Here is a 46,279-nt window from a genome sequence, read left to right on the forward strand (position 1 = left end):
GTGCCCTCAGCATGGATGCCGTGCAAAAAGCCAACAGCGGCCATCCCGGTGCCCCTATGGGTATGGCAGATATTGCCGAAGTGCTGTGGCGCGACTACCTCAAGCACAACCCGAGCAACCCGTCGTTCGCCGACCGTGACCGCTTCGTGCTGTCCAACGGCCACGGCTCGATGTTGATCTACTCGCTGCTGCACCTGACCGGCTACGACCTGTCCATCGACGACCTCAAGCAGTTCCGTCAACTGCACAGCCGCACTCCAGGTCATCCCGAATTCGGTTACACCCCGGGCGTCGAAACCACCACCGGCCCGCTGGGTCAGGGTCTGGCCAACGCCGTCGGTTTCGCCTTGGCGGAAAAAGTCATGGGCGCGCAGTTCAACCGTCCCGGCCACAACATCGTTGACCACCACACCTACGTGTTCCTCGGTGATGGCTGCATGATGGAAGGCATTTCCCATGAAGTCGCTTCCCTGGCCGGCACGCTGGGCCTGGGCAAGCTGATTGCCTTCTACGATGACAACGGCATTTCCATCGACGGTGAAGTCGAAGGCTGGTTCACCGATGACACGCCGAAGCGTTTCGAAGCCTACAACTGGCAGGTGATCCGCAACGTCGACGGCCACGATCCGGAAGAGATCAAGACCGCCATCGAAACCGCGCGCAAGAGCGCCCAACCGACGCTGATCTGCTGCAAGACCACCATTGGTTTCGGTTCGCCGAACAAGCAGGGCAAGGAAGATTGCCACGGCGCCCCACTGGGTGACGCAGAAATCGCCCTGACCCGTCAGGCGCTGAACTGGAACCACGGCCCGTTCGAAATCCCGGCCGAGATCTATGCCGAGTGGGACGCCAAAGAAGCTGGCCGCGCGGTCGAAGCCGAGTGGGATCAGCGTTTCGCCGCTTACTCCGCTGCATTCCCGACTGAAGCCAACGAGCTGATCCGTCGTCTGAGCGGCGAACTGCCGGCCGACTTCTCGGAAAAAGCCTCGGCCTATATCGCCGAAGTTGCGGCCAAGGGCGAAACCATCGCCAGCCGCAAAGCCAGCCAGAACACCCTCAATGCTTTCGGCCCGCTGCTGCCGGAAATGCTCGGCGGTTCGGCTGACCTCGCCGGCTCCAACCTGACCCTGTGGAAAGGCTGCAAAGGCGTCAGCGCTGAAGACGCCAGCGGCAACTACATGTACTACGGCGTGCGCGAGTTCGGCATGACCGCGATCATGAACGGCGTCGCCCTGCACGGCGGTCTGGTGCCTTACGGCGCGACCTTCCTGATGTTCATGGAATACGCGCGCAACGCCGTACGCATGTCGGCTTTGATGAAGAAACGCGTGATCCACGTCTACACCCACGACTCCATCGGTCTGGGCGAAGACGGCCCGACGCACCAGCCGATCGAGCAATTGACCAGCCTGCGCAGCACGCCGAACCTCGACACCTGGCGCCCAGCCGACGCCGTGGAATCGGCAGTGGCCTGGAAAAACGCTCTGGAGCGCAAGGATGGCCCATCGGCGCTGATCTTCTCGCGGCAGAACCTGCAGCACCAGGAACGCGATGCTGGCCAGATTGCCAACATCAGCCGTGGTGGTTATGTGCTCAAGGATTGCGCAGGCGAGCCTGAGCTGATCCTGATCGCCACCGGTTCGGAAGTCGGTCTGGCTGTCCAAGCCTTCGACAAACTGACCGAGCAGGGCCGCAAGGTCCGCGTGGTCTCGATGCCTTGCACCAGCGCGTTCGATGCTCAGGATGCGGAGTACAAGCAGTCGGTTCTGCCGTTGCAGGTCAGTGCACGTATCGCCATCGAAGCCGCCCATGCCGACTTCTGGTTCAAGTACGTGGGTCTGGAAGGTCGCGTGATCGGCATGACCACCTACGGTGAGTCGGCGCCGGCTTCGGCATTGTTCGAAGAGTTCGGTTTTACCCTGGAAAACATCCTCGGTCAGGCTGAAGAGCTGCTGGAAGACTAAATCTGACAGTTGTGTTGTCCGGGCTGACGCCTTCGCGAGCAGGCTCGCTCCCACAGGGAAATGCATTCCAATGTGGGAGCGAGCCTGCTCGCGAAAGCGTTGGTTCAGGCAATATCGCACTGCATGATTCACCACGGTAATCGAGAACCCCATGCCTCAACCGCGTCCCTACAAAGTTGCACTCAACGGCTACGGCCGCATTGGTCGTTGCGTCTTGCGGGCGTTGTTCGAGCGCGGCGCGCAGGCCGGGTTTGAAATTGTCGCGATCAACGACCTGGCCGACATGGCCAGCATCGAATACCTGACACGCTTCGACTCCACCCACGGCCGTTTTCCCGGCGAAGTGCGGGTTGAAGGCGATTGTCTGCATATCAATGGCGACTGCGTGAAGGTCTTGCGCAGTGCCACCCCCGAAGGCATCGATTGGGCGTCGCTGGGCGTCGATCTGGTGCTGGAATGCTCCGGCGCTTACCACACCCGTGCCGATGGCCAGCGTTTTCTCGACGCCGGCGCACCGCGCGTGCTGTTCTCGCAGCCGATGGCCAGCGAAGCGGATGTCGACGCTACCATCGTCTACGGCGTCAATCAGGACTGCCTGACCGGCGACGAACTGCTGGTGTCCAACGCCTCGTGCACGACAAATTGCGGCGTGCCGCTGCTGCGCCTGCTCGATCAGGCGATCGGTCTCGATTACGTGTCGATCACTACGATTCACTCGGCGATGAACGATCAGCCGGTGATCGACGCCTATCATGACGAAGACCTGCGCCGCACGCGTTCGGCGTTCCAGTCGGTGATCCCGGTGTCCACTGGTCTGGCACGCGGTATCGAGCGCCTGCTGCCGGAACTTGCCGGGCGAATTCAGGCCAAAGCCGTGCGCGTGCCGACAGTCAACGTGTCCTGCCTCGACATCACGATGCAGACCGCCACCGCGACTGACGCCAACGAGGTCAACCGGATCCTGCGCGAAGCCGCCACCAGCGGCCCGCTCAAAGGCCTTCTGGCCTACACCGAGTTGCCGCACGCCAGCTGTGATTTCAACCATGACCCACATTCGGCCATCGTCGATGCCAGTCAGACCCGTGTTTCCGGCCCCAAACTGGTGAACATTCTGGCCTGGTTCGACAACGAATGGGGTTTTGCCAACCGAATGCTGGACGTTGCAGACCACTATCTGCAAACAGCAACTTCAAAAAAACCGTAGGAAGTGCGACCCATGACCGTGTTGAAGATGTCCGACCTCGATCTGCAAGGTAAGCGCGTATTGATCCGCGAAGACCTCAACGTCCCCGTCAAGGACGGTGTTGTCACCAGCGACGCGCGCATCCTGGCTTCGCTGCCGACCATCAAGCTGGCCCTGGAAAAAGGCGCGGCAGTGATGGTCTGCTCGCACCTGGGCCGTCCGACCGAAGGCGAATTCTCCGCCGAGAACAGCCTGAAACCTGTCGCCGACTACCTGAGCAAAGCGCTCGGGCGCGAAGTGCCGCTGGTGGCTGATTACCTCGGTGGTGTTGAAGTCAAGGCTGGCGACATCGTGCTGTTCGAAAACGTACGCTTCAACAAGGGCGAGAAGAAGAACGCCGACGACCTGGCCCAGCAGTACGCCGCCCTGTGCGACGTGTTCGTGATGGATGCTTTCGGTACTGCTCACCGCGCCGAAGGTTCGACCCATGGTGTAGCCAAGTTCGCCAAAGTCGCCGCTGCCGGCCCGTTGCTGGCCGCTGAACTGGACGCACTGGGCAAAGCCCTGGGCGCACCGGCCAAGCCAATGGCGGCCATTGTTGCCGGCTCCAAGGTCTCGACCAAACTCGACGTACTCAACAGCCTGAGCCAGATCTGCGATCAACTGATCGTCGGCGGCGGCATCGCCAACACCTTCCTCGCTGCCGCCGGCCACCCGGTCGGCAAGTCGCTGTATGAACCGGACCTGCTCGACACCGCCCGTGAAATCGCGGCGAAAGTCAGCGTGCCGTTGCCGGTTGACGTCGTGGTCGCCAAGGAATTCGCCGAAAGCGCTGAAGCGACTGTGAAGTTGATCGCTGACGTCGCGGCAGATGACATGATTCTCGACATCGGTCCGCAAACTGCAGCCAATTTCGCCGAGCTGCTGAAGTCGTCGAAAACCATTCTGTGGAACGGCCCGGTTGGCGTGTTCGAGTTCGATCAGTTCGGCAACGGCACCAAAGTGCTGGCCCAGGCCATCGCCGAGAGCTCGGCATTCTCCATCGCGGGCGGTGGCGACACCCTGGCGGCGATCGATAAATATGGCGTGGCCGAGCAGATCTCCTACATTTCCACCGGTGGTGGCGCGTTCCTCGAATTCGTCGAAGGCAAGGTGCTGCCTGCCGTTGAAGTCCTGGAAAGCCGGGCCAAGGCCTGAGGCCGCCCGTTTGGCCAGGCAAAGGAGTGTTCACATGGTCAAGTCGTTAGCGCTGTTGTTGCTGACCGGTACGCTGGCGGCCTGCGGGAGCACCCCGAAGGCTGACGCCACGCCAGCACCGAGCGAACCGCAGAAGGGCTGTTATCAGGCCGACTGGCAGGCCGAAACCAACCCGGTGCTGAACAAGCGCTCGGGTCCGGACGGCCTGGACAAATACGAGACGCAAACCCCGGTCAAGGAACATGGTTGTCCTTGACGGGTCTGACTCTTTAACTCAGGGCTGGCGGCATGCGTCGTCAGTCGAGGAACACGGATGAAAGGCTTGATCGCCGTTGCGGCGTTGGCATTGTTGGGCGGTTGCGCGCAGTTGAATCTGTTTCAGTCGTCGGCCCCGGCAGACAACTGGACGACCTGGACCTGCGACAGCCAGGCCAAGGTGTTGTGGCGTTACGTCGATGCCGGCCAGAAGGAAGTCGACGTTCGCCTCGGCGGCGGTGATCAGGTCTATCGCCTGAAAGAAGAGCCGGGCGCCTCGGGCACGCTGTACAGCGATGGCATGCTGGCGTTTCACGTCAAGGGTGACGAAGGCCTGGTGTACTGGGTTGCCACCAATGACCTGATTGGCCGTGGTTGCAAGACCGAGTAATTGACACAACACAGATCCAATGTGGAAACCGATCCAACTGTGGGAGCGAGCTTGCTCGCGAAAGCGGTGGATCAGCTTGCATCAATGTTGAATGCCAAGACGTATTCGCGAGCAAGCTCGCTCCCACAGGTGTTCTGTGTCGTTCAGAAGATTTTGGTAACACCGAATCACCAGACCGGGCCTCAACCCCCGATCTGCATTAACTTGAATAGCCGCCGCCGCTCCGGCAGGCTGGCACGATCAACGACCCTCAACCGGGAGAGACACACACAATGGCACTTATCAGCATGCGCCAGATGCTGGACCACGCAGCCGAGTTCGGCTACGGCGTTCCAGCCTTCAACGTCAACAACCTTGAGCAGATGCGCGCCATCATGGAAGCCGCTGACAAGACTGACTCCCCGGTGATCGTCCAGGCTTCGGCCGGCGCCCGCAAATACGCCGGCGCACCATTCCTGCGTCACCTGATCCTGGCGGCGATCGAAGAATTCCCGCACATCCCGGTGTGCATGCACCAGGACCACGGCACCAGCCCTGACGTCTGCCAGCGTTCGATTCAACTGGGCTTCAGCTCGGTGATGATGGACGGCTCGCTGGGCGAAGACGGCAAGACCCCGACCGACTACGACTACAACGTCCGCGTTACCCAACAAACCGTGGCCATGGCCCACGCCTGCGGCGTTTCGGTAGAAGGCGAGCTGGGCTGCCTGGGTTCGCTGGAAACCGGCATGGCCGGTGAAGAAGACGGCATCGGCGCCGAAGGCGTTCTGGATCACAGCCAGATGCTGACCGACCCGGAAGAAGCCGCTGACTTCGTCAAACGCACCCAGGTCGACGCCCTGGCCATCGCTATCGGCACCAGCCACGGCGCCTACAAGTTCACCAAGCCACCAACCGGCGACGTGCTGGCGATCGACCGCATCAAGGAAATCCACAAGCGCATCCCCAACACTCATCTGGTGATGCACGGTTCGTCCTCCGTGCCACAAGAGTGGCTGGCGATCATCAACCAGTACGGCGGCGACATCAAAGAGACCTACGGCGTCCCGGTTGAAGAAATCGTCGAAGGCATCAAGCACGGCGTGCGCAAGGTCAACATCGACACCGACCTGCGCCTGGCCTCCACCGGCGCCATGCGCCGCCTGATGGCCACCAACCCGAGCGAATTCGACCCACGTAAATTCTTCGGCGCCACCGTGACAGCAATGCGTGACGTGTGCATCGCGCGTTACGAAGCGTTTGGTACTGCTGGTAATGCTTCGAAGATCAAACCGATCTCGCTTGAAGCGATGTACCAGCGTTATCTGAAGGGTGAGTTGAACGCGAAGGTCAACTGAGCCTGAGTGTTGAGCTGATTAAAAAGAAACCCGCCGAGACAGACTGTGTGAAAACGCACTGACGGCGGTTCCAGCAAACGCCCCGACTTGTTCGGGGCGTTTGCTTTTGTGCTCACAGCAAACGAAAAAAGGCGTTTCAGCCCATCAGCGCCATCATCTGGCGCACGCCCAACACGTTAATTGCTCTTTTCAGGTTGTAGGCGTTCACCGCCAAGGCCATTTCAGCTCTCGCGCCCTCAAGCTGTCGCAGCAAGAATCGAGCGTTACCAAATAACCACTGTTTAAGGTTGCCGAAGGGATGTTCGACGATGGATCGTCGGCTGACCATCATTTCGGGATGCGCCTGCATTCGCTGCTCCATTCGCTCGAAAGCCTGTTCGTGCAGATGGCGCGAGATGTATCGGCGTTTGGCGTCGGTGCACTTCGCTTTAATCGTGCAGCTTGCGCAGTCGCTGACCTTCGCTTGGTAGATCCGGCCTTTATTGCTGATCTGCTTAAAGATCAGCCATTTTCCGGCAGGGCATTGATATCGATCTTGCGACGCATCGTAGGCAAATGCTGTTCGATCGAAAAATATCTGTTCCTTGCCGCAGGAGTTGAGTGATCGCGCCACAGGCACATAAGCCGTGATGTTCTCATCCTCACATGCCTGGAACTGCTTGCCATTGGAATAGCCCGCATCCGCGGTGACCGTCAGTTCATCCTGCGAAAGTTGTTCCTTGGCGGCCTTGGCCATCGGTTCAAGTTGCTTGCGATCATCGCTGTCCTGAGTTACTTCATGATGCACGATCATGCAGTTTTCAGCGTCGATGGCTGTCTGCACGTTGTACCCGACCCGAGGCCCTTTGTGCGTTCGCAGCATTCGCGCATCGCTTTCGTGGGTATTGAATTGCTCAAGCTCCATGGATTTCATCAGCGCCTGGCACGTCAAGTTATTGGAATGCCTGACTTCAAGTTGCGCCAAAGTCGCCTTGATTGCATTGCGGTCAATCTTCTCGCCGGCTTCGGTTTTATCTGCCTCGTCCAGCTCTGCCAAATAGTGGGCGATGCGCTTCTCCAGCTTCTGCTCTTGATGTTGGAGCCGCTTCAAATTCATATGACGCCGTGAAGAGGCGACCGCCTGAAATTTGCTGCCATCAATGGCCACCAGCTCGCCGGTTATCAGCCCCGCTGTGCGGCAAAACTGCACGAAGGCCCGGCACGTCGCGATAAAAGCGGCTTTGTTGTCTTTACGGAAATCGGCGATGGTCTTGAAATCAGGCTTGAGTCGATTGATCAGCCACATCACTTCGACGTTGCGCTGGCACTCGGCTTCGAGCCGTCGTGATGAGCGAATCCGCTGGAAATAGCCGTAGAGGTAGAGTTTGAGCTGATCCGCTGGATCGTAAGAGGGACGGCCGGTGCTTTTGGGAAGTGCTTTATCAAAGCCCAGTCGAACCAGATCCAGCTTGGCGACGTAAAGATCGATAACGCGAACGAGGTGATCCTCGGGGATCAACTCTTCCAGCGAGACCGGAAACAGGCTGGTCTGGCTGCGGGACTGTCCCTGGATGTAGGCCATAACGAAAAATGCTCCGTATCTTTCGATACGGAGCATTTTCTTTGAGCGCTGCGCAGATTGCTAGGTTTTCACACAGTCTGGAGAGGCGGGTTTTTTGTGGGCGTAATTAAACAAATATTTCCGCTATCTCTTCAAGCGTGGGCATGACTGCTGGATTGACGGTGAGCTCGTCGACGAAGAGTCCTTTATCAGTGACTACTCCTTCAGTTCAACGTGATCCAGTGCCTGATTCACTGCCAGTTCACCGAGCATGACGACCTGCGCGATCCCCAGCGCGGTTTTGCGATGCGAGTTGTCGAGCATCGCGGCGAAGTTGTTGAGCATGACGCTGGCTGAGCCCAAGGTTTCGCTGGCGTTGGCCAGCAGGGATTCGGTGTTGTATTTCGGGTTTGCGAAGTACATGGGCTCGGGTTCGTTGGTGCTCGCCATGATAAGGGCGGCGGGGTTGAGGTAGTGGTCGAGGGCGCGTTCGGCGGCGTCGTTGAGTTTTTTTGAGTCGAGGGATTCGTATGGCGAGGCCGGGTCGGTGACCGGCGGGTGTGGCGTTGATTTAGTCATTTGCTCGAAACCTGATTGGAGTGCCTCCGCTCTGGCTACTAATCAAAGTGGAGGCAACTGTACGCAGGTTAGTAGACCGGGGTTTCGAGCAAGCCGGCGCACCCGAAGGTGCCCTGCGCACAGCTGCCATCAAGCGCAGGAATCGACATCCCCGACTGACAGATGCTTGTGCATCACGCTTGAAACCACGGGCTACTAAACCCGATCACTGAAAATCAGTGACGCGAATCAAGTTACCGATGGCCCGCCAGGCGCACAAGCCGGCGAATTCTGGCGTAGTGGTAGGCAACGACGCAAGCTGTTGTAGGCATCCGGAAGTAACCGCTGACAGCTCTAAACAGCGCTGTTTAAAGGTAGGAGCTGCCGAAGGCTGCGATCTTTTGATTCTGTCTTTTTAGAATCAAAAACAAGATCAAAAGATCGCAGCCTCCGGCAGCTCCTACAGTAGGATTTGCGTTACTTGTCGTGATCAATATCCAGTTTGGTAAACGTCACCTGCCCACCTTCGCTGGTATACCCGGTGTTGTCCTGCACATACACCCCAGCCTTGAAATACAGCGGCTTGTCGCGCCAGGTCGCGCTGATCTGTGAGTCCCATTGATACCCCGCTGCACTTACGCCCAGTGCGCCGCCGGGACTCAAGTGGATGAGGTAGTTGAATTCGCGATCAAGCTTGACGCCGGTGGCGAGGGTGATGACGCGGCTTTCGGCGTCGTCCGGGCGCATGCGCACTTTGATCACCAGATTGCCGGTCTGGGTTTTTTCCTTGTACTGGTATTCGAGCTTGACCATCGGCCGCTGGCTCTCGTACGCGTGGATCTGGCCGATGACGATCTTGCCCGAGCTCGGCACCTTGTTCACCGCGAGGGTCGCGCGCAGCAGGTTGTCGGCGTCCGGGTAGTACCAGTTGCGCAGGGTGCCGTTGCTGTAGGTTTCGCGCAGTTCGGTACGCGGGTAGATGGCGTTTTCGGTTTTCGAGCCAGTCACCGGGGACCAGAAGAACAGGGTGCCGGTGTCGGAATGGAAGTACTGATCCTTGAAGCCATCCACCAGTTTTGAGGTTTCGACGGTGTACGGCGGGCTGCCAACAGGAACGCTGAGGTTCCAGGTTGCGAGGTCGATCATGACGGTTCTTCCAATCAATTCATCCGGAACGCCGGTGCCAGAAGCTCTAGCCCGCGCGTTTTCGGGCGTCTTTATAAGCGTAGCGGCAATTTTTGTTAATGCCCGCCTGGCGATTACTTGACGTCAAAGTCCTGTCGAAATGCCATCCCACCCGGTTTTCGGGGGCTGTAGCGGTGACCGTTAGTCGGCTGGGTTGAGCATTGTTTAAATGATGGCGGGATGACAGCTTCTGCTTTCACTGATCCGCGTCTAGAGTGAAGGCTCAGTACGTCTATGGTTTTGCCGGCAACCGGTCCCGATAAGAGAAGCAGCATGGAATGCGCGCAACCCCAGCCAGGTGAAGGCAGCTCGGTCCTTTTGATCGTCGATGATTACCCCGAAAATCTGATCAGCATGCGCGCGTTGCTGCAGCGTCAGGATTGGCAAGTGATGACCGCCGCCTCGGGTTTCGAGGCGCTGAACCTTTTGCTCGAACACGACATCGACCTGGTTCTGCTCGATGTGCAGATGCCCGGCATGGACGGTTTCGAGGTCGCGCGGTTGATGCGCGGCAGCCAGCGCACGCGGCTGACACCGATCATTTTCCTCACCGCCAACGAGCAATCCCAGGATGCCGTGATCAAGGGCTATGCCAGCGGCGCGGTGGATTACCTGTTCAAGCCGTTCGATCCGCAAATTCTCAAGCCCAAGGTCCAGGCGTTGCTCGAGCACCAGCGCAATCGCCGTGCCTTGCAACGCCTCAGTCATGACCTGGAAGTGGCGCGCGCCTTCAATGCCTCGGTGCTGGACAACGCCGCCGAAGGCATTCTGGTGTTGAGCGAGGACGGCGTGATCCGCTTTGCCAACCCGGCGATTTCGCGACTGCTCAATGCGCCGGTGAAGGATCTGGAAGGCAAGGAGTTTCTCGATTTCCTGCAGAAGCCCCACATTCCGTTGTGGGCCGATTCCGAGTTCTACGCCGGCTACCAACGCGGTGAAACCCTGCGCCTGCATGATGCGTTGTTGCGTACTGCGCCCGGGCAGCAAGTGCCGGTGGCATTGTCCTGCGCACCGCTGCCCTCGGAACAGCACGCGATGGTGGTGACGGTGCTGGACATGTCGGTGGTGCGTCACTTGCACCAGCAACTGGAGTTCCAGGCGGTGACCGATCCGCTGACCGGGCTGCTCAATCGGCGCGGGTTCTACCAGACCGTGGAAAACCTGTTGTTGCGCGGGGAACGCAGCGACAGCAGCTGGGTGCTGCTCTACCTCGATCTCGATGGCTTCAAACGGGTCAATGATTCCCTCGGCCATGACGCCGGCGACCGTGTGTTGCGCTGGGTTTCCGAGCAACTGAAGGCGTGCCTGCGGCCGTTCGATATTCTCGCGCGCATGGGCGGCGATGAATTCACCGCGCTGCTGGATCTGGAGTTTCCCGAGCAAGCGGCGAAGATTGCCGAAAAACTCATCGAACGGGTATCGGTCTGTCAGCAGATCGAAGGCCTGGATATCGTTCTTGGCGCCAGTATCGGCATCGCTACTTATCCCGACTGTGGCCGTAACCTCGACGGCTTGCTGCGCGCTTCGGACATTGCCATGTACGAAGCCAAGCGTGCCGGGCGTCAGCAATATCGCTTCTACGATCATGAAATGAACGGCCGCGCGCGTTCGCGTCTGATGCTTGAAGACAGCGTGCGCGAGGCCATCGAGAATCGTGATTTCAATCTGGTCTATCAGCCGCAGGTGGCGATCGGCAGCGGACAGATCCGTGGCTTCGAAGCGTTGCTGCGCTGGCAGCACCCGAGCGTCGGCGATGTGCCGCCGGGGTTGTTTCTGCCGTTGCTGGAAGAGGCGCGCTTGATCAGTCGCCTCGGCAGCTGGATCTATCACCGTGGCGCCGGCCAGCGCAAAGCCTGGGAAACCTTGTTCGCCGACGATCTGGTGCTCGGCGTGAGCCTGAGCAACACCCAGTTCGGCCTGCCGAATCTGGTCACCGAACTGCGACAGGTCATGGAACGCCATGCGTTGCAACCGCGGCAACTGGAAGTCGAGGTCACCGAAGAAGCGTTGATGCAAAACCCGGACGAAACCCGTAAGCAACTGCGGCTGCTGCGTCATCTCGGGGTGCGCGTGGCGCTGGATGATTTTGGTTCGGGGCCGTGCTCGCTGGCGCATCTGCGCGATCTCGAACTGGACACGCTGAAGCTCGACCGCCACTTGATCGCGCGCTTGCCGGACTCGCCACGCGATGCGGTGCTGGTGCGCATGGTCATCGATCTGTGCAAGCAATACGGTCTGCTGGTGATTGCCGAAGGAGTGGAAACCCTCGAGCAATATCAGTGGCTGCAAGCCCATGGCTGCGAATACGTGCAGGGCTTCCTCGTCGCGCGGCCGTTGATCGCCGAAGACGCGGTCAGCTTCGTCGAACCGTTTGACTGGAGCGCGTTGCCCGGTTGAATTCGCTACACTGGCGGACCTTTTTCGAACCGCGTCGCTCGTCCATGACTGTGTTGAAGTACCTCCAGGCCTACCCCGCACAATTGCAGGATCAGGTGCGCCAACTGATAGCCGAAGGGCGTCTGGGTGAATACCTGAATCAGCGCTATTCAGGGCGACACGACGTGCAGAGCGACAAGGCCTTGTACAGCTACGCGCTGGATCTCAAACAGCAGTACATGCGCAATGCGCCGGCCATCGACAAAGTGCTGTTCGACAACCGCCTCGACCTGACCCACCGCGCGCTCGGTCTGCACACCACGGTGTCACGAGTGCAGGGCGGCAAGCTCAAGGCCAACAAGGAAATCCGCATCGCCGCGCTGTTCAAGGACGCCGCGCCGGATTTTCTGAAGATGATCGTGGTGCACGAGCTGGCTCACTTCAAGGAATCGGATCACAACAAGGCGTTCTATAAACTGTGCGAGCACATGCTGCCGGGGTATCACCAGATCGAGTTCGATCTGCGTGTGTACCTGACGTGGCGGGATATGCAGGCTTGACCAATCAGGAAGGTGTGGATGGACGTCAGCAAGACCAAAAGCAGTTTCTATCGCCGTTTGTACGTAGCTTATCTGATCGATAGCGGCCTGGCGCCGAGTGTGCCGACGCTGACCGAAGTCACCGGCATGCCGCGACGCACGGCGCAGGACACGATTGCCGCGCTGGCCGATCTGGACATCATCTGTGAGTTCGAACAGGAAGAGGGCGCACGCAATCATGCCGGGCGCTATCGGATTCGTGAATGGGGAGCGATTGATCGGGGGTGGATCGAGCGCAATTTGCGGCAGATAAAAGCGGTGCTGGAATACCCCTGAATCCTGCGCCGACGGTTCTGACGCCTTCGCGAGCAGGCTCGCTCCCACAATGGATATGCATTCCCTGTGGGAGCGAGCCTGCTCGCGAAAGGGCCCTCAAGAACGACGCATGCCGATGTGCGGAATGTCATCCTCCAGATATTCCTCGCCGACTGCGACAAACCCGTACCTGCCGTAATACCCCTGCAAGTGTGCCTGCGCCGACAGATAGATCGGTACCTGCGGCCAGTGCTTTTCGGCCTGCTTCAGCGCCTGTTCCATCATCGCGTGGCCCAACCCTTTGCCACGGCCGGCGGGCGCGGTCACCACGCGGCCAATCACCACGTCGCCGCCCTGGGATTCCGGGTCCAGCAGGCGCAGATAAGCCATCAGCTGATCATCCTCCCAACCCATCAGGTGATGGGTATCGCCCTCCAGATCCTGGCCGTCGAGGTCCGGATAAGCACATTTCTGTTCGACCACGAATACATCAGAGCGAAGCTTCAACAAGGCGTACAACTGCTCTTTGCCCAGATCGCGATGATGTTTGCAGATCCACTCGATTGTCATTTTTCGATTCCTTGACCATGTCGCCCGATACTAAGCGCAGCAGCGCCGTATGTCTGTATGGCGCAACAGTCTGTGATAAAGGTCAAAATGCCACTATTCCTTTCTCACGCTGCCTGCGACTTTGTGTAATCTGCTCAAGAGCACTGTCCACTGGCTCCCATGAGCTAATGTTCAATGCTTGGGTTTTGCCGGTAAGGGGCCTTGGATTTTGACGTGAAACCACGTCGGGCGGTTGCCCGCTGAGGATGTTCAAGCATGCTGCGATTGCTTCAAGCCGTTGCTTTGATCGGACTGCTGGTGCTCGGCCAGGATGCTGCGGCGCAGAAGCTGCGGCTGGCGTTCGATAATTGGCCGCCGTTTACCGACGATGCACTGGTCAACGGTGGCCTGGCCACCGACATTGTCAGCACCGCACTGGCTCGCGCCGGTTATGCCAGCGGTTACGAGCAAGTGCCATGGGCGCGCGCATTGCTGGGGATTGGCGAGGGGCGTTACGACGTGCTGGTCAATGCCTGGTACAACGACGAGCGCACGCAGATCGGCCAGTTTTCCGGTGAGTACCTGATCAACCGCATCCGCTTCCTCAAGCGCAAAGACGCACCTATTGAATACAACCGCCTCGAGCAACTGCACACCTATCCGATTGCGGTGGTGCGTGGCTATGCCTATTCCGCACCGTTCGATGCCGACACGGCGATGCAGAAAGTCCCTGTGCACAACTTCGCCATGGGCGTGCGCATGCTCGCGGCGGATCGGGTCAAGCTGACGCTTGAAGATGAGTACGTAGCGAAGTATTACCTGGCGCGGGAATCGGCCAAGGTACGCAATTCGGTGGAGTTTTTACCCAAGCCGTTGAGTGAGAACAGCCTGCATATTCTGGTCAGCCTGAAGAATCCGCAGCATGAGCAGATCGTCGCCGGGTTTGACCGGGCGATTGCAGCGATGAAGGCTGACGGGACTTATGAGAAGTTATTGCGGCGGCATGGAATGTGAAGGGTGATCCGGCAATTTCTTTGTGGCTGATGACCTCTTCGCGAGCAGGCTCGCTCCCACAACTTGAAATGCATACCCTGTGGGAGCGAGCCTGCTCGCGAACGCGTCGTCTCAGGCGCCGCTGATTTCGGCAGTGTCCTTGATCAAATGCGCCGCCAACGTCCGAAGCGGCCCCAACTGCCGGCAAATCAGCGCCAGCTGCGTCTGCACCAACCGCTGCCCTTCATCGATTTCATCCGGCATCTGTTCCAGTTCATTGGCCAGCGCTTCCTCTTCATCACTCTGAATCGCGATTGGCTGCTTGCTCGCCAGGCCTTGGGCGATTTCGTCGATGCTGGTCGCCAGTTTCACCCCGGCGCCTTCGATCAGATGCTCGCGCACCTCCGCTGGCAACTGTGTTTCGCGGTGCGCGCCGAGCCCTGACAAATAGCTGAGCAACGTGTGCGACAGCACCAGGAAACGGAAGCCGACATCCGCCTCCTTACGGAAATGCCCCGGCTCCATGAGCATGTTCGCCAGTGTGGTCGACAGCGCCGCGTCGGCGTTGTGCGCGTTGCGGCGGGCCAGGCGATAAGCGAGGTCGTCGCTCTTGCCGGCGGCGTATTGCTGCATGATCTGGCGCAGGTAGATGCTGTTGCAGGTCAGGGTGTTGGCCAGCACTTTGTTCAGGCGCCGGCCCTGCCAGTCCGGCAGGAACAGGAACACCGCCAGACCCGCAATCAAACTGCCGAGCAAGGTATCGAACAACCGTGGCAGGAACAGCCCGTAGCCATCGCCGACCTGATTGAAGCAGAACAGCACCATGATCGTGATCGCCGCCGTCGCCAGGGTGTAGCGAGTGGTGCGGTTGGTAAAGAACACCACGCCGGCAGCGATGGCGAAGCACGATTGCACCACCGGGTTGGGGAACAGGTCGAACAGCGCCCAGGCCACCGTCAGGCCAATGGCCGTGCCGATGATCCGCTGGCCGAGCTTGCGCCGGGTGGCGCCGTAGTTCGGCTGGCAGACGAACAGCGTGGTGAGAATGATCCAGTAGCCTTGGGACGGGTGAATCAGGTGCACCATGCCGTAGCCGATGCTCAGTGCCAGCGGCAGGCGCAGGGCATGGCGGAACAGCAGCGAAGTCGGCGTCAGTTGTGTACGCAGGCGAATCCACACGTCCTTGAGATTGCGCGGTGAGCGGTCGAGCAGGCTGCTGTCGGTGGCGTCCGCCAGGGCATCGGGGTTGCTGGCATCGCTGAGCAAGCGATCGAGGGTGCCGAGGTTGGCCGCCAGTGCGCGCAGCGAGCGCAGCAGGCCGCGCCATGCCGGGTTGCTCTGGATGCGCAAGTGTTCGAGGGAGGCATGCAGGTCGTTCAGGGCTTCGGCGAAACTGGCGTCGTAGATGAACGGCTGGCGCATCTGGATGGATTCGGCCAAGGCCCGGCAGGCCTTGCCTTGCTGGCGCAGCAGGCGCTGGCAGCGGAACAGCACGTCGCTGTGGAAGAACGCCTCGGCCAGCGCGTTGTAAGGGTAGTGCGAAGAGCTGGCACGTTCGTGAATGTCTTGGGCGAGGAAGTACAGCTTGAGATAACGGCTGACTTTCGAGCCCGGTCGACCGTTGCCGACCCGGTGCAGGATGATTTCCTTGGCCGTGTTCAGGGCGGCGACCACCCGGCCGTTCTGCTGCGCCAGTTCGAGGCGGCGGGCTTCGACGTCCATCTGCCGGATCGGCTCGAACAGCGAGGATTTCAGCTTCAGATACAGGCCCAGTTCGCGGAACAGCCGCGCCAGACTTTGCTGCACCGGTTGGTTGGAAAACAGCGCCTGCCACAGCACCGAGAGCAGGCCATACCACGCCGCGCCGGCGACCAGCAGCATCGGTTCATGCCAGAAATCGGTAACCGCGCCGCCGCGCTGATCGACGCCGATCATCGTGTACACCGAGAGAATCAGCGTCGCCGAGGCGATCGCACCGTAACGCTCGCCCAGTGCGCCGAGCATGGTCAGGCCGAAACTGGCCAGCGCCAGGGCCACGGCGAAAATGATCGGGTAGGGGAAGAGCAATTCCACCGACAGCGCGGCGATGCTGAAACACACCAGCGTTACCGCCAGTGCGTTGAGGCGGCCCTGCCAACTGTCGTCGGTTTCGGCCAGGGCGCTGGCGATGATGCCGAGAAACAACGGGATCAGCAGGCCCATTTCGTCCTGATACCAGCACAGCGCCATGCTGCCGGTCAGGGCGATGAATACCCGCACGCTGTAGCTGAATTTATCCAGCGCCCACAGGCGCCGCAAAGACTGACGAAACGAGGTCGAGGACATGAAGTGCGAAGGCCTTCCGAGGCGATGCCGCTAAATTGAGCCAGTAATGACGCCGACGCAATGGCGCCGAGCACATCTGACAGCAAAAAGTGTTCCTTTTACTACACCACAAACCACTGTGGGAGCGAGCTTGCTCGCGAATGCGATGTGTCAGTCACCACAATGTTGACTGAAAGACCGCTTTCGCGAGCAAGCTCGCTCCCACAGGGTTTTGTATTTAGCCTTGAGTTAAGCGTACTGCGCAGCAGCGTAGCCCGAGGCCCAGGCCCACTGGAAATTGAAGCCGCCCAAGTGCCCGGTGACGTCGAGCACTTCACCAATGAAGTACAGGCCCGGGCTTTTCAGCGATTCCATGGTCTTCGACGACACCTCGCGGGTGTCGACGCCACCCAGAGTCACCTCAGCCGTGCGATAGCCTTCAGTTCCCGCCGGCACAACCTTCCAGCTGCCGAGCTTCTCGGCAATCTCCGCCAGTTCAGCGTGGGTGTACTGCTTCATCGGTTTGGAAACGAACCAGTTGTCCGCCAGCAGGTTGGCCATTTTCTTGGTGAAGATCTCGCCAAGCAAAGTCTTCAGCTCGCTGTTCGGACGCTCGGCGACTTGCTCTTGCAACCAGCTCGCCGCGTCGTGATCCGGCAGCAGGTTGATCTCTACCGTATCGCCAGACTCCCAGAACGAGGAAATCTGCAGAATCGCCGGGCCGCTGAGGCCACGGTGAGTGAAGAGGATGTTCTCGCGAAAGCTCTGGTCATTGCAGCTGACCAGACAATCCACCGAGGTGCCGGACAATTCGGTGCAGAGTTCCTTGAGCTGGTCGGTAATGGTGAACGGCACCAGCCCGGCGCGGGTCGGCAGCAGTTCATGGCCGAACTGTTTGGCGACCTGATAACCGAAACCGGTAGCGCCCAGGGTAGGAATCGACAGGCCGCCAGTGGCGATCACCAGCGATTGGCATTGGACCTGACCGAGGGTGGTGTCGAGCAGGTAGCCGCTGTCGACCTTCTCGATGGCCTGGATCGAGGTGTCCAGGTGCAGCTCGACGCCGGCCTGATCGCATTCATCAAGGAGCATGCCGAGGATGTCGCTGGATTTGTTATCGCAGAACAGCTGGCCAAGTTTCTTCTCGTGGTACGGCACGCCATGTTTGCCGACCAGACCGATGAAATCCCACTGGGTGTAACGCGCCAGCGCCGATTTGCAGAAATGCGGGTTCTGCGAAAGGAAATTGCTCGGTTCGGTGTACATGTTGGTGAAATTGCAGCGGCCACCGCCGGACATGAGGATTTTCTTGCCGGCCTTGTTCGCGTGGTCGAGCAGCAACACCTGACGCCCGCGCCCGGCGGCGGTCAGGGCACACATCAAGCCGGCCGCGCCAGCGCCAATGATCACGACTTCGGTAGAGCGCAAAACGGTGTCCTCACACAATGATCGTTCCCACGCTCTGCGTGGGAATGCCGCCATGGACGCTCTGCGTCCGTTGTTATGTGACGCGGAGCGTCACGGGATGCATTCCCACGCAGAGCGTGGGAACGATCAGGTCAGAGAATACGCACGCGCAACGAGCGGCCCTTGATCTTGCCGTCGTTCAGGCGCTGCAAGGCCTGCATGGCCACGGTGCGCTCGACAGCGACGTAGGCCTGGAAATCGAAGATCGCGATCTTGCCGACCTGCGCACCGGGAATGCCCGCTTCGCCGGTCAGTGCGCCAAGAATGTCGCCCGGGCGCACTTTGTCTTTGCGGCCAGCGCCGATGCACAGAGTGGTCATCGGCGGTTGCAGCGGCGCCAGGCCCTGGGACTTGAGGTTGTCGATCTGATCCCAGTTCAGCGGCGCTTTCTGCAGTTGTTCGATGGCTTGCGCACGATGAGCTTCGGACGGCGCGACCAGGCTGATGGCGATGCCTTTCTCGCCCGCGCGACCGGTACGGCCGACGCGGTGGATATGGATTTCCGAATCGCGCGCCAGCTCGACGTTGATCACCATGTCCAGCGCATCGATATCCAGACCACGGGCCGCGACGTCGGTGGCAACCAGCACCGAGGTGCTGCGGTTGGCGAACATTGCCAGCACCTGATCGCGGTCACGCTGTTCCAGATCGCCGTGCAGGCCAACAGCGGAAATGCCTTTGGCGGTCAGGTGATCGACGGTTTCCTGCACTTGCTGCTTGGTGAAGCAGAACGCCACGCAGGACGCCGGACGGAAGTGGTGCAGGACTTTGGTCACCGCGCTCATGCGCTCTTCCGGCGAGATCTCGTAGAAGCGCTGCTCGATCTGCGTGTCGTCGTGGAAGGCTTCAGCCTTGACGGTCTGCGGATCGCGCATGAATTTCGAGGCCAGTTGCTTGATGCCCACCGGGTAGGTCGCGGAGAACAGCAGAGTCTGGCGACGCTCCGGGGTCTTGATGATGATGTCTTCGATCGCGTCGTAGAAACCCATGTCGAGCATGCGGTCGGCTTCGTCGAGGATCAGCGTGTTCAGGCCATCGAGCACCAGCGAACCCTTGCGCAAGTGCTGCTGAATGCGCCCCGGGGTGCCGACGATAATGTGTGCGCCGTGTTCCAGCGAAGCGATCTGCGGACCGAACGATACGCCACCGCACAGGGTCAGGACCTTGATGTTGTCTTCGGCGCGGGCCAGACGACGGACTTCCTTGGCCACCTGGTCGGCCAGTTCGCGGGTCGGGCAAATCACCAGCGCCTGGCACCCGAAGTAGCGCGGGTTGATCGGGTTGAGCAGGCCGATGCCGAACGCGGCGGTCTTGCCGCTGCCGGTCTTGGCCTGGGCGATCAGGTCCATCCCCTTGAGGATCACCGGCAAGCTCTGCGCCTGGATCGGCGTCATCTGGGCATAACCGAGTGATTCGAGGTTAGCCAGCATGGCGGCGGACAGCGGCAGAGTATTAAAAGCGGTGGCGATGGTGGTCACGGGACTGGCCTGCAAAACAAAATGTCGCGCAGTGTAGCAGCCCCGTGCCAGTTTCCTCGACAGTTCTGGACGAACAGCGATTGAACCCGAGGCAGGGATACCTGTGGCGAGGGGATTTATCTGTGGCGAGGGGATTTATCCCCGATGGGGTGCGCAGCACCCCCAATACCTGCCACCTCGATTCATCCGGCTGACCGCATCCAACCTTTTTGGGGCTGCTGCGCAACCCAGCGGGGATAAATCCCCTCGCCACGGAAGTCCTTCAACAGCCACAGATGTCCTCCAGCACAATCAGTGTTCGATGTGCTCCTGTGGCCGTTTCGCCCGGCGCCCGTCTTCCTTGGACAGCTGCGAGAAAATCGTCGCCGCCAGCATCGCCATCACGCCGACCGTGACGAAGGTCAGCTGGAACGCGCCGAGCACGGTTTCCACGCCATCGTTGCCGACCTTCGCAGTGAAGCCGCCGAGCAGCGCGCCGGCGCAAGCCACGCCGAGGCTCAGCGACAACTGCGCGACCACCGACAGCAGACTGTTGCCGCTGCTGGCGCTGGCATCGTCGAGGTCGATCAGCGTCACCGTATTCATCGCGGTGAATTGCAGCGAGTTGATCGCACCTAGCACGGCTAGCAGGCACAGCAGCAGCCAGTACGGCGTCTGTTCGCTGACCAGCCCCATGCTCGCCAGCATGATCCCCAGCGCCAGGGTGTTGCCGGTGAGGACGATGCGATAGCCGAGGCGTTCGATCAGCGGCCGCGCGACCCACTTGGCGACCATCGCCGCAGCGGCCAGCGGCAACATGCTCATCCCGGCTTGCGACGGCGAATAGCCCAACGCGACTTGCAGCAGCAGTGGCACCAGAAATGGCAGAGCACCGCTGCCCAGTCGCGCAAACAGGTTACCGAGAATGCCGACGGCGAAGGTGCGGGTCTTGAACAGTGACGGCGCAAACAGCGGATTCTCGATATGCCCGGCGCGCAGCCAGTACGCCGCCAGACAGGCCATGCCGGCGAACAGCAGCAACATCACCCGCAGGTGCGGCAGGTGCAGTTCGCCAAGGCCTTCCATGGCGATGGTGATGAGGATCATCGCCGCGCCGAACAGCAGAAAACCGAGGCTATCGAAGCGCGTGCGCTCCGTGCCGCGCAGGTCGGGAATGAATTTCCACACCGCATAACAGCCGATCACCCCGACCGGCAGATTGATCAGGAAGATCCAGTGCCACGTCACGTATTCCACCATCCAGCCGCCCATGGTCGGGCCGATCAGCGGGCCGAGCAGGCCGGGAATGGTGATGAAACCCATGATCCGCACCAGTTCCGAGCGCGGGTAGGCACGCAGCACCACCAGTCGCCCGACTGGCAGCATCAGCGCACCGCCGAGGCCCTGAATCACCCGCGCACCGATGAGCATGCTCAGGCTGCTGGATAACGCGCACAGCAACGAGCCGAAACTGAACAGCAGAATCGCGCCGAAGAAGATTTTCTTGGTGCCGAAGCGGTCGGCGATCCAGCCGGAGGCCGGGATCAGCAGGGCCACGGTGAGCATGTAGGCGATGATCACACCCTGCATGCGCAACGGGTCTTCGGCCAGATCGCTGGCCATGGCCGGCAGCGCGGTGTTGAGGATGGTCCCGTCGAGGGACTGCATGAAGAAGGCGATGGCGACGACCCACGGCAACCAGCGGGCGGTGATGGCGTCGAGAGGCGGGCGGTTGGGCATGGAACCTCGTGTGGTCTGTTTGATGATCGTTCCCACGCTCTGCGTGGGAATGCCTCAACGGACGCTCTGCGTCCGCTTTTGGCTGGGACGCGGAGCGTCCCGGGCTGCATTCCCACGCGGAGCGTGGGAACGATCGCCGTCAGAGGGTCAGGGTCAACCGGCTGACCAGCGCCCCCGGCAACAGCGATGACGAGGTATTGCGCTGACTGTAGGTACTCGCCGAGAGCAGCAATTCACGCTCGGTAGTCAACGCTTCCAGCTGCGAGCCGAGCAGGTTGTAGGCGCTGTCATCGAAACGCATGGTGCTGACCGGCGCCTGGATCTCGCCGTTCTCGACCCAGAAGGTCGCGAAGCGGGTCATGCCGGTCATGCGCGCCGCCGGTTGGTCCGAGTAGTTCAGGTACCACAGATTGCTGATGTACAGCCCGGTGCCCAACTGCTTGAGGATCTCTGCTTGCGACAGATCACCGGCGGCCATGTTCAATGCACTGGGCATCTCGCCACCGCCCGCACCGTTCGCCGCCAGACCGTATTCGGCGGCGCTGCGCGAGCCGACCAGTTGATCACCGGCCCGGCCTTCGATGATCAGACGCAGATCGCTGCGCGGATAACCCTCGGCGGAAAACGCCGGGCTCAGGGATTCGCTGACTTTCTCATCCAGCGACACCAGCGGACTGAACGCCTGATCGCCGACGTAGAGTTTCTGCAACGGACTGCTCTTGCTGGCGATCGATTGCGCCGAGAACCCGCCCCAACTGAGCATGCCCATGATTTCTTCCAGCGCTGCCGGTGCCAGATAGGCGCGGTACTGTCCCGGTGCCAAAGTGCGTAACGGTCGGCCGAGAAACTCCAGCTGTTCGCGGGCCTGGGCGAAACGCCGGGCAAACCCTTCGTCGCTCCAGTCGTGCCCGGCGTAGCTGGCCTTCACCGCTTCGCCGTTTTCGTGGAACAGGCTGAAGTCGAAATTGAAGCTGTTGGCTTCATGCCAGCCGAACGCGCCGGCGGAACTGGCGAAACCGCGGCTGATCGGGCCGGCAGCATAGAAGCCGACCAGATCGAGACCTTCAGCGGCGGCGCAGATTTGCCCGACGACATCTTCGGTGTCCGGCAGCGGATGCGCTTGTACGTGCGTGCTCTGCCAGCTGTTGTGATTGAGCAACAGGTACGGATCCTGCGGCAGCAGCGGCAGGGTTTCGCGCAGTTGTTGCAGGCCCTCGGCGAGCCGTTGCAGATCGGCTTCCTGATCCCCGGACAAGGTGATCTGCAGGTCGGCGTGGCGACCGTCGTCGATCAGTTTCAGGCCGACGTTGGCCTGCTGCACTTGCCCGGCCTGGCGCACCTTGGCGTGATTGAAGCGCACGAACGCCGAGGCTTCGGCGGCGTAGCTGAGCGTGAACTGTTCCGGCTCGCGCACGCTGTCGCGCAGCCAGTTGACCATGACCTTGAAGGCGTCGGACTGACGCTTCGAAATGCTCATCAGGCGTCTCCCCCAAACACATCAATGTTGCTGAATACGCAGGCCGGCGAAGCGTGGCCGACGCGAATCACCTGGTTCGGTTCGCCCTTGCCGCAGTTCGGCGTGCCCAGCACCTTGACGGTGTTGGCATCGCCGACGGCGCGCAGGCTCTTCCAGAAGTGCGCGGAAATGGCCCGGTAGTTGGGATTTTTCACCACGCCTTTAAGTTCACCATGCTCGATCAACTGGCCCCATTCGCAGCCGAACTGGAATTTGTTGCGCGCATCGTCGATCGACCACGAGCGATTGGTGCTCATCAGGATGCCGTGCTCGATACCACCGATCATCTGCTCCAGCGTCTGATCGCCCGGCTCGATGTTGAGGTTGGCCATGCGGTCGATCGGTGGCCGGTTCCAGCCGCAGGCGCGGCTGTTGGCAACGCCATCGAGGCCGGCGCGATATTGCGACAGCGCCCCGCCCAATGGCCGCAGCAACAGGCCGTCGCGGATCAGGAATTGTTTGCTCGCCGCAGTGCCATCGTCGTCATGGCCGTAGCTGGCGAGTTCTTCCGGGATGCCCGGGTCGAAGGTTACGTTGAGCAGGTTGGAGCCGTATTGCAGGCTGCCGAAATCGCTGGTCTTGACGAAACTGGTGCCGGCGTAATTGCGCTCATCGCCGAGGATGCGGTCGAGCTCCAGCGGGTGACCGATGGATTCATGGATCTGCAGCATCATCTGATCAGGCATCAGCAGCAAGTCGCGCGGGCCTTGCGGGGTGTTCGGCGCGAGCAGCAGTTGCAGGGCCTGGTCGGCGACTTGCGGACCGGCACCGACCAGACCGCAGCGGCTGATGACATCGGCGCCACCCTGCTGGCCGAAGTTCTCCCGGCCGAGGCTGCGGGTCTGGCTGTCGTTGCCGTCGTAGGCGGTGACGTCGAGGCTCGGATAAACGAAGCGCTGGGCCTGGCGCAATTCGGCGCCGGCGCTGCTCAGGTAGATCTGCTCGACGTTAGTGATGCCGATGCTCACCTGCCAATTGACCAGGCGTTCATCCTTGGGCACCGAGGCGGATTCCGCACCGAGCAGATCGAAGCATTCGCTCAGGGACGGGAAGGGCTGTTCGAGATTGGGTGAAAAATAATCAGCGCGATCGCTGGAAAGCGGCTGCTCGCGCAGATCGAGCAAGGCGTGCGGCTTGAGCCGGCGGGCCTGTTGCTCGGCGCGCTCGAGAGCGGCTTGCAGGCCTTGTTGCGAGAGGTCATTGGTCGCCGCATAGGCTTCGACGCCATTGACCCGGACGGTGAGCATCGCCCCTTCATCGCGGCTCAAACTCGGCGGTTCGGCGACGTTCTTGCGCACCGACAGAAACTGCCCGGACTCGCGCACATACCGCAGGGAAAAAAATTCAGCGCCCGTGCGCAAGGCAGCAAAGCGCTGCTTGAGCTGGGGGTGGAAATCGAACATTCGGGAACCTCCTTGTAATGGAGTAGCGGCATGGCGACAGCGGGGAGGGGTGAAACGGTTGCGCGAGGTCTAGAGTAGGCCTGCGTGGGGGTAGGATCAAGTGAAGAGGGGGTGTAGGAGGATTTACTGTGCTCGATAGCAGATCGTTCCCACGCTCTGCGTGGGAATGCCGCCATGGACGCTCTGCGTCCGCTTTGGGACGCGGAGCGTCCCGGGATGCATTCCCACGCAGAGCGTGGGAACGATCAGGGGAGGTATTACGACTTACTGCGTAACCGGTGTGATATCCCGCATCGGCTTGCCCTTGACCGGGGCGCCGTTCGCAACGTAGTACGCAGCATTGCTGCGCGGCAGCGGCTTGCGGCCACGGATCTTGTCGGCGATTTTCTCGGCCATCATGATCGTCGGCGCGTTGAGGTTGCCGGTGGTGATGATCGGCATGATCGAGGCATCGACCACGCGCAGGCTCTGCATGCCGTGCACACGACCTTCGCCATCGACCACGGCCATCTCGTCGGTGCCCATCTTGCACGAGCAGGACGGGTGGAACGCGGTTTCGGCGTGCTCGCGGATGAACTTGTCGAGCTGTTCATCGGTTTGCACTTCGATGCCCGGGCTGATTTCGCGACCACGGAACGCGTCGAGGGCCGGCTGCTGCATGATCTCGCGGGTCAGGCGGATGCCGTCGCGAAATTCCTGCCAGTCCTGCTCGGTGGCCATGTAGTTGAACAGGATGCTCGGGTGCTGGCGCGGATCCTTGGATTTGACCTGGATGCGGCCACGGCTCGGCGAGCGCATGGAACCCATGTGCGCTTGGAAACCGTGTTCTTTCACGCCGTTGCTGCCGTTGTAGTTAATCGCCACCGGCAGGAAGTGGTACTGGATGTTCGGCCATTCGAATTCCGGACGCGAACGAATGAAACCGCCGGCCTCGAACTGGTTGCTGGCGCCGATGCCGGTGCCGTTGAACAGCCACTCGGCACCGATCGCCGGCTGGTTGTACCAGAGCAGCGATGGATACAGCGAAACCGGTTGGGTGCAGGCGTATTGCAGGTACAGCTCAAGGTGATCCTGCAGGTTTTCACCGACGCCCGGCAGATCGTGGACCACCGGGATGTCGAGGCTTTCCAGCAGTTTCGCCGGGCCGACACCGGAGCGCTGCAGAATCTGCGGCGAAGCGATGGCGCCGGAGCACAGCAGCACTTCCTTGCGCGCCTTGGCTTCAACACGTTCTTCAGCGTCACCGATCAGGTAACGCACGCCGACCGCACGCTTGCCTTCAAAGAGAATCTTGTCGGTCAGGGCGTGGGTGACGATGGTCAGGGTCGAGCGTTTTTTGGCGATGTCGAGGTAGCCACGGGCGGTGGAAGCACGGCGGCCGTTCGGCGTCACGGTGCGGTCCATCGGGCCGAAGCCTTCCTGCTGGTAACCGTTGAGGTCTTCGGTACGCGGGTAACCGGCCTGCACGCCGGCTTCAACCATGGCGTGGAACAGCGGGTTGTTGCCGGCTTTCGGCGTGGTCACGCTGACCGGGCCGTCGCCACCGTGGTAATCGTTCGGGCCGATGTCACGGGTTTCGGCTTTGCGGAAATACGGCAGGCAATCGAGGTACGACCAGTCTTCCAGGCCCGGCAGTTTCGCCCAGCCGTCGTAGTCCATCGCGTTGCCACGGATGTAGCACATGCCGTTGATCAGCGAAGAGCCACCCAGGCCCTTGCCGCGACCGCATTCCATCCGGCGACCGTCCATGTGCGGCTCTGGATCGGTTTCGTAGGCCCAGTTGTAGCGACGACCCTGCAGCGGGAAGGCCAGCGCGGCGGGCATTTGCGTGCGGAAGTCGAGGCGGTAGTCCGGCCCCCCGGCTTCGAGCAGCAGAACGGTGACGCCTTCGTCTTCAGTCAGACGGGTCGCCAGAGTGTTACCGGCCGAGCCGGCACCGATGATGATGTAATCGAATTCTTGGGACATTGAATGCACCCTCTTTGAAGTTGGTCAGGTCAACTGTGACCGCGCACCTGTGGCGAGGGGATTTATCCCCGTTCGGCTGCGCAGCAGTCGCAGAGTCAGCGACTGGTTCTGTCTGGAGAATTGCAGTGTCTGGAGGGGGGCCGCTTCGCAGCCCGACGGGGATGAATCCCCTCGCCACAATGGCCCCACCCGGACTCTGAGTCAGATCAGAACACCGAGACGTAATCGCCCAGTTCGACCTGTACCGATTTGATGCGGGTGAAGTTGTTCAGCGAGCTGATTCCGTTCTCACGGCCAACACCCGACTGCTTGTAGCCGCCGACCGGCATTTTCGCGTCGGACTCGCCCCAGGCGTTGATCCAGCAGATACCGGCTTCCAGTTGATGGATCACGCGGTGGGCGCGGTTCAGGTCTTTGGTAACGATACCGGCGGCCAGGCCGAAGTCGGTGTCGTTGGCGCGGCGGATCACTTCTTCTTCGGTTTCGTAGGAGAGGATCGCCATCACCGGGCCGAAGATTTCTTCGCGGACGATGGTCATATCGTCGGTGCAGTCGGTGAACACGGTTGGCGCCACGAACGCACCTTTGGCGAATTCGCCGTCGGTCAGACGACCGCCGCCGCACAGCACGCGTGCGCCTTCTTCTTTACCTTTGGCGATGTAAGCCAACACGCTTTCCATGTGCGGGAAGCTGACCAGCGGGCCGAAGTTGGTGTTTTCGTCTTCCGGGTTGCCAACGCGGATGCGGGCAACGCGCTCAACGATCTTGGCCTCGAACGCCGCTTTCAGGTGCGCCGGTACGAATACGCGAGTGCCGTTGGTGCAGACCTGACCGGAGCTGTAGAAGTTGGCCATCATCGCCGTGTCGGCAGCGCGATCAAGATCGGCGTCGTCGCAGATGATCAGCGGCGACTTGCCGCCCAGTTCCATGGTCACGTCCTTGAGCGACGAAGCCGAAGCGCTGGCCATGACTTTCTTGCCGGTGTCGGTGCCGCCAGTGAAGGAGATTTTCTCGATGCGCGGGTGCTCGGTCAGCCAGGTGCCGACTTCGCGGCCGCTGCCGGTCAGGACGTTGAACACGCCGTTCGGTACGCCGGCCTCGGTGTAGATCTCAGCCAGTTTCAGGGTGGTCAGCGAGGTGACTTCGCTTGGCTTGAAGATCATCGCGTTACCGGCCGCCAGGGCTGGAGCGGATTTCCACAGCGCGATCTGGATCGGGTAGTTCCACGCGCCGATACCGGCGACCACGCCCAGCGGCTCGCGACGGGTGTAAACGAAAGAGGTGTCACGCAGCGGGATCTGCTCGCCTTCGATGGCGGGCACCAGGCCTGCGTAGTATTCCAGCACGTCAGCGCCGGTGACGATGTCGACGTACTTGGTTTCGGAGAAGGATTTGCCGGTGTCCAGGGTTTCCAGCGCGGCCAGCTCATCGTTGCGCTCGCGCAGGATGTCGACGGCGCGACGCAGGATGCGCGAACGCTCCATAGCGGTCATCGCGGCCCAGATTTTCTGGCCCTTTTCGGCGCTGACCACAGCGCGCTCGACGTCGTCTTTGGTCGCACGTTGCACCAGTGCGAGGACTTCACCGTTCGCCGGGTTGATGGCTTCGAAGGTGGCGTCGCTGCCGGCGTCGGTGTACGCGCCATCGATGTAGAGTTTTTGCAGTTCGAAACGGGCCATAGTGTCCTCGCAAGTGCATTGGTGGTTGGCGTTGACCACCGCGATGACGCTGCGGTGGAGTTCAGGGGCCGAGCATTTTCTGTGTGCTCTAGCTCACCTTCTTGGCCAATTGGAAATCCATGTATTCGTAAGCGATCTGTTGCGCCTGCGCCGTGTCGAAAGCGTCCCCCGACAGCGCGCCGCGCAACCACAAACCGTCGATCAAAGCTGCCAGGCCTCGGGCGGCATTGCGCGCATCTTCGAGCGGCAACACACGGCGGAACTGGCAGCACAGGTTGGAATACAGACGGTGATCGTTGATCCGCTGCAACCTGTGCAAAGACGGCTGGTGCATGCTGGTGGCCCAGAAGGCCAGCCAGGTTTTCATTGCCGGGCCATTGACCTGGCTGGCGTCGAAGTTGCCTTCGATGATCACCTGCAGATGCGCCCGTGGGCTGTCATCTGCCAGCGCCTGACGGCGCGCGGTGACGCTCTCGCTGAGGGCGGTCATCAGGTACCGCATCGTGGCGGCGATCAGGCCGTTCTTGTCCTGAAAGTAATGACTGATGATGCCATTCGAGACACCGGCCAAACGGGCGATCAGCGCAATGCTGGCGTCCCCCATTCCGACCTGATCGACCGCTTGCAAAGTGGCTTCGATCAGTTGTTGGCGGCGGATGGGTTGCATACCGACCTTGGGCATCTTGCACATCTCCTTAGGCCTTCCGAGGGGCGAATGACGCCGATCGGATTGAGGGCCAGTCTATTTTGTTTTGATTGAACGTTCAATCAACAAAGAATAAGATCTGCGACAATTCGTCGCTGCCTACAGAAAATTCCTACGCGTAATGACGATAAAAACCGACACCTGAAACGGCTCGAAACCTGCGCGGGGCATGGCGCGGTTCGCGATTCGATGGACGTGTTGAAAGGGCAAGACGCTCGGGGCCAGGTTTCGGATGAACGTCCGTCGCCTTTGGCCACGAAAGCGAATACGCAACGCCATTTCGGCAGGTTCGGGCTTTTTTCGGAGTGTCTTTATATCACCCGCCGGTCGGCTGCCAACTAACCGATTGGTCGGGTTCCGTGATGCCTTGTGTTCTTCTCTCGCACTGCCTGGAGCATTTGTGCCATGAGTTCTGCCTCGCTAATAAAGACCCCGCCCGAGAAGGTGACGGTCAACGGTTGGGTGTTCTACACCTCGACCGCGCTGATTCTGTTGTTGACCGCCATTCTGATCATCGCCCCGCAAGAGGCCGGCAGAATGTTGGGCATGGCCCAGGCCTGGTTGTCGCGCAGCTTCGGCTGGTACTACATGGTGGTGATCGCCGCCTACCTGGTGTTCGTGGTCGGTCTGGCGTTTTCCTCGTACGGCAAACTCAAACTGGGCAGCAAGGACGACACCCCGGATTTCAGTTACGGCGCCTGGGCGGGGATGCTGTTCTCGTCGGGCATCGGCATTTCGCTGTTGTACTTCGGCGCGTCCGAGCCGCTGGATCACTACTTCAATCCGCCGGAAGGCACCTCGGCCACCAACATGGCCGCGCGTCAGGCAGTGCAACTGACCTTCCTGCACTGGGGCCTGCACGGCTGGGCGATCTACGCTTTGGTCGGCCTTGCCGTGGCGTATTTTGCCTATCGGCATAACCAGCCGCTGGCCCTGCGTTCGGCGCTGTATCCATTGGTCGGCGAGCGTTGGGTCAAAGGCGCTGCCGGGCACGCGGTGGACGGCTTCGGCATGTTCGTGACCCTGCTGGGTCTGGTGACCAACCTGGGGATTGGCTCGCTGCAAGTGTCGTCCGGGCTGGAAAACCTGTTCGGCATGGAGCACAGCAACACCAACCTGCTGATCGTCATCATCGTCATGAGCACAGTAGCGACCATCGCTGCCGTGTCGGGTGTGGAAAACGGCATCCGTCGTCTGTCCAACCTGAACATCGTGCTGTTCAGCGGCCTGCTGATTTTCGTCCTGCTGTTCGGCCCGACTTTGCACCTGCTCAACGGTTTCGTGCAGAACATCGGTGACTACCTCAACGGCGTGGTGCTGAAGACCTTCGACCTGTACGTCTATGAAGGCGACAGCGCCAAGTCCGACCGCTGGCTGGGCCTGTGGACCCTGTTCTACTGGGCCTGGTGGATTTCCTGGGCGCCATTCGTGGGCATGTTCATCGCACGGATTTCCCGTGGCCGCAGCGTGCGTGAACTGGTTGCTGGCGTGCTGCTGATTCCGCTGGGCTTCACCTTGGCGTGGCTGTCGATCTTCGGCAACTCGGCGCTGGATCTGGTGATGAATCAGGGCGCGGTGGAGCTGGGCAAGACGGCGCTGGAACAGCCGTCGATGGCGATCTATCAGTTGCTTGAGCATTATCCGGCGTCGAAAGTCGTCATCGGGGTGTCGATCTTTGTCGGCTTCGTGCTGTTCCTGACCCCGGCCGACTCCGGCGCGGTGATGATGGCGAATCTTTCCTGCAAGGGCGGCAACGTCGATGAAGACGCGCCGCACTGGCTGCGGATCTTCTGGTCGGTGGTGATCACGCTGGTGACCATCGGCCTGCTGTTCGCCGGCAACTTCGAAGCCATGCAGACCATGGTGGTGCTGGCCGGCCTGCCGTTCTCGGTGGTGCTGATCTGCTTCATGTTCGGCCTGCACAAGGCGATGCGCCAGGACGTGCAGATCGAACAGGAGCAAGCGCAACTGGCCGAGCGCGGGCGCCGTGGTTTCAGCGAGCGCCTGACGCAACTGGATCTGCAGCCGAGCCAATCGGTGGTGCAGCGCTTCATGGACAAGCATGTCACCCCGGCGCTGGAAGATGCAGCGGCGCAGTTGCGCAATCAGGGCATTGAAGTGCAGACGCTGCTGGGCAAGGCCAAGCGTTGCATGGGCGTGCGGGTCGAGATGGAAGAGGGCAACCCTTTCGTTTACGAAGTGAGCCTGGATGGTTATCTGGCGACCCCGACCGAATCGGCGCAATCAGATGAAGCGCGTCAGCGTTATTACCGTGCTGAGGTGTATCTGCACAATGGCAGCCAGGATTACGACTTGATGGGCTTTACGCCGGAGCAGATTACGCGGGATGTGCTCGATCAGTTTGAAAGCCATCGGCAGCTTCTTGGCCGGGTGTATAGCTAAACAGCTAAAACAAAAGGGGCTCGATTGAGCCCCTTTTGCATGATCGTTCCCACGCTCCGCGTGGGAATGCATCAATGGACGCTCTGCGTCCGCTGTTGTGGGACGCGGAGCGTCCCGGGCTGCATTCCCACGCGGAGCGTGGGAACGATCACGCCGCGATAATCTCGCGGCGTTTTTGTGTCTGCGGGGTTTACCCCAGATTCTTGCCCAACAACGCGTGATACAACTCGCTGTCGCCCAGAATCCCCACCACATGATTGTTATCGTGCAGCACCAGCTTGTTGCCGGTCTGATAACGGATCTGCAGCGCGTCACGCATGCCGATGTTCGAGTCCACCAGCGTTGGCTTGCGCTCCAGGCCTTCCACCGCTTGGCCAGGTGCCCAGTTCTGCAGGTTCAGCACCGAGCCGTTCTGCCGCGCGCCTTTGATGGTGTTGCCTTCGGCCAGGTCCAGCCACGAGTCGCCGCCCGGATCGAGGCACACCGAGCCGTTGATGCGTTTGCACTTGTCCAGCGTGCGCATCAGGCTGCGGCCGCAGAGCACGTTGAGCGGATTGGTGTGGGCGACGAAGGTGCGCACATAGTCGTCCGCCGGGTTGAGGACGATTTCCTCCGGCACGCTGTACTGGATGATCCGACCGTCCTTCATGATCGCGATGCGGCTACCCAATTTGAGTGCTTCATCGAGGTCGTGGCTCACAAACACGATGGTCTTGCTCAGCTTGCGTTGCAGCTCCAGCAGTTCATCCTGCAGACCCTGGCGGATCAACGGGTCGAGGGCCGAGAACGGTTCGTCCATCAGCAGAATGTCGGCGTCCATGGCCAGCGCGCGGGCGAGGCCGACGCGCTGCTGCATGCCGCCGGAGAGTTCGTCCGGCTTTTTGTTGCGCCACTGGGTCAGGCCGACCAGTTCGAGTTTCTCATCGACCAGTTTCTTGCGTTCCTTCTCCGGTCGACCCTGCATTTCCAGACCGAAACTGATGTTCTCGCGCACCGTCAGCCATGGCATCAGGGCAAACTTCTGGAACACCATCGCAATACGCTTGGTGCGCATCATCTTCAGCTCGGCGGGCGTGCAGGACGCGATGTCGATCTGGCGGTTTTCATGCTCGACGAACAGCTTGCCGCGGCTCACGGTGTTGAGGCCGTTGATGCAGCGCAGCAGGCTCGACTTGCCCGAGCCGGACAGGCCCATCAGCACGCAGATCTCGCCTTTGTTGATGTCCAGCGTGGCTTTTTCCACGCCGACGATCTGACCGGTCTTCTTCAGGATCTCGTTGCGGGTCATGCCCTGATCGAGCAGCTTGAGTGCCTCGCGCGGGTCCTTGGAGAAGATTACGTCGACGTCTTCGAAGCGAATTATGCTCATGCGTCACCCCCTACTTTAGCGTCGGGTTGTTTGCAGATACGGTCGAGCATGATCGCCAGCAGTACGATTGCCAGGCCCGCTTCGAAGCCCAGCGCAATATCAGCAGTGTTCAGTGCGTTGACCACCGGTTTGCCGAGTCCGTCGGCGCCGACCAGTGCCGCGATCACCACCATCGACAGCGACAGCATGATGCACTGGGTGATGCCGGCCGCGATGCTCGGCATGGCGTGCGGCAGTTCGATCCTTGAGAGCAATTGGCGACGCGAGCAGCCGAAGGCCTTGCCGGCGTCCATCAGTTCTTGCGGGACATCACGGATGCCCAGGTAGGTCAGGCGGATCGGCGCCGCGATGGCGAACACCACCGTGGAGATCAGGCCCGGAACCACGCCCAGCCCGAAGAGGGTCAGGGTAGGAATGAGGTAAACGAAGGTCGGTACGGTCTGCATCAGATCGAGCACCGGCCGCATCATGGTGTAGAACATCGGTTTGTGCGCGGCGACGATGCCCAGCGGCACGCCGATCAACACGCAGACCAGGGTGGCGAACAGCACCTGGGCGAGGGTTTCCATGGTTTCCTGCCAGTAACCCAGGTTGAGGATCAGCAGGAACGAGGCGACCACGAACGCGGTCAGGCCCCACTTGCGTTGAATCAGATGGGCAATGATGGCAATCAGGCCAATCAGCACCAACGGGTTGAACCAGGTCAGCGCAAACGTCACGCCGTGGATCATCGTTTCCAGTGTCACGGCGATTGCGTCGAAGGTGTTGGCGCCGTGTTGCGTCAACCATTCGACGAAGCCCGCGATGTACTGGCCTAAAGGTATTTTCTGATCAATCAGCATGGTAGTGAACGTCCGCATGCAAGGAAATTAACAGCCCGGGCAGGCACGCCTGCCCGGCATAAGCGGTGCCTTTCAAATCAAGGCGCGAGCTTGGCTTTCACGGCCTCCAGGCCTGGTTTACCGTCAATGGTGGTCACGCCAGCGAGCCAGGTATCGAGCACCTGTGGATTCTTTTTCAGCCAGGCCTTGGCGGCCGCGTCAGGCTTCATCTTGTCGTCGAGGATGTTGCCCATCAGTTCACTTTCCATGTCGACGGTGAACTCCAGGTTTTTCAACAGCTGACCGACGTTGCTGCATTCTTCGGCGTAACCCTTGCGGGTGTTGGTAGCCACAGTGGCTGCGCCGAAATCGGGGCCGAAGAAGTCGTCGCCGCCGGTCAGGTATTGAATCTTGAAGCGCTTGTTCATCGGGTGCGGTGCCCAGCCGAGGAAGACCACGGCGGTGTCGCGCTTCTGCGCCCGGTCGACTTGCGAGAGCATGCCGGCCTCGGAAGATTCGACGATCTTGAAGCCAGCGGTTTTCAGGCCGAAGGCATCCTTGTCGATCATGCTCTGGATCAGCCGGTTGCCGTCGTTGCCCGGCTCGATGCCGTAGATCTTGCCGTCGAGCTCTTTCTTGAATTTGGCAATGTCGGCGAAGTCATGCAGGCCTTTGTCGTACAGGGCTTGCGGCACGGCGAGGGTGTATTTGGCACCCTTGAGGTTGGTGCGCACGGTGTCGACGGTGCCGGCATCGCGATACGGCTTGATGTCGTTCTCCATGGTCGGCATCCAGTTACCGAGAAACACGTCCATGTTCTTGCCGTCGGCCAGCGACTTGTAGGTCACGGGCACGGAGATCATGGTGGTCTTGGTCTTGTAGCCGAGGGCGTTGAGAACAACGGAAGTGGTGGCGGTGGTTGCGGTGATGTCGGTCCAGCCGACATCGGAGAAGTTAACGAGGCTGCACTGTGCCGGTTCTGCGGCTTGCGCCAGTAACGGCAGACTCAGCAGGGCGGCCAACAACAACGACGGGGAACCTTTCATGGATGGACTCCTTGGTGTTTTTTTTGGCAGTGTTCCGACTGTGGACCACCGCACTTATGGGTTGCGGTTGGTGGCGTTTTTGAGACAGCTCTACCGCAGCGCCTTGCAATCGAGTCATCCCGATCATGTACCAGTGAAAATCTGACGCCTACAGGGAGGGTCGTATCCAGTACAGGGATGGTCGCTTCCAGTGTCGGTGACGTCGCTTACAGCTTTTTTCCGCCCCCGATGACCTGCTCGACTGCATAAAAACGGCGTATTTGCGGGGCGAAAACGTAACGACGCTGCTGGACATGACTGCGTCGGTGTCAGACGCCGAGCGCGCCGACAAAAGCCCGATGATGCCGGCATTCGGCGGATCGCAGCTTGAGCGTAGCAGCTCCGCCAGCGGGCGCTTTTGCCGCCCGGACCGGTATTCTCAGGAGCTTCGCAGCAATGGCTATCAGCGTTTTCGACCTGTTCAAAATCGGCATCGGCCCTTCCAGTTCCCACACCGTCGGGCCGATGCGCGCCGCCGCACTGTTCGTCGAGTCGCTGCGCGGCAAGCACCAGCTGGAACAGGTGCGGCGCATCGAGGTGCAGTTGTTCGGATCGCTTTCCGCCACCGGCATCGGTCACGGCAGCGACAACGCAGTGATCATGGGCCTGATGGGCGAGTGGCCGGACGCAATCGACCCGGCGCAGATCGGCCCGCGCATTCAGGCGCTGCGCGAAACCCATACGTTGTTATTGGATGGTCGCCTGTCGGTGCCGTTTGTCTGGGCGCGGGACATGCGCCTGATCGATGAAAACCTGCCATTCCATCCCAACGCCATGACGCTGGTGGCCGAAGGCGAGTTCGGTGAGCTGCACCGTGACACCTACTATTCGGTCGGCGGCGGCTTCGTCGTTGATGAGGCGCAAGCGTCCAGTGGTGTGGTCGATCTGGATCGCACCGAATTGCCCTACGACTTCTCCAGTGCGGTCGAGCTGCTGGAGTTGTGCAAAACGCACAACCTGCGCATTGCCGAACTGATGATGGCCAACGAAAAGGTCTGGCGCAGCGAAGAAGAGATCCGTGCCGGGCTGATGAAACTGTGGCGGGCGATGCAGGATTGCGTCGAGCAGGGCCTCAAGCATGAAGGCATTCTGCCCGGCGGCTTGAACGTTCGCCGACGTGCGGCGAAGTTGCATCGCAGCCTGCAAGAGCTGAACAAACCGAACGTCATCGGCTCGACCCTGAGCGCGATGGAGTGGGTCAACCTGTTCGCCCTGGCCGTCAATGAAGAGAATGCGGCCGGCGGGCGCATGGTTACCGCGCCGACCAATGGCGCGGCGGGGATCATCCCGGCGGTGCTGCACTACTTCATGAAATTCAGCGAGGCAGTCACCGACGCCAACGTCGTCGACTATTTCCTCGGCGCGGCGGCAGTCGGCATTTTGTGCAAGAAGAATGCTTCGATCTCTGGGGCCGAGGTCGGTTGTCAGGGCGAGGTCGGTTCGGCCTGCGCGATGGCAGCGGCGGGGCTGGCGGAGATTCTTGGCGCCACCCCTGAACAACTGTGCAATGCGGCGGAAATCGGCCTGGAACACAACCTTGGTCTGACCTGCGACCCGGTCGGTGGTCTGGTGCAGGTGCCGTGTATCGAGCGCAATGCGATCGCCGCCGTGAAAGCCATCAACGCGGCGCAAATGGCCCTGCGCGGCGACGGTCAGCACTTTATCTCGCTGGACCGGGTGATCCGCACCATGCGCGATACCGGCGCCGATATGCATGACAAATATAAAGAAACTTCGCGCGGTGGCTTGGCGGTCAGTGCGGTTGAGTGCTGACCGTGAACCCGTGGCGAGGGGATTTATCCCCGATGGGCTGCGAAGCGGCCCCTTAACCTGCGTTCAAAGTTCTGTCTGATAGACCATGGTGAGAGGTGTTACGACTGCTGCGCAGCCGATCGGGGATAAATCCCCTCGCCACAGGTTGATCTAGCAGAGTGGAGTGCCAGACCAGTCAAAACTGCTCGACAAAAGAACACCCCGATCCAGCCACGCCACCTTTTGGCGCGTCGCAATCAGACAAGCCTCACTGTCAGTCGTGACTTGTCAGTCGTTACTCGACCGTCCGTCGTCCGTGCTTGCGGTGACACTCTGTGCAAATCCGCTGCAGGCCAGTTCCCACAAGTGCTACCGATCTGCTCACGGGCTGCGCGGCAGGGCTCTCGCGGCATCTGATGGCACTTCGAAATGGCGTGTTCCGAGGTCTCGTATAGACGCGTCGCGAGGTCGTTTTCAGGAGTTATTGAATGGCCGTCCAATTTCAGGCACGGCAATTGCTCTGTCATAACAAAGCCTGCTTTCTCTGTGAGACGCGGGCAATAACAAGAGCCTCCGCCTGAGGCCGCCACCCGCTTTGTGTGAGGAGATACCGCGATGACGTCGTTCAACTCCGGGGCCCAACCCCAGAACCGTGCGCCTCAATCCATCGGCTTTCTGCTGCTGGACAATTTCACGCTGATTTCCCTGGCGTCCGCCGTTGAGCCGCTGCGCATGGCCAATCAGTTGTCCGGTCGCGAGCTGTATCGCTGGAGCACCCTCACCGTCGATGGCGGCCAGGTCTGGGCCAGTGACGGTTTGCAGATCACTCCCGACGCCTCCATGCACAAAGCCCCGCCCCTGGACACGGTGATTGTCTGCGGCGGCATCGGCATTCAACGTACCGTAACCCGTGAACACGTCTCGTGGCTGCAAAGCCAGGCGCGCCAGTCCAAGCGCCTGGGCGCGGTGTGCACCGGCAGTTGGGCGCTGGCCTGTGCCGGTCTGCTCGACGGCTTCGATTGCAGCGTGCACTGGGAATGTCTGGCGGCGATGCAGGAAGCTTTCCCGCGCGTGGCCATGAGCACACGTCTGTTCACCCTCGACCGTAACCGCTTCACCAGTTCCGGCGGTACCGCGCCGCTGGACATGATGCTGCACCTGATCAGCCGCGATCACGGTCGTGAACTGTCGGCAGCGATCTCGGAAATGTTCGTCTACGAGCGCATCCGCAACGAACAGGATCACCAGCGTGTGCCGCTCAAGCACATGCTCGGCACCAACCAGCCGAAGTTGCAGGAAATCGTCGCGCTGATGGAAGCCAATCTGGAAGAGCCGATCGATCTGGATGAGCTGGCGGTGTATGTCGCGGTGTCGCGTCGACAACTGGAGCGGTTGTTCCAGAAATACCTGCACTGCTCGCCGTCACGCTATTACCTGAAGCTGCGCCTGATCCGCGCCCGGCAACTGCTCAAGCAGACGCCGATGTCGATCATCGAAGTGGCGTCGGTGTGCGGTTTCGTCTCCACGCCGCACTTCTCCAAGTGCTACCGCGAGTACTTCGGCATCCCGCCGCGTGACGAGCGCGTCGGCTCCAACACCACCCAGCAAGTGGCGATGTTGCCGCTGCCGCAGGCCATCGTGATGTCGCCGCTCTCGGGGCCGATGTCAGCGCTGAGTCAGGCGCGCAATGAGTCGACGTTTGCCAGCGTAAGGCTGTAGACCGAGTCTGATCGTTCCCACGCTCTGCGTGGGAATGCAGCCCGGGACGCTCTGCGTCCCAAAAGGCCGAACGCGGAGCGTCCGTTGAGGCATTCCCACGCAGAGCGTGGGAACGATCAGGTGGGAGCGAGCCTGCTCGCGAAGGGGTTTCTCAGGCGCTGTGTGACTGCTGGTAATCCGAAAGGGCCGGCAACAATTGCTTGTCGATCGCCTGGCGCACCGCCGGCTGAATGCTGGCGCCGCTGGTGTACATGTCCTTGACCATCTTGCGCAGTTCGAATGCGCGAACATTGTCCAGGCCACGCACCGCACACTCGCAGGCCTGCTCGGCGGTGGTACCGCTCGGCACCTGAATACCCAAGGCCTTGAGCTGGCCCAACAGATCTTCCTGGTCAATCAAATCGGCGTACATCATTACGCAAATCCTTCTGTGGCAACGGAGGTCTTGGCTCGATTCTGGTGGCCCCGACCGGACGCGGCAAGGGCGTTTTGTCGCGGTGGCCGGGACGACTATGAACAGGTCGTTTTCGGCTAACCGACTGGATGGGCGACTAGGCACACTGGCGCCAGCTCGCTTCACGAAGGTTTGGTCACCCTCGCCTGGCAGCTCCTCAACAGTACCCTCCTCAGCTCCGATCCTGTCACGGCTTGATCGGAGTTTTTTTTGCCTGTGATTCAGTTAGTAGCGCGTTGTTTGCACTGACGCTTTCGCGAGCAAGCTCGCTCCCACAGTTGAAATGCATTCCAATGTGGGAGCGAGCCTGCTCGCGAAGAACGATGACGCGGTTCAACGTTGCAACACCAGAATCCGCGACAACAACTCATCCCGGTCGACATAGCAGCCCTGGAAATGCCGCGCCCCGGTCGCTGGATCAAAGGCATTGCGCGCATGCAGCGTGCGGCGGTTGTCAAAGCACCACAACTCGCCCGGCTTGAGCCGCTGCATCAGCCGAAACCGCGGCTCGCGGGTCATCGCAATAAAGCGCCGATAGGCTCGATATAGCAACGGCATCTGCGCCACCGACGTATCGAACGCCCCGCGCAGAAAGTTGGCCATGCGAATCTCCGCCACCCGGCCCAGCGCATCCACAGCGATGATCGGCGCCAGGCAGCGATAGTCGCTGTGCCGGTCCTTGTTGCGAAATTCCACAGGGATTTCGCACAGGGCCTCAAACAGCTGCGGCTCCTCCTGACGCAAGGCCTCGGCGATCGCAAAACCATCGACGAAAATGCTCTCGCCACCCTCGGCATCATTGACCAGGCAATGCAGAAATTGCAGCCCCGGTTGCAGCTCGCGAGTCGGCAAATCCGTGTGCAATGGCAGGTTGAAGGCGGTGTAGGCGTTGCTGTCGGCGTCGGCTTTGGATTGCACATTGAACAGCACGCCGAAGTTGCTTTCGCGGATGAAGGAAATCCGCTGCGCGATGAGCTTCAGCGAGCCCGGCTCGGTGGGCACGCCGCGCACTTGGGTCAGGCCGATGTCGCGCACGGCGAGCAACCATTGCAGCAGCGCGGCGTTGTCGTTCATCAGCGCGGTGTAGTCGAACACCGGCAACTGCAGATCGCTGTGCCACAAACGCGGCTGCGGTTTGCCGGCCAGGCGTTCGGCGCGGGATTCATCGTCATAGGCATGCGCGCGCAGCCAGCCCGGGTCGAAGCGGCTGAGGTGACCGTCCTGCCAGTCGATACGCAGGCAACCATCGGTGTCGATGCGCGTGGCCAGCGGTTGCAAATCCTCGGCGGCATCGACGCTTTCGAAGACTTGCTCGCGAGTAACGCTGTAGACACATTGATCACACGGGCAATTGTCGCGCAGCCATACGTGGTGAAGCGGGCTGACACGACCGTCAGCCCATTCGATGACAACGCGATCCGCCAGACCCTGCACGCCACCGAGCGCGCTGATCAACGGATAAGTACGAAAATCGGCAACAGCGACGGCGGTGTTCATGGCGGCTCCTTGGCAGTGGGGATTTACCGAGCGGGTGGCAGCGCGATCACGCGGCCGATGTAAGCGGGAGCGGGCAGGTCGGTCTGATCGGCGACGATGGCTTGCAGGCGATGCAACGTATCAGGGCTGAACGGCGCCGAGCGCGGGCCGGCGAGGTCGACGTGCAAAAGCATCTGTTCATTGCCGGCCAGCGCTTGCTCATCGCCGATTTTGTGCAGGCTGTGGTAGAGGTGCAGGCGCTTGCTGTCGTGGTCGATGATTTGCGTGCGCACTTCCACCTCAGTGTCGATCTTCACTTCGTGCAGGTAATTGAGGTGCAGCTCAAGGGTGAACAGCGAATGGCCGCTGGCTTCGCGGTTGCTGCTGTCCATGCCGAGGCGGTCCATCAGCGCATCGGTGGCGTAGCTGAAGATCAGCAAGTAAAAGGCGTCGCGCAGGTGGCCGTTGTAGTCGACCCAGTCGGGGATGATGGTGGTTTGGTAGGTGGTGAGTGTGGGCATGATTGGGTTCCGGCAGGTGGCGGGTCGTTAGGATCAAGAGCAACCCCCTCACCCCAACCCTCTCCCCCAAGGGGGCGAGGGGGAAAGGGAGCAGATCGGGGGCCTTTCAAAACTCGAGTTCGGCTCGATAGATCAGGTCGGTGCAGCTCGCATAAACACCGCGGTCGGTCCCCTCTACCTCTGGGAGAGGGCTAGGGTGAGGGCAGCGGTCTGAAGCGGAACCATCACTCGCTGAAACTCATCCCATGCTTCTCTTTGGTGGTCTTCACCGCTTCAAGCACCGCCAGCAAACAATCATCACGATAGCGCTCCAGCGCGGAAATGCTGTGCCGACCGAGCTGATCGGTGGTGCCATCGACCACATCATCAATCAATTTGTCGGTCAGCTCCGGTGCCGGCAGATACGTCCACGGCAACTGCAACGCCGGGCCGAATTGCGACATGAAGTGGCGCATGCCGGCATCGCCGCCGGCCAGGGTGTAAGTCAGGAAAGTGCCCATGAACGACCAGCGCAGACCGGCGCCAAAGCGAATCGCATCGTCGATTTCGCCGGTCGTCGCGACACCGTCGTTGACCAGGTGCAACGCCTCGCGCCACAGCGCTTCGAGCAGGCGATCGGCGATGAAACCCGGCACTTCCTTGCGCACATGCAACGGGCGCATGCCGAGGGATTGGTAGACTTGCATCGCCGCTTGCACCGCCTCCGGCGCGGTGTTTCTGCCGCCGACGACTTCGACCAGCGGCAACAGATAAACCGGGTTGAACGGATGCCCGACCACGCAGCGTTCAGGGTGCGTCGAACTCTCGTAGAACTCGCTGGGCAACAGGCCTGAAGTGCTGGAGCCGATCAGCGCATCGGGCTTGGCGGCGGCGCTGATCTTGCTGTGCAGGTCGAGCTTCAGTTCCAGCCGTTCCGGGGCGCTTTCCTGGATGAAATCGGCGTCACGCACACATTCCTCGATGGTTGCGACAAAGCGCAGACGATCCTGCGAAGCACCCGGCGCCAGGCCGTTTTTCTCCAGCGCGCCCCACGCATTGGCCACGCGTTGGCGCAATGCCGCTTCGGCGCCGGGCGCCGGGTCCCAGGCCACTACATCGAGGCCGTGGGCGAGGGCGCGGGCGACCCAGCCACTGCCGATGACACCGCTGCCAAGAGCGGCGAAAGTTTTGATTTCGGTGATAAAGCGCATGGCGATGTCCTGAAGAGTTCGGTGATCCCTGTGGAAACTCTGTTCTCGTGGCGAGGGGATTTATCCCCGATCGGCTGCGAAGAAGTCGTAAAACCTGTGCTATCGGTCTATCTGATGCCCCGGGTTGTCAGGTTTTGGGGCGGCTTCGCCACCCATCGGGGATAAATCCCCTCACCACAAAATTTATGTTCACAGGGAGAAAGGGTGAGGTTCAGCCGCGCTGGGTCAGGCCCATTTTTTTGCGACCTTCTGCCGGTGTGAGCACGCGGGCGCCGAGGCGGCTGAGGATTTCCGTGGCGCGTTCGACCAGTTGGCCATTGGTCGCCAGCACGCCTTTGTCCAGCCACAGGTTGTCTTCGAGGCCGACCCGCACGTTGCCGCCCAGCAGCACCGCTTGCGCCGCCATCGGCATCTGCATGCGGCCGATGCCGAAGCCGGCCCAGACCGCGTCGGCGGGCAGGTTGTCGACCATGGCTTTCATCGTGGTGGTGTCGGCCGGCGCGCCCCACGGGATGCCCAGGCAGAGCTGGAACAGCGGGTTGTCGAGCAAGCCTTCCTTGATCATCTGCTTGGCGAACCACAGATGCCCGGTGTCGAAAATCTCCAGTTCGGCCTTCACGCCCAGTTCGGTGATGCGCTTGGCGCCGGCGCGCAGTTGCGCCGGGGTGGAGACGTAAATGGTGTCGCCATCGCCGAAGTTCAGCGTGCCGCAATCGAGGGTGCAGATTTCCGGCAGCAGTTCTTCGACGTGGGCGAGACGGGTCAGCGGACCGACCAGATCGGTGTTCGGGCCGAACTCCATCGGCTTCTCGCCAGGGCCGATTTCCAGGTCGCCGCCCATCCCGGCGGTGAGGTTGACGATGATGTCGACGTCCGCCTCGCGGATGCGCTCCATCACTTCGCGGTACAGCGCCACGTCACGGCTGAACTTGCCGGTCTGCGGGTCGCGCACATGGCAGTGCACGACGGTGGCGCCGGCCTTGGCCGCTTCCACCGCGGCAGCGGCAATCTGTTTCGGGGTGACCGGCACGTGTGGACTTTTGGCGGTCGTGTCGCCAGCACCGGTGAGTGCGCAGGTGATGATGACGTCGTGGTTCATGATGCGTTTCCTTCAGGCGTGATGGGTCTGTCCGCAGCCCGTGGCGGGGCTGCGAAGCGTGGTTCAGTGGCCTCTCCCATCTGGGAGAGGGAGGTTCAATAAAGGGTTATTTGCTGGTCAGCTGGAGGTTTTCAGCAGCCGGTTTGCCATCGAAAGTCGTCACACCTTCAAGCCAGCGCTGTTTGTCTTCGGGGTGATCCTTGAGCCACTGCTTCGCCGACTCGAAGGCGTCCTTGTGATCGAGCAGCGGCTGCATCATCCGGCTCTCGGATTCGGCGGTGAACGTCAGGTTGGCCAGCAGGCGGCCGATGTTCGGGCATTGCTCGGCGTACTTCGGTGACGTGACCGTCCACACCGTGGCCATGCCTTCGTTCGGGCCGAGGGCGTCTTCGCTGCCGGTCAGATAGGTCATCTGAATGTTGACGTTCATCGGGTGCGGCGCCCAGCCGAAGAACACTACGGCTTCCTTGCGCCGTACGGCGCGATCGACGGCGGCGAGCATGCCGGCCTCGCTCGATTCGACCAGCTGGAATTTGCCCAGACCAAACTGGTTCTTGGCGATCATCGCCTTGATCTGCGTGTTGGCGCCGGAGCCTGGCTCGATGCCGTAGATCTTGCCGCCCAGTTCCTTCTCGAACTTGGCGATGTCGGCGAAGGTTTTCAGGCCCTTGTCAGCCAGATAGGTCGGCACGGCGAGGGTGGCGCGGGCGTCTTTCAGGCTCGGTGCTTCGAGCACTTTGACCTGATTGGCCTCGACGAATGGCGTGATGGTCTGGGTCATCAGCGGGTTCCAGTAGCCGAGGAACAGGTCCAGGCGCTGATCGCGGATCCCGGCGAAGATGATTTGCTGCGAGGCGCTGGTCTGTTTGGTGCTGTAGCCGAGGCCGTCGAGCAGGACCTGGGTCATGGCACTGGTGGCGATCACGTCAGTCCAGTTGACCACGCCCATGCGTACGTTCTTGCAGGAGGCCGGTTCGGCCGCCATCACGCCGGTGCTGAAGAAAGCGGTACCGCTGAGTGCAAGAACGCAGCTGCTGATCAGTCGTTTCATGTCGGGTTCCTCGGCAGTTCGATTATTGTGGTTTCCGGCATCTGCGCGCCGGTGAGGCCAAGTTACGCAGCTATGCACCCGTGAAAGCGCACTGCGGCGACTGGCATTTGCACTGTAGCGACCTGCACGCTTGAACGCCGCCGATAATCGGCGTATCAACGAGGCACGCGACCCGCCAACCGAGTGCGCCCATGTCCCAGGATTTCTACTTTTTGCTGATGCCGGGGTTCTCCGCCATCGGCTTTATTTCCGCGATCGAACCGTTGCGCGTGGCCAACCGCTTTCGCGGCGAGTTGTACCGCTGGCATGTGCTCAGCGCCGATGGCGGCGCGGTATTGGCGAGCAACGGCATGTCGGTCAACGCCGATGCGGCGCTGGAGCCGCTGAAGAAAGGCGCGACCTTGCTGGTGGTGGCCGGCTTCGAACCGCTGAAGTTCATCACGCCGACGCTGGAGCACTGGCTGCGCAGGCTGGACAAGGACGGCGTAACCCTCGGCGCCATCGACACCGGCAGCTTCGTCCTCGCCGAAGCGGGCCTGCTCGATGGCCATCGCCTGACCCTGCACTGGGAGGCGATCGATGCGTTCAAGGAGTCTTATCCACAGCTCAGCGTCACCCAAGAACTGTTTGAGATCGACCGCCGGCGGATCACCTCGGCGGGAGGTACGGCCTCGATTGATCTGATGCTCGACCTGATCGCCCAGGCCCACGGCCCGCAACTGGCGATTCAGGTCAGCGAGCAGTTTGTGCTCGGGCGCATACGCCCGCGCAAGGATCACCAGCGCATGGAAGTCGCCACGCGCTACGGCATCAACAACAAGAAACTGGTGCAGGTGATCGGCGAAATGGAACAGCACAGCGAACCGCCGCTGACCACGTTGCAACTGGCCGAGTCGATCAAGGTGACCCGGCGGCAACTGGAGCGTTTGTTCCGGCTGCATCTGAACGATACGCCGAGCAACTTCTATCTGCGGTTGAGGCTGGAAAAGGCCCGGCAACTGTTGCGCCAGACCGACATGAGCGTGCTCGAAGTCAGCATTGCCTGCGGGTTTGAATCACCGTCGTATTTCACCCGCAGTTATCGCGCGCGTTTCGCCCGCTGCCCCCGCGAAGACCGGCGTACCGCACAGGCGTGAATGGGCTTGCATGAAAGCAATGTGGGAGCGAGCCTGCTCGCGAAAGCGGTCTGTCATCCAACACTGATGTTGCCTGACACATTGCATTCGCGAGCAGGCTCGCTCCCACATTAATTTTCGGCGTCTGAGAGAGGGCTATTTCTTCACCAACGCCGAACACGCCGCCTTGTAAGCCTCATGCTGATATTTGTTCAACGTCCCCGGCAGTTCAAAGTTGTGCTTCTTGGCCTGGGCATTGATCGTCTGCGGCGACAGCAGTGTCACCTCACAACCATCAAGCAACTGAAACACGCCCTCGATCTTGAACGTCGTCGGCCCACCGGCAAACTCGCCCTTTTTGCTGCGCTTTTTGATCGCGATCCGGTCCACCGAGTTTTCCCGCACAAACGACGCCACCTGCGCCGCGAACCGCCGCACTTTCGCCGCCTCGTCATCGTCATCCAGAGCAATCTTTTTTGTGGCGAGAGGGACGTGGCTCAACGTCGAACCGTCGAGCGCCGCCACGGCGATGATCGCTTCGCTGCCTTTGATTTCAATGCCGCAGATGTTCATGGGAATCCTTAGACTGGCTTAAGAGGTTCAGCTTACAGCTCAAACACTCACTCCTGCCCGATCGACTCCAAAAACTCCGACCGCTCATCACTCATCCGCGCCACGCAATCATTCTGCGCAATGGTGAACGCCTTGCTCCCCGCCGTTGCCGGGAACGCTTCCACCGCGCAATCCGCATCCCGCGTCTTCAACCACTGCTGCTGGGCGGTTTTCAGTTTGGCGGTGATGTCGGCCAGTTGCGTCGGGTTCTTGCCGTAGGCGGCCTGCATGCGTTCGTTGAGGCTGGCGTAGTTGTCTTTGAGCAGGTCTTCGGCGGTGCTGCGGCTGTAGGCGGAGCATTCCAGGGTCTGGATGTCGTTTTCCACCGCGTCGCACGGGTTGTTCTCGGATTCTTCGGCGGCGTGGGCGCCGGTCGCAATCAGTGCCAGGGCGAGGAAGATCGATTTCATTGGGGTCGCTCTAATCCGTTGGTAGGTGCAGGCTGCGGCAGATTCTGGCGTAAGCGCGCGGGCTTGAACAGCCAGCCGAGGAGGGCGGCCGACGACCCTTTGTCGCGGATTGACGCTTTCGGCAATTCCCCTGTCGTTTTTGCACCCGGTCGCCCCGGCACCGAGGCATATGCTGGCCCCAAAGCGCCGGCAGACGATTCGGCGCATGAATCGCCAATAAGGGGACGCCTGATGAGCCCAGCCGAACTACACGCCGACAGCATCGTTATCGACGGTCTGATCATTGCCAAATGGAACCGCGAGCTGTTCGAAGACATGCGCAAGGGCGGTCTGACGGCAGCCAACTGCACTGTGTCGGTGTGGGAAGGCTTTCAGGCGACCGTGAACAACATCGCTGCCAGCCAGAAACTGATCCGCGAAAACAGCGACCTGGTGATGCCGGTGCGTACTACCGCCGACATCCGTCGCGCCAAGGAGCAGGGCAAGACCGGTATCCTCTTCGGCTTCCAGAATGCCCACGCTTTCGAAGACCAGATCGGCTATGTCGAGGTGTTCAAGCAGCTCGGCGTTGGCATCGTGC

Annotated in this window: 39 protein-coding genes; 15 read left to right on the plus strand and 24 right to left on the minus strand. The window is 60.8% G+C overall.

Going from position 1 to position 46,279, the window contains the following annotated elements:
- The 6 genes from tkt to fba all read left to right on the plus strand — a co-directional run.
- The coding region (gene tkt, locus D8U70_RS02825; RefSeq protein WP_130928261.1) for a transketolase at positions 1–1,964 on the plus strand (1,964 nt) is incomplete at its 5' end.
- Between the two features lie 151 nt (positions 1,965–2,115).
- Complete coding sequence (epd, locus tag D8U70_RS02835) at positions 2,116–3,168, plus strand: erythrose-4-phosphate dehydrogenase (RefSeq protein WP_071173875.1); 1,053 nt, start codon at positions 2,116–2,118, stop codon at positions 3,166–3,168.
- A 12-nt stretch (positions 3,169–3,180) separates the two neighbouring features.
- Positions 3,181–4,344 carry a phosphoglycerate kinase gene (locus tag D8U70_RS02840; protein WP_016772785.1) on the plus strand — a complete coding sequence of 388 codons (1,164 nt, stop codon included), beginning with the start codon at positions 3,181–3,183 and terminating at the stop codon, positions 4,342–4,344.
- 34 nt (positions 4,345–4,378) lie between these two features.
- Positions 4,379–4,600 (plus strand): hypothetical protein, encoded by a 222-nt coding sequence (locus D8U70_RS02845; protein WP_016772786.1) that lies wholly within the window; start codon positions 4,379–4,381, stop codon positions 4,598–4,600.
- A gap of 57 nt (positions 4,601–4,657) precedes the next feature.
- Complete coding sequence (locus tag D8U70_RS02850; RefSeq protein WP_130928262.1) at positions 4,658–4,990, plus strand: MliC family protein; 333 nt, start codon at positions 4,658–4,660, stop codon at positions 4,988–4,990.
- Between the two features lie 272 nt (positions 4,991–5,262).
- The gene (gene fba / locus D8U70_RS02855; RefSeq protein ID WP_008081027.1) at positions 5,263–6,327 is read left to right on the plus strand and encodes a class II fructose-bisphosphate aldolase; all 1,065 of its coding nucleotides are present in this window, start codon (positions 5,263–5,265) and stop codon (positions 6,325–6,327) included.
- Positions 6,328–6,463: 136 nt separating this feature from the next.
- Here the strand turns inward: fba and D8U70_RS02860 are convergent, their stop codons facing one another.
- The 3 genes from D8U70_RS02860 to D8U70_RS02870 form a co-directional block, all read right to left on the minus strand.
- Positions 6,464–7,888 (minus strand): IS1182 family transposase, encoded by a 1,425-nt coding sequence (locus D8U70_RS02860; RefSeq protein ID WP_177433939.1) that lies wholly within the window; start codon positions 7,886–7,888, stop codon positions 6,464–6,466.
- A 195-nt stretch (positions 7,889–8,083) separates the two neighbouring features.
- Entirely contained in the window at positions 8,084–8,446 is a 363-nt protein-coding gene (locus D8U70_RS02865) for a DUF6124 family protein (protein WP_130928264.1), read from the minus strand.
- Between the two features lie 456 nt (positions 8,447–8,902).
- Positions 8,903–9,571 (minus strand): polysaccharide lyase family 7 protein, encoded by a 669-nt coding sequence (locus D8U70_RS02870; protein WP_016772792.1) that lies wholly within the window; start codon positions 9,569–9,571, stop codon positions 8,903–8,905.
- Positions 9,572–9,883: 312 nt separating this feature from the next.
- On the opposite strand from D8U70_RS02870, the gene D8U70_RS02875 reads away from it, so the two are divergent.
- The 3 genes from D8U70_RS02875 to D8U70_RS02885 are packed head-to-tail and all read left to right on the plus strand — an operon-like array spanning position 9,884 to position 12,861.
- Positions 9,884–12,007 carry an EAL domain-containing protein gene (locus tag D8U70_RS02875; RefSeq protein WP_130928265.1) on the plus strand — a complete coding sequence of 708 codons (2,124 nt, stop codon included), beginning with the start codon at positions 9,884–9,886 and terminating at the stop codon, positions 12,005–12,007.
- A 44-nt stretch (positions 12,008–12,051) separates the two neighbouring features.
- The gene (locus tag D8U70_RS02880) at positions 12,052–12,546 is read left to right on the plus strand and encodes a M48 family metallopeptidase (RefSeq protein WP_038861199.1); all 495 of its coding nucleotides are present in this window, start codon (positions 12,052–12,054) and stop codon (positions 12,544–12,546) included.
- Positions 12,547–12,564: 18 nt separating this feature from the next.
- Positions 12,565–12,861, plus strand: coding sequence for a winged helix-turn-helix domain-containing protein (locus D8U70_RS02885; RefSeq protein WP_016772794.1), 297 nt, complete (start codon positions 12,565–12,567; stop codon positions 12,859–12,861).
- 96 nt (positions 12,862–12,957) lie between these two features.
- Here D8U70_RS02885 and D8U70_RS02890 read toward each other — a convergent pair whose 3' ends face one another.
- Positions 12,958–13,410, minus strand: a complete 453-nt coding sequence (locus tag D8U70_RS02890; protein ID WP_130926808.1) for a GNAT family N-acetyltransferase — start codon at positions 13,408–13,410, stop codon at positions 12,958–12,960.
- Positions 13,411–13,665: 255 nt separating this feature from the next.
- Between D8U70_RS02890 and D8U70_RS02895 the strand changes: the two genes are divergently transcribed.
- Positions 13,666–14,403, plus strand: coding sequence for a transporter substrate-binding domain-containing protein (locus D8U70_RS02895; protein ID WP_110646282.1), 738 nt, complete (start codon positions 13,666–13,668; stop codon positions 14,401–14,403).
- A 111-nt stretch (positions 14,404–14,514) separates the two neighbouring features.
- Here D8U70_RS02895 and yccS read toward each other — a convergent pair whose 3' ends face one another.
- The 9 genes from yccS to betI form a co-directional block, all read right to left on the minus strand.
- Entirely contained in the window at positions 14,515–16,707 is a 2,193-nt protein-coding gene (gene yccS, locus D8U70_RS02900) for a YccS family putative transporter (protein WP_110603548.1), read from the minus strand.
- Positions 16,708–16,935: 228 nt separating this feature from the next.
- Positions 16,936–18,114 (minus strand): NAD(P)/FAD-dependent oxidoreductase, encoded by a 1,179-nt coding sequence (locus tag D8U70_RS02905; RefSeq protein WP_073476434.1) that lies wholly within the window; start codon positions 18,112–18,114, stop codon positions 16,936–16,938.
- A 131-nt stretch (positions 18,115–18,245) separates the two neighbouring features.
- Complete coding sequence (dbpA, locus tag D8U70_RS02910) at positions 18,246–19,631, minus strand: ATP-dependent RNA helicase DbpA (RefSeq protein ID WP_024014613.1); 1,386 nt, start codon at positions 19,629–19,631, stop codon at positions 18,246–18,248.
- A gap of 291 nt (positions 19,632–19,922) precedes the next feature.
- Complete coding sequence (gene mdtD / locus D8U70_RS02915; protein WP_056786508.1) at positions 19,923–21,350, minus strand: multidrug transporter subunit MdtD; 1,428 nt, start codon at positions 21,348–21,350, stop codon at positions 19,923–19,925.
- Positions 21,351–21,489: 139 nt separating this feature from the next.
- The gene (locus tag D8U70_RS02920) at positions 21,490–22,827 is read right to left on the minus strand and encodes a TldD/PmbA family protein (protein ID WP_073476436.1); all 1,338 of its coding nucleotides are present in this window, start codon (positions 22,825–22,827) and stop codon (positions 21,490–21,492) included.
- Positions 22,827–24,269, minus strand: coding sequence for a TldD/PmbA family protein (locus D8U70_RS02925; RefSeq protein ID WP_130900722.1), 1,443 nt, complete (start codon positions 24,267–24,269; stop codon positions 22,827–22,829). Before D8U70_RS02925 ends, D8U70_RS02920 begins: the two co-directional genes overlap by 1 nt.
- A gap of 264 nt (positions 24,270–24,533) precedes the next feature.
- The gene (gene betA, locus D8U70_RS02930; RefSeq protein WP_110646284.1) at positions 24,534–26,237 is read right to left on the minus strand and encodes a choline dehydrogenase; all 1,704 of its coding nucleotides are present in this window, start codon (positions 26,235–26,237) and stop codon (positions 24,534–24,536) included.
- 206 nt (positions 26,238–26,443) lie between these two features.
- A complete protein-coding gene (gene betB, locus D8U70_RS02935; protein WP_024014608.1) occupies positions 26,444–27,916 on the minus strand; it encodes a betaine-aldehyde dehydrogenase in 1,473 nt (490 codons plus the stop codon).
- An 88-nt stretch (positions 27,917–28,004) separates the two neighbouring features.
- Positions 28,005–28,598 carry a transcriptional regulator BetI gene (gene betI / locus D8U70_RS02940; protein WP_024014607.1) on the minus strand — a complete coding sequence of 198 codons (594 nt, stop codon included), beginning with the start codon at positions 28,596–28,598 and terminating at the stop codon, positions 28,005–28,007.
- Between the two features lie 486 nt (positions 28,599–29,084).
- Between betI and D8U70_RS02945 the strand changes: the two genes are divergently transcribed.
- Complete coding sequence (locus D8U70_RS02945) at positions 29,085–31,025, plus strand: BCCT family transporter (protein WP_223630511.1); 1,941 nt, start codon at positions 29,085–29,087, stop codon at positions 31,023–31,025.
- Positions 31,026–31,215: 190 nt separating this feature from the next.
- On the opposite strand, the gene choV is transcribed toward D8U70_RS02945, so the two are convergent.
- The 3 genes from choV to D8U70_RS02960 all read right to left on the minus strand — a co-directional run bounded on the left by choV (position 31,216) and on the right by D8U70_RS02960 (position 34,261).
- Positions 31,216–32,394, minus strand: coding sequence for a choline ABC transporter ATP-binding protein (choV, locus tag D8U70_RS02950; protein WP_016772804.1), 1,179 nt, complete (start codon positions 32,392–32,394; stop codon positions 31,216–31,218).
- On the minus strand, positions 32,391–33,236 hold the full coding sequence (gene choW / locus D8U70_RS02955) for a choline ABC transporter permease subunit (protein ID WP_016772805.1): 846 nt from the start codon (positions 33,234–33,236) through the stop codon (positions 32,391–32,393). The genes choV and choW overlap by 4 nt, the downstream gene beginning before the upstream one ends.
- 77 nt (positions 33,237–33,313) lie before the next feature.
- The gene (locus D8U70_RS02960) at positions 33,314–34,261 is read right to left on the minus strand and encodes a choline ABC transporter substrate-binding protein (protein ID WP_016772806.1); all 948 of its coding nucleotides are present in this window, start codon (positions 34,259–34,261) and stop codon (positions 33,314–33,316) included.
- Positions 34,262–34,696: 435 nt separating this feature from the next.
- Here D8U70_RS02960 and D8U70_RS02965 point away from each other — a divergent pair, with 435 nt between their 5' ends.
- Both D8U70_RS02965 and D8U70_RS02970 read left to right on the plus strand, forming a co-directional pair.
- On the plus strand, positions 34,697–36,073 hold the full coding sequence (locus D8U70_RS02965; protein WP_130928266.1) for an L-serine ammonia-lyase: 1,377 nt from the start codon (positions 34,697–34,699) through the stop codon (positions 36,071–36,073).
- Between the two features lie 594 nt (positions 36,074–36,667).
- Complete coding sequence (locus D8U70_RS02970) at positions 36,668–37,771, plus strand: GlxA family transcriptional regulator (protein WP_007949927.1); 1,104 nt, start codon at positions 36,668–36,670, stop codon at positions 37,769–37,771.
- 151 nt (positions 37,772–37,922) lie between these two features.
- Here the strand turns inward: D8U70_RS02970 and D8U70_RS02975 are convergent, their stop codons facing one another.
- The 6 genes from D8U70_RS02975 to D8U70_RS03000 all read right to left on the minus strand — a co-directional run bounded on the left by D8U70_RS02975 (position 37,923) and on the right by D8U70_RS03000 (position 43,562).
- The gene (locus D8U70_RS02975; RefSeq protein ID WP_016772808.1) at positions 37,923–38,186 is read right to left on the minus strand and encodes a hypothetical protein; all 264 of its coding nucleotides are present in this window, start codon (positions 38,184–38,186) and stop codon (positions 37,923–37,925) included.
- A 372-nt stretch (positions 38,187–38,558) separates the two neighbouring features.
- The gene (locus tag D8U70_RS02980) at positions 38,559–39,722 is read right to left on the minus strand and encodes a gamma-butyrobetaine dioxygenase (protein ID WP_130928267.1); all 1,164 of its coding nucleotides are present in this window, start codon (positions 39,720–39,722) and stop codon (positions 38,559–38,561) included.
- A 23-nt stretch (positions 39,723–39,745) separates the two neighbouring features.
- A complete protein-coding gene (locus D8U70_RS02985) occupies positions 39,746–40,222 on the minus strand; it encodes a thioesterase family protein (RefSeq protein ID WP_130928268.1) in 477 nt (158 codons plus the stop codon).
- A gap of 224 nt (positions 40,223–40,446) precedes the next feature.
- The gene (locus tag D8U70_RS02990; RefSeq protein ID WP_016772811.1) at positions 40,447–41,412 is read right to left on the minus strand and encodes an L-carnitine dehydrogenase; all 966 of its coding nucleotides are present in this window, start codon (positions 41,410–41,412) and stop codon (positions 40,447–40,449) included.
- 211 nt (positions 41,413–41,623) lie between these two features.
- The gene (locus D8U70_RS02995) at positions 41,624–42,511 is read right to left on the minus strand and encodes a 3-keto-5-aminohexanoate cleavage protein (RefSeq protein ID WP_024014602.1); all 888 of its coding nucleotides are present in this window, start codon (positions 42,509–42,511) and stop codon (positions 41,624–41,626) included.
- A 106-nt stretch (positions 42,512–42,617) separates the two neighbouring features.
- Positions 42,618–43,562, minus strand: coding sequence for a choline ABC transporter substrate-binding protein (locus D8U70_RS03000; protein WP_024014601.1), 945 nt, complete (start codon positions 43,560–43,562; stop codon positions 42,618–42,620).
- 191 nt (positions 43,563–43,753) lie between these two features.
- Here D8U70_RS03000 and D8U70_RS03005 point away from each other — a divergent pair, with 191 nt between their 5' ends.
- Entirely contained in the window at positions 43,754–44,698 is a 945-nt protein-coding gene (locus tag D8U70_RS03005) for a GlxA family transcriptional regulator (protein ID WP_122748164.1), read from the plus strand.
- A gap of 135 nt (positions 44,699–44,833) precedes the next feature.
- On the opposite strand, the gene D8U70_RS03010 is transcribed toward D8U70_RS03005, so the two are convergent.
- Positions 44,834–45,250 carry a DUF3010 family protein gene (locus tag D8U70_RS03010; RefSeq protein ID WP_122751556.1) on the minus strand — a complete coding sequence of 139 codons (417 nt, stop codon included), beginning with the start codon at positions 45,248–45,250 and terminating at the stop codon, positions 44,834–44,836.
- A 47-nt stretch (positions 45,251–45,297) separates the two neighbouring features.
- Complete coding sequence (locus D8U70_RS03015; RefSeq protein WP_024014598.1) at positions 45,298–45,699, minus strand: lysozyme inhibitor LprI family protein; 402 nt, start codon at positions 45,697–45,699, stop codon at positions 45,298–45,300.
- A 231-nt stretch (positions 45,700–45,930) separates the two neighbouring features.
- Between D8U70_RS03015 and D8U70_RS03020 the strand changes: the two genes are divergently transcribed.
- Positions 45,931–46,279: membrane dipeptidase (locus D8U70_RS03020; RefSeq protein WP_177433940.1), on the plus strand; the 349-nt coding region annotated here is incomplete at its 3' end.

This window comes from Pseudomonas sp. Sample_20, from assembly GCF_004307585.1.
In the GTDB taxonomy this organism is placed as follows: domain Bacteria; phylum Pseudomonadota; class Gammaproteobacteria; order Pseudomonadales; family Pseudomonadaceae; genus Aquipseudomonas; species Aquipseudomonas atacamensis.

What these genes read in the sequence shown, in the direction of transcription:
- epd (WP_071173875.1), top strand. Translation starts at nt 2,116, where the DNA reads ATGCCTCAACCGCGTCCCTACAAAGTTGCACTCAACGGCTACGGCCGC.
- D8U70_RS02840 (WP_016772785.1), top strand. Translation starts at nt 3,181, where the DNA reads ATGACCGTGTTGAAGATGTCCGACCTCGATCTGCAAGGTAAGCGCGTA.
- D8U70_RS02845 (WP_016772786.1), top strand. Translation starts at nt 4,379, where the DNA reads ATGGTCAAGTCGTTAGCGCTGTTGTTGCTGACCGGTACGCTGGCGGCC.
- D8U70_RS02850 (WP_130928262.1), top strand. Translation starts at nt 4,658, where the DNA reads ATGAAAGGCTTGATCGCCGTTGCGGCGTTGGCATTGTTGGGCGGTTGC.
- fba (WP_008081027.1), top strand. Translation starts at nt 5,263, where the DNA reads ATGGCACTTATCAGCATGCGCCAGATGCTGGACCACGCAGCCGAGTTC.
- D8U70_RS02860 (WP_177433939.1), bottom strand. Translation starts at nt 7,888, where the DNA reads ATGGCCTACATCCAGGGACAGTCCCGCAGCCAGACCAGCCTGTTTCCG.
- D8U70_RS02865 (WP_130928264.1), bottom strand. Translation starts at nt 8,446, where the DNA reads ATGACTAAATCAACGCCACACCCGCCGGTCACCGACCCGGCCTCGCCA.
- D8U70_RS02870 (WP_016772792.1), bottom strand. Translation starts at nt 9,571, where the DNA reads ATGATCGACCTCGCAACCTGGAACCTCAGCGTTCCTGTTGGCAGCCCG.
- D8U70_RS02875 (WP_130928265.1), top strand. Translation starts at nt 9,884, where the DNA reads ATGGAATGCGCGCAACCCCAGCCAGGTGAAGGCAGCTCGGTCCTTTTG.
- D8U70_RS02880 (WP_038861199.1), top strand. Translation starts at nt 12,052, where the DNA reads ATGACTGTGTTGAAGTACCTCCAGGCCTACCCCGCACAATTGCAGGAT.
- D8U70_RS02885 (WP_016772794.1), top strand. Translation starts at nt 12,565, where the DNA reads ATGGACGTCAGCAAGACCAAAAGCAGTTTCTATCGCCGTTTGTACGTA.
- D8U70_RS02890 (WP_130926808.1), bottom strand. Translation starts at nt 13,410, where the DNA reads ATGACAATCGAGTGGATCTGCAAACATCATCGCGATCTGGGCAAAGAG.
- D8U70_RS02895 (WP_110646282.1), top strand. Translation starts at nt 13,666, where the DNA reads ATGCTGCGATTGCTTCAAGCCGTTGCTTTGATCGGACTGCTGGTGCTC.
- yccS (WP_110603548.1), bottom strand. Translation starts at nt 16,707, where the DNA reads ATGTCCTCGACCTCGTTTCGTCAGTCTTTGCGGCGCCTGTGGGCGCTG.
- mdtD (WP_056786508.1), bottom strand. Translation starts at nt 21,350, where the DNA reads ATGCCCAACCGCCCGCCTCTCGACGCCATCACCGCCCGCTGGTTGCCG.
- D8U70_RS02920 (WP_073476436.1), bottom strand. Translation starts at nt 22,827, where the DNA reads ATGAGCATTTCGAAGCGTCAGTCCGACGCCTTCAAGGTCATGGTCAAC.
- D8U70_RS02925 (WP_130900722.1), bottom strand. Translation starts at nt 24,269, where the DNA reads ATGTTCGATTTCCACCCCCAGCTCAAGCAGCGCTTTGCTGCCTTGCGC.
- betA (WP_110646284.1), bottom strand. Translation starts at nt 26,237, where the DNA reads ATGTCCCAAGAATTCGATTACATCATCATCGGTGCCGGCTCGGCCGGT.
- betB (WP_024014608.1), bottom strand. Translation starts at nt 27,916, where the DNA reads ATGGCCCGTTTCGAACTGCAAAAACTCTACATCGATGGCGCGTACACC.
- betI (WP_024014607.1), bottom strand. Translation starts at nt 28,598, where the DNA reads ATGCCCAAGGTCGGTATGCAACCCATCCGCCGCCAACAACTGATCGAA.
- choV (WP_016772804.1), bottom strand. Translation starts at nt 32,394, where the DNA reads ATGAGCATAATTCGCTTCGAAGACGTCGACGTAATCTTCTCCAAGGAC.
- choW (WP_016772805.1), bottom strand. Translation starts at nt 33,236, where the DNA reads ATGCTGATTGATCAGAAAATACCTTTAGGCCAGTACATCGCGGGCTTC.
- D8U70_RS02960 (WP_016772806.1), bottom strand. Translation starts at nt 34,261, where the DNA reads ATGAAAGGTTCCCCGTCGTTGTTGTTGGCCGCCCTGCTGAGTCTGCCG.
- D8U70_RS02965 (WP_130928266.1), top strand. Translation starts at nt 34,697, where the DNA reads ATGGCTATCAGCGTTTTCGACCTGTTCAAAATCGGCATCGGCCCTTCC.
- D8U70_RS02970 (WP_007949927.1), top strand. Translation starts at nt 36,668, where the DNA reads ATGACGTCGTTCAACTCCGGGGCCCAACCCCAGAACCGTGCGCCTCAA.
- D8U70_RS02975 (WP_016772808.1), bottom strand. Translation starts at nt 38,186, where the DNA reads ATGATGTACGCCGATTTGATTGACCAGGAAGATCTGTTGGGCCAGCTC.
- D8U70_RS02980 (WP_130928267.1), bottom strand. Translation starts at nt 39,722, where the DNA reads ATGAACACCGCCGTCGCTGTTGCCGATTTTCGTACTTATCCGTTGATC.
- D8U70_RS02985 (WP_130928268.1), bottom strand. Translation starts at nt 40,222, where the DNA reads ATGCCCACACTCACCACCTACCAAACCACCATCATCCCCGACTGGGTC.
- D8U70_RS02990 (WP_016772811.1), bottom strand. Translation starts at nt 41,412, where the DNA reads ATGCGCTTTATCACCGAAATCAAAACTTTCGCCGCTCTTGGCAGCGGT.
- D8U70_RS02995 (WP_024014602.1), bottom strand. Translation starts at nt 42,511, where the DNA reads ATGAACCACGACGTCATCATCACCTGCGCACTCACCGGTGCTGGCGAC.
- D8U70_RS03000 (WP_024014601.1), bottom strand. Translation starts at nt 43,562, where the DNA reads ATGAAACGACTGATCAGCAGCTGCGTTCTTGCACTCAGCGGTACCGCT.
- D8U70_RS03005 (WP_122748164.1), top strand. Translation starts at nt 43,754, where the DNA reads ATGTCCCAGGATTTCTACTTTTTGCTGATGCCGGGGTTCTCCGCCATC.
- D8U70_RS03010 (WP_122751556.1), bottom strand. Translation starts at nt 45,250, where the DNA reads ATGAACATCTGCGGCATTGAAATCAAAGGCAGCGAAGCGATCATCGCC.
- D8U70_RS03015 (WP_024014598.1), bottom strand. Translation starts at nt 45,699, where the DNA reads ATGAAATCGATCTTCCTCGCCCTGGCACTGATTGCGACCGGCGCCCAC.